This window comes from Pantoea sp. S62, assembly GCF_016658625.1.
Taxonomy (GTDB): domain Bacteria; phylum Pseudomonadota; class Gammaproteobacteria; order Enterobacterales; family Enterobacteriaceae; genus Pantoea; species Pantoea vagans.
Window position 1 is genome coordinate 172,554 of record NZ_JACVVI010000008.1, and the last position, 57,671, is coordinate 230,224.

General features: G+C 57.2%; 52 protein-coding genes and 1 other annotated feature (2 of these 53 cut by a window edge). Of the genes, 19 read left to right on the forward strand and 33 right to left on the reverse strand.

Annotated features, from left to right (window positions below):
• Nucleotides 1-552 carry the beginning of a glutamine-hydrolyzing carbamoyl-phosphate synthase small subunit gene (gene carA / locus IBT54_RS13730; protein WP_013356732.1) on the reverse strand. The gene continues 597 nt to the left of window position 1, outside the view, so only the first 552 of its 1,149 coding nucleotides appear in the window; its start codon is at nt 550-552; its stop codon lies off the left edge, out of view.
• Nucleotides 553-667: 115 nt separating this feature from the next.
• Here carA and IBT54_RS13735 point away from each other — a divergent pair, with 115 nt between their 5' ends.
• Entirely contained in the window at nt 668-835 is a 168-nt protein-coding gene (locus IBT54_RS13735; RefSeq protein WP_201252309.1) for a hypothetical protein, read from the forward strand.
• 186 nt (nt 836-1,021) lie between these two features.
• On the opposite strand, the gene dapB is transcribed toward IBT54_RS13735, so the two are convergent.
• The 6 genes from dapB to ribF form a co-directional block, all read right to left on the reverse strand.
• A complete protein-coding gene (dapB, locus tag IBT54_RS13740; RefSeq protein WP_201252310.1) occupies nt 1,022-1,837 on the reverse strand; it encodes a 4-hydroxy-tetrahydrodipicolinate reductase in 816 nt (271 codons plus the stop codon).
• 224 nt (nt 1,838-2,061) lie between these two features.
• Complete coding sequence (gene ispH, locus IBT54_RS13745) at nt 2,062-3,015, reverse strand: 4-hydroxy-3-methylbut-2-enyl diphosphate reductase (protein ID WP_013356728.1); 954 nt, start codon at nt 3,013-3,015, stop codon at nt 2,062-2,064.
• Nucleotides 2,996-3,466, reverse strand: coding sequence for an FKBP-type peptidyl-prolyl cis-trans isomerase (fkpB, locus tag IBT54_RS13750; protein WP_033784493.1), 471 nt, complete (start codon nt 3,464-3,466; stop codon nt 2,996-2,998). Before fkpB ends, ispH begins: the two co-directional genes overlap by 20 nt.
• Nucleotides 3,467-3,469: 3 nt before the next feature.
• Nucleotides 3,470-3,976 (reverse strand): signal peptidase II, encoded by a 507-nt coding sequence (lspA, locus tag IBT54_RS13755; protein ID WP_013356726.1) that lies wholly within the window; start codon nt 3,974-3,976, stop codon nt 3,470-3,472.
• Nucleotides 3,976-6,792 (reverse strand): isoleucine--tRNA ligase, encoded by a 2,817-nt coding sequence (ileS, locus tag IBT54_RS13760; RefSeq protein ID WP_201252311.1) that lies wholly within the window; start codon nt 6,790-6,792, stop codon nt 3,976-3,978. The genes lspA and ileS overlap by 1 nt, the downstream gene beginning before the upstream one ends.
• Before the next feature lie 29 nt (nt 6,793-6,821).
• Nucleotides 6,822-7,751, reverse strand: coding sequence for a bifunctional riboflavin kinase/FAD synthetase (ribF, locus tag IBT54_RS13765; protein WP_013356724.1), 930 nt, complete (start codon nt 7,749-7,751; stop codon nt 6,822-6,824).
• 306 nt (nt 7,752-8,057) lie between these two features.
• Between ribF and rpsT the strand changes: the two genes are divergently transcribed.
• Nucleotides 8,058-8,321 carry a 30S ribosomal protein S20 gene (rpsT, locus tag IBT54_RS13770; protein WP_008925553.1) on the forward strand — a complete coding sequence of 88 codons (264 nt, stop codon included), beginning with the start codon at nt 8,058-8,060 and terminating at the stop codon, nt 8,319-8,321.
• Nucleotides 8,322-8,357: 36 nt separating this feature from the next.
• Here the strand turns inward: rpsT and nhaR are convergent, their stop codons facing one another.
• The 4 genes from nhaR to dnaK all read right to left on the reverse strand — a co-directional run bounded on the left by nhaR (nt 8,358) and on the right by dnaK (nt 13,772).
• Complete coding sequence (gene nhaR, locus IBT54_RS13775; protein ID WP_201252312.1) at nt 8,358-9,266, reverse strand: transcriptional activator NhaR; 909 nt, start codon at nt 9,264-9,266, stop codon at nt 8,358-8,360.
• A gap of 8 nt (nt 9,267-9,274) precedes the next feature.
• Nucleotides 9,275-10,447 (reverse strand): Na+/H+ antiporter NhaA, encoded by a 1,173-nt coding sequence (gene nhaA, locus IBT54_RS13780; RefSeq protein WP_095706219.1) that lies wholly within the window; start codon nt 10,445-10,447, stop codon nt 9,275-9,277.
• A gap of 164 nt (nt 10,448-10,611) precedes the next feature.
• A complete protein-coding gene (gene dnaJ / locus IBT54_RS13785; protein WP_003854835.1) occupies nt 10,612-11,757 on the reverse strand; it encodes a molecular chaperone DnaJ in 1,146 nt (381 codons plus the stop codon).
• Between the two features lie 104 nt (nt 11,758-11,861).
• Nucleotides 11,862-13,772 (reverse strand): molecular chaperone DnaK, encoded by a 1,911-nt coding sequence (gene dnaK / locus IBT54_RS13790; protein ID WP_013356720.1) that lies wholly within the window; start codon nt 13,770-13,772, stop codon nt 11,862-11,864.
• A gap of 304 nt (nt 13,773-14,076) precedes the next feature.
• Between dnaK and satP the strand changes: the two genes are divergently transcribed.
• Nucleotides 14,077-14,646: an acetate uptake transporter gene (gene satP / locus IBT54_RS13795; RefSeq protein ID WP_013356719.1), complete on the forward strand. Its 570-nt coding sequence runs from the start codon at nt 14,077-14,079 to the stop codon at nt 14,644-14,646.
• A 50-nt stretch (nt 14,647-14,696) separates the two neighbouring features.
• Here the strand turns inward: satP and IBT54_RS13800 are convergent, their stop codons facing one another.
• The 3 genes from IBT54_RS13800 to tal form a co-directional block, all read right to left on the reverse strand.
• On the reverse strand, nt 14,697-16,004 hold the full coding sequence (locus IBT54_RS13800; RefSeq protein ID WP_013356718.1) for an MFS transporter: 1,308 nt from the start codon (nt 16,002-16,004) through the stop codon (nt 14,697-14,699).
• 106 nt (nt 16,005-16,110) lie between these two features.
• Complete coding sequence (gene mog, locus IBT54_RS13805) at nt 16,111-16,698, reverse strand: molybdopterin adenylyltransferase (RefSeq protein ID WP_033731492.1); 588 nt, start codon at nt 16,696-16,698, stop codon at nt 16,111-16,113.
• Nucleotides 16,699-16,823: 125 nt separating this feature from the next.
• The gene (gene tal, locus IBT54_RS13810; protein ID WP_013356716.1) at nt 16,824-17,777 is read right to left on the reverse strand and encodes a transaldolase; all 954 of its coding nucleotides are present in this window, start codon (nt 17,775-17,777) and stop codon (nt 16,824-16,826) included.
• Nucleotides 17,778-17,986: 209 nt separating this feature from the next.
• On the opposite strand from tal, the gene yaaA reads away from it, so the two are divergent.
• Entirely contained in the window at nt 17,987-18,760 is a 774-nt protein-coding gene (gene yaaA / locus IBT54_RS13815; protein WP_201252313.1) for a peroxide stress protein YaaA, read from the forward strand.
• Nucleotides 18,761-18,825: 65 nt separating this feature from the next.
• Here the strand turns inward: yaaA and thrC are convergent, their stop codons facing one another.
• From thrC to IBT54_RS13840, 5 genes are all read right to left on the reverse strand, one after another.
• The gene (gene thrC / locus IBT54_RS13820; protein WP_033731486.1) at nt 18,826-20,109 is read right to left on the reverse strand and encodes a threonine synthase; all 1,284 of its coding nucleotides are present in this window, start codon (nt 20,107-20,109) and stop codon (nt 18,826-18,828) included.
• Nucleotides 20,110-20,112: 3 nt separating this feature from the next.
• A complete protein-coding gene (gene thrB / locus IBT54_RS13825; RefSeq protein ID WP_013356712.1) occupies nt 20,113-21,042 on the reverse strand; it encodes a homoserine kinase in 930 nt (309 codons plus the stop codon).
• Nucleotides 21,043-21,044: 2 nt separating this feature from the next.
• A complete protein-coding gene (gene thrA, locus IBT54_RS13830) occupies nt 21,045-23,507 on the reverse strand; it encodes a bifunctional aspartate kinase/homoserine dehydrogenase I (RefSeq protein ID WP_013356711.1) in 2,463 nt (820 codons plus the stop codon).
• Between the two features lie 26 nt (nt 23,508-23,533).
• Nucleotides 23,534-23,652: a sequence feature (Thr leader region), on the reverse strand.
• Nucleotides 23,591-23,659: a thr operon leader peptide gene (gene thrL / locus IBT54_RS13835; protein WP_071822204.1), complete on the reverse strand. Its 69-nt coding sequence runs from the start codon at nt 23,657-23,659 to the stop codon at nt 23,591-23,593. (Overlaps the previous feature by 62 nt.)
• 188 nt (nt 23,660-23,847) lie before the next feature.
• On the reverse strand, nt 23,848-24,552 hold the full coding sequence (locus IBT54_RS13840; RefSeq protein ID WP_033781810.1) for a tRNA/rRNA methyltransferase: 705 nt from the start codon (nt 24,550-24,552) through the stop codon (nt 23,848-23,850).
• Nucleotides 24,553-25,161: 609 nt separating this feature from the next.
• On the opposite strand from IBT54_RS13840, the gene arcA reads away from it, so the two are divergent.
• Entirely contained in the window at nt 25,162-25,878 is a 717-nt protein-coding gene (gene arcA / locus IBT54_RS13845) for a two-component system response regulator ArcA (protein ID WP_010253677.1), read from the forward strand.
• Between the two features lie 71 nt (nt 25,879-25,949).
• Here the strand turns inward: arcA and creA are convergent, their stop codons facing one another.
• Nucleotides 25,950-26,423: a protein CreA gene (gene creA / locus IBT54_RS13850; RefSeq protein WP_033731476.1), complete on the reverse strand. Its 474-nt coding sequence runs from the start codon at nt 26,421-26,423 to the stop codon at nt 25,950-25,952.
• Nucleotides 26,424-26,617: 194 nt separating this feature from the next.
• On the opposite strand from creA, the gene robA reads away from it, so the two are divergent.
• The gene (gene robA, locus IBT54_RS13855; protein ID WP_013356708.1) at nt 26,618-27,499 is read left to right on the forward strand and encodes an MDR efflux pump AcrAB transcriptional activator RobA; all 882 of its coding nucleotides are present in this window, start codon (nt 26,618-26,620) and stop codon (nt 27,497-27,499) included.
• A gap of 39 nt (nt 27,500-27,538) precedes the next feature.
• Here robA and gpmB read toward each other — a convergent pair whose 3' ends face one another.
• The gene (gene gpmB, locus IBT54_RS13860) at nt 27,539-28,186 is read right to left on the reverse strand and encodes a 2,3-diphosphoglycerate-dependent phosphoglycerate mutase GpmB (protein WP_013356707.1); all 648 of its coding nucleotides are present in this window, start codon (nt 28,184-28,186) and stop codon (nt 27,539-27,541) included.
• 204 nt (nt 28,187-28,390) lie between these two features.
• On the opposite strand from gpmB, the gene yjjX reads away from it, so the two are divergent.
• Nucleotides 28,391-28,909, forward strand: a complete 519-nt coding sequence (gene yjjX / locus IBT54_RS13865) for an inosine/xanthosine triphosphatase (protein WP_013356706.1) — start codon at nt 28,391-28,393, stop codon at nt 28,907-28,909.
• Here yjjX and trpR read toward each other — a convergent pair whose 3' ends face one another.
• Nucleotides 28,910-29,230, reverse strand: a complete 321-nt coding sequence (trpR, locus tag IBT54_RS13870; protein WP_013356705.1) for a trp operon repressor — start codon at nt 29,228-29,230, stop codon at nt 28,910-28,912.
• 45 nt (nt 29,231-29,275) lie between these two features.
• Nucleotides 29,276-31,195 (reverse strand): murein transglycosylase, encoded by a 1,920-nt coding sequence (gene sltY, locus IBT54_RS13875; RefSeq protein ID WP_041456621.1) that lies wholly within the window; start codon nt 31,193-31,195, stop codon nt 29,276-29,278.
• Between the two features lie 271 nt (nt 31,196-31,466).
• Between sltY and atzF the strand changes: the two genes are divergently transcribed.
• From atzF to urtE, 8 genes are all read left to right on the forward strand, one after another.
• Nucleotides 31,467-33,263: an allophanate hydrolase gene (atzF, locus tag IBT54_RS13880; RefSeq protein WP_201252314.1), complete on the forward strand. Its 1,797-nt coding sequence runs from the start codon at nt 31,467-31,469 to the stop codon at nt 33,261-33,263.
• 2 nt (nt 33,264-33,265) lie between these two features.
• On the forward strand, nt 33,266-36,883 hold the full coding sequence (uca, locus tag IBT54_RS13885; RefSeq protein ID WP_201252315.1) for an urea carboxylase: 3,618 nt from the start codon (nt 33,266-33,268) through the stop codon (nt 36,881-36,883).
• A gap of 9 nt (nt 36,884-36,892) precedes the next feature.
• Nucleotides 36,893-37,594, forward strand: coding sequence for a GntR family transcriptional regulator (locus IBT54_RS13890; RefSeq protein ID WP_013356701.1), 702 nt, complete (start codon nt 36,893-36,895; stop codon nt 37,592-37,594).
• A 27-nt stretch (nt 37,595-37,621) separates the two neighbouring features.
• A complete protein-coding gene (gene urtA, locus IBT54_RS13895) occupies nt 37,622-38,890 on the forward strand; it encodes an urea ABC transporter substrate-binding protein (RefSeq protein WP_033784492.1) in 1,269 nt (422 codons plus the stop codon).
• Between the two features lie 100 nt (nt 38,891-38,990).
• A complete protein-coding gene (gene urtB / locus IBT54_RS13900; protein ID WP_095706228.1) occupies nt 38,991-40,556 on the forward strand; it encodes an urea ABC transporter permease subunit UrtB in 1,566 nt (521 codons plus the stop codon).
• A complete protein-coding gene (gene urtC, locus IBT54_RS13905; protein ID WP_095706229.1) occupies nt 40,556-41,629 on the forward strand; it encodes an urea ABC transporter permease subunit UrtC in 1,074 nt (357 codons plus the stop codon). The genes urtB and urtC overlap by 1 nt, the downstream gene beginning before the upstream one ends.
• Complete coding sequence (gene urtD / locus IBT54_RS13910; protein ID WP_095706230.1) at nt 41,626-42,417, forward strand: urea ABC transporter ATP-binding protein UrtD; 792 nt, start codon at nt 41,626-41,628, stop codon at nt 42,415-42,417. Before urtC ends, urtD begins: the two co-directional genes overlap by 4 nt.
• A 1-nt stretch (nt 42,418) precedes the next feature.
• Entirely contained in the window at nt 42,419-43,117 is a 699-nt protein-coding gene (urtE, locus tag IBT54_RS13915; protein WP_033731451.1) for an urea ABC transporter ATP-binding subunit UrtE, read from the forward strand.
• Between the two features lie 7 nt (nt 43,118-43,124).
• Here urtE and IBT54_RS13920 read toward each other — a convergent pair whose 3' ends face one another.
• The 3 genes from IBT54_RS13920 to rbsK are packed head-to-tail and all read right to left on the reverse strand — an operon-like array spanning nt 43,125 to nt 46,387.
• Entirely contained in the window at nt 43,125-44,138 is a 1,014-nt protein-coding gene (locus IBT54_RS13920) for an aldose 1-epimerase family protein (protein WP_195857376.1), read from the reverse strand.
• On the reverse strand, nt 44,135-45,460 hold the full coding sequence (gene fucP, locus IBT54_RS13925) for an L-fucose:H+ symporter permease (RefSeq protein WP_095706233.1): 1,326 nt from the start codon (nt 45,458-45,460) through the stop codon (nt 44,135-44,137). Before fucP ends, IBT54_RS13920 begins: the two co-directional genes overlap by 4 nt.
• A gap of 9 nt (nt 45,461-45,469) precedes the next feature.
• Nucleotides 45,470-46,387 carry a ribokinase gene (gene rbsK / locus IBT54_RS13930; RefSeq protein WP_095706234.1) on the reverse strand — a complete coding sequence of 306 codons (918 nt, stop codon included), beginning with the start codon at nt 46,385-46,387 and terminating at the stop codon, nt 45,470-45,472.
• Between the two features lie 380 nt (nt 46,388-46,767).
• Here rbsK and deoR point away from each other — a divergent pair, with 380 nt between their 5' ends.
• Nucleotides 46,768-47,532: a DNA-binding transcriptional repressor DeoR gene (gene deoR / locus IBT54_RS13935; RefSeq protein WP_095707666.1), complete on the forward strand. Its 765-nt coding sequence runs from the start codon at nt 46,768-46,770 to the stop codon at nt 47,530-47,532.
• A 180-nt stretch (nt 47,533-47,712) separates the two neighbouring features.
• The gene (gene ettA, locus IBT54_RS13940) at nt 47,713-49,380 is read left to right on the forward strand and encodes an energy-dependent translational throttle protein EttA (RefSeq protein WP_013356691.1); all 1,668 of its coding nucleotides are present in this window, start codon (nt 47,713-47,715) and stop codon (nt 49,378-49,380) included.
• A 45-nt stretch (nt 49,381-49,425) separates the two neighbouring features.
• Here ettA and IBT54_RS13945 read toward each other — a convergent pair whose 3' ends face one another.
• Complete coding sequence (locus IBT54_RS13945; protein WP_013356690.1) at nt 49,426-50,322, reverse strand: LysR family transcriptional regulator; 897 nt, start codon at nt 50,320-50,322, stop codon at nt 49,426-49,428.
• A gap of 186 nt (nt 50,323-50,508) precedes the next feature.
• Between IBT54_RS13945 and IBT54_RS13950 the strand changes: the two genes are divergently transcribed.
• Nucleotides 50,509-51,510, forward strand: a complete 1,002-nt coding sequence (locus IBT54_RS13950) for a zinc-binding alcohol dehydrogenase family protein (protein ID WP_095706235.1) — start codon at nt 50,509-50,511, stop codon at nt 51,508-51,510.
• 45 nt (nt 51,511-51,555) lie between these two features.
• Here IBT54_RS13950 and nadR read toward each other — a convergent pair whose 3' ends face one another.
• The 3 genes from nadR to serB all read right to left on the reverse strand — a co-directional run bounded on the left by nadR (nt 51,556) and on the right by serB (nt 55,242).
• On the reverse strand, nt 51,556-52,797 hold the full coding sequence (nadR, locus tag IBT54_RS13955; protein WP_095706236.1) for a multifunctional transcriptional regulator/nicotinamide-nucleotide adenylyltransferase/ribosylnicotinamide kinase NadR: 1,242 nt from the start codon (nt 52,795-52,797) through the stop codon (nt 51,556-51,558).
• A 71-nt stretch (nt 52,798-52,868) separates the two neighbouring features.
• Nucleotides 52,869-54,251, reverse strand: coding sequence for a DNA repair protein RadA (gene radA, locus IBT54_RS13960; RefSeq protein ID WP_003854897.1), 1,383 nt, complete (start codon nt 54,249-54,251; stop codon nt 52,869-52,871).
• 13 nt (nt 54,252-54,264) lie between these two features.
• Nucleotides 54,265-55,242 (reverse strand): phosphoserine phosphatase, encoded by a 978-nt coding sequence (gene serB / locus IBT54_RS13965; RefSeq protein WP_147789371.1) that lies wholly within the window; start codon nt 55,240-55,242, stop codon nt 54,265-54,267.
• Nucleotides 55,243-55,349: 107 nt separating this feature from the next.
• Here serB and IBT54_RS13970 point away from each other — a divergent pair, with 107 nt between their 5' ends.
• A complete protein-coding gene (locus IBT54_RS13970) occupies nt 55,350-56,000 on the forward strand; it encodes a YtjB family periplasmic protein (RefSeq protein WP_061061544.1) in 651 nt (216 codons plus the stop codon).
• 327 nt (nt 56,001-56,327) lie between these two features.
• On the opposite strand, the gene yjjG is transcribed toward IBT54_RS13970, so the two are convergent.
• The 3 genes in view from yjjG to IBT54_RS13985 are tightly spaced (at most 18 nt apart) and all read right to left on the reverse strand, a layout consistent with a single transcriptional unit that may run on beyond the window.
• The gene (yjjG, locus tag IBT54_RS13975) at nt 56,328-57,008 is read right to left on the reverse strand and encodes a pyrimidine 5'-nucleotidase (RefSeq protein ID WP_107319319.1); all 681 of its coding nucleotides are present in this window, start codon (nt 57,006-57,008) and stop codon (nt 56,328-56,330) included.
• 18 nt (nt 57,009-57,026) lie between these two features.
• Nucleotides 57,027-57,467 carry a ribosomal protein S18-alanine N-acetyltransferase gene (gene rimI / locus IBT54_RS13980; protein WP_147789370.1) on the reverse strand — a complete coding sequence of 147 codons (441 nt, stop codon included), beginning with the start codon at nt 57,465-57,467 and terminating at the stop codon, nt 57,027-57,029.
• Nucleotides 57,439-57,671 carry the 3' portion of a DNA polymerase III subunit psi gene (locus tag IBT54_RS13985; protein ID WP_022625367.1) on the reverse strand. The gene runs 178 nt beyond the window's last position, so the window shows 233 of its 411 coding nt (coding positions 179-411); its start codon lies off the right edge, out of view — the gene reads right to left on this strand; its stop codon occupies nt 57,439-57,441. The genes rimI and IBT54_RS13985 overlap by 29 nt, the downstream gene beginning before the upstream one ends.

The following is a 57,671-nucleotide window of genomic DNA, read 5'->3' on the forward strand; positions in this document are numbered from 1 at the left end:
CTGCTCTGGCAGACCCGCGTCCAGCGTCCAGCTGCCCTGCTGCCAGCTGTAAGTCTCCGTGGTGCAGACCTCTTTCGCCAGATCCATTCCTTTCAGTCCCGGGAACGCCTGGGCTTTTTGCAGCGCCAGCGCAGCATCCGGATTGTCGCCAGCAATAATGCAGCCGTTCTGCGCCCCTTTCTCACGCAGCAAGCGCGTCAGCTTGCGGGTATCGATATCGGCAATCGCCACGATGTTGTTGCGCTGCAGGTAAGCCGATAAGCCCTCTTCGCTACGGAAGTTGCTGGCAATCAGCGGCAGGTCACGAATAACCAGGCCTTGCGCGTGAATCTGGCTGGATTCTTCATCGGCGGCATTGGCACCGACATTACCGATATGGGGATAAGTGAGAGTAACGATTTGGCGGGAATAGGAAGGATCAGTGAGGATTTCTTGATAACCGGTCATTGAAGTGTTGAAAACGACTTCTCCCACTGCCGATCCTGTTGCCCCGATGGCCCGACCGTGGAATTGGGTTCCGTCTTCCAGAACCAGGATTGCTGACTTGATCAAAACATCCTCCAGGGAATAAACAGTCAATATATCTGCATATTAATTCAAAATAGCCGCCTGAATCAATGCAAAAACCGCCTGAATTGTCGATTTTTGGCAAATTGCGCGCATTCTAATGATCGCCCTGGTCATTGTCTACCCTGAAGCGGTATTTTTTAATGATTATCTGCCTTATGAGGAAAAAACCGAGTATAAGCGGCAAAAAGAGGGGAAAACCCGGCGGAATAATCGTTTGCCACGCAGCATAAAAACGAAACCGGCGCAGCAGGGCCTTTATTTTTGACCAAATGGTCAAAAATGGTGTTTCACCGGGCTGCTAAACCTGGAAAACAGATACAAATGAGCATCAGATGAATATTTTAAATCGGAATGGTATTTTTCAGATAAAATTAAGGGCAATGAAAACATTGCCCCTTTTCAATCAATCAATTACCGATTGAAATAACCACATCACGATGGCTCACAACACTTACAACATCGACAAATCCAGCACATCCCGCATATCAAACAGGCCAGATTTTTTATCATTCAGCCATAAAGCTGACTTAACTGCACCATTTGCAAAGGTCATACGGCTCGAAGCCTTGTGGGTTATCTCTACCCGCTCACCGATATCTGCAAACATCGCTGTATGCTCACCGACGATGTCGCCTGCGCGCACCGTCGCAAAACCGATGGTCTGCGGCTGGCGTTCACCCGTGTGGCCTTCACGCGTATAGACTGCATGCTCATCCAGTTTCCACTGCATCGCATCGGCTATCGCCTCACCCATTGCCAGCGCAGTGCCAGACGGCGCATCCACTTTATGACGGTGGTGTGCTTCAACGATCTCAATGTCGGCGTACTCACCCATCACTTTAGCGGCCTTCTCCAGCAGCTTCAGCACCAGGTTAACCCCCACACTGAAGTTCGCAGCGAACACGATGGCGATATCTTCTGCCGCCGCGCGAATGGCCGCTTTGCCTGCCTCATCAAAACCGGTGGTGCCAATGACCATCGCTTTACCCTGCTCACGGCAGATCGCCATATACTCCAGCGTGCCCTCCGGGCGGGTGAAGTCGATTAGCACATCAAAGTCGTTTATCACCGCGCGTAAATCGTCTGCGATGAGGATGCCATTCTTGCCGATGCCCGCTAATTCACCAGCGTCGCTGCCGGTCAGCGATGAGCCTGGACGGGCCAGTGCCGCACCCAGTTCAACGCCTTCTGCCTGCTGCGTCGCCTGAATCAGATTACGGCCCATTCGGCCCGGCGCGCCCACAATAGCAATGCGGATAGTGTTCATATTTATTCATTCCTAAAACAAAACTATGCATCCAAAGCGTCATCAGGTTAACGATGAGTTAACAGTCACGCCACTATTAATCCGTGATAATAAGAATTTTATGCCAGCCGCCTGTGATTATCAGTAAAAGCAATCACCGCAGCAAACCACGGCGTTTTTAGTCAGACCAGAAAAACAAAAAAAGGCCGAACAGAGTCGGCCTTTTTATCAGTTATATCGAAGAGTTACTGCACGTTGCGTACTTCGACGCGCAGCTCTTTAGGCACTTCGAAAACAATATTCTCTTCACGGCCAATCAGCTCAATCGCCGCTTCACCGCCCAGCTCACGCAGTCGCTGGATCACCTGCTGCACCAGAATATCGGGGGCTGAGGCACCTGCGGTCACACCAATACAGGCCACGCCTTTTACCCACTCTTCCTGAATATCATCCGCAGAGTCGATCAGCTTCGCCAGCTTACCGGCACGCTGTGCCAGCTCAGCCAGTCGGTTAGAGTTCGAGGAGTTTTTCGAACCGACCACCAGCACCACTTCCGCATCTTTCGCCAGGGTACGAACGGCTTCCTGACGGTTGGTGGTGGCGTAGCAGATATCATCTTTACGCGGCCCGATGATCGCCGGGAAACGCTGACGCAGAGCATCAATGATGTCAGAGGTGTCATCCACCGACAGCGTAGTCTGCGTCATGAAGCTCAGATTGTTTTCGTCTTTAACGGTCAGCCTGAAGACATCTTCCGGTGACTCCACCAGATACATGCCACCATTAGGGTTGTTGTACTGCCCCATAGTGCCTTCAACTTCCGGATGACCCGCATGACCAATCAGTATCGCTTCCACGCCTTTACGGCTGGCGCGCGCCACTTCCATATGCACTTTGGTCACCAGCGGACAGGTGGCGTCGAACAGCATGGTCAGATTGCGCGCTTTGGCTTCGGCACGCACGGCTTGTGAAACACCGTGTGCCGAGAAGATCAGAATCGCGTCATCCGGCACTTCGCTGATCTCTTCAATGAAGATAGCACCGCGCTCACGGAGGCTGTTCACCACGTAACGGTTATGCACCACTTCGTGACGGACATAGATGGGCGCGCCATACATCTCCAGCGCGCGCTCAACAATACTGATGGCGCGATCAACGCCAGCGCAGAAACCGCGCGGATTAGCTAACAGGATTTGCATCGTTCGCCTCCAGTGCCGGATCGATTTCCAGCACCTCTACATCAAACTGAATACGACGACCTGCCAGCGGATGGTTGAAATCCACGGTGATCGAATCACCGGAGACTTCACGGATCACGCCTGGCATTTCACTGCCGCCCATGCCGCTGAACAGCATGATGGCACCCACTTCAGGTTCGCCTGCATCGATAAAATCCCGACGCGAGAAATACTGAATAAGGTCAGGGCTGACGCCGCCAAAGGCGTCTTCCGGTTCAAGGTTGAACTGCTTAGTTTCACCCGCTTTCAGCCCCAGCAGTGCCTGCTCAAGTGCCGCAGAGAGGCTGCCATCACCAAGACGGAACAGCGCGGGCTTGCCGTTTGCACGGGTCGATTCCGCCGTCGAGCCATCTTCCAGCTTCAGCGTAAAATGCACCAACACCGCGCTTTCGCGCTGTACGGACTCAGTCATCACTTACCCTTTCTGTTTAGCCTGTTTGCCGTTGGGGCTGAAAAAGCCCTCCAGCACCACCAGTGCGGCACCAATACAGATGCCGCAGTCAGCGATATTAAATGTAGCGAAGTGCCAGTTACCGACATAGAAATCGATAAAATCGACCACAAAGCCATGATATGAGCGATCGAACAGATTGCCGATCGCGCCGCCGATAATCAGGGCATACGCGATGTTAGCGATCTTCTGGCTGGCCTGATTGCGGTACATCATCACCATCAGTGAGATCACAATAGCCAGCGCGATACCCGCGAAGAACCAGCGCTGCCAGCCACCTTTGTCCGCCAGGAAACTGAACGCCGCGCCATAGTTGTGCGCGTAGAACAGATTCAGATAAGGCATCAGCGGCTGTGTTTCATGCAGCATCATGTTGTTCATCACCCACTGCTTACTGGCGAAGTCCACAACAATCACCACCAGTACCAGCCAGAGCCAGCGCAATCCGGTTGATAAAATAGGTTTACGCATCAGGCAAATTCACGCTGTTCGCCGTCACCGGCTACGTTAGTGTAACAACGACCACAGACCTCAGCATGCTCAGGATTCTGTCCGACATCGGTAGTGTAATGCCAGCAGCGCTGACATTTCTCGCCTTGCGCCTTGTGCAGCGCGATTTTCAGACCTTTCAGCCCTTCACTCTGCTGCGCTTCGTCGTTCGCCAGGGCGTAATCCGCCACCTGTGCGCCAGAGGTCAGCAGCACAAAGCGCAGTTCATTGCCCAGCGCCTGCAGCTTAGCCGCCAGTTCCGGATCGGCATACAGCGTCACCGTCGCTTCCAGTGCGCCACCGATACGTTTATCCGCACGTGCCTGCTCGATTACCTTGTTCACTTCGCCACGCACTTTCAGCAGCTCAGCCCAGTAGGCGTCATTCAGCGCTTCATCTTCCGCCAGGCCAAACAGACCCTGATACCACTCTTCGGTGAAGACATACTGCGCGCGTTCACCTGGCAGGTAGCCCCAGATTTCATCCGCCGTAAAGGACATGATCGGTGCCATCCAGCGCACCAGCGCTTCGACGATATGCCACAGCGCGGTCTGGCAACTGCGACGTGCCAGGCCATCGCCTTTCGCGGTGTACTGACGATCTTTGATGATGTCGAGATAGAAGCTGCCCATCTCAATTGAGCAGAACTGCATCAGACGCTGGATCACTTCGTGGAAATCGTAGTTCTCATAAGAGGCAACGATATCGGCCTGTGCTGCCTGTGCGCGACCCACTGCCCAGCGATCCACGACGACCATCTCTTCCGGTTTCACCAGATCGGTGGCCGGGTTGAAGCCGCTGAGGTTAGCCAGCAGGAAGCGTGCGGTGTTACGGATACGACGATAGGCATCGGCAGAACGCTTGAGGATCTCATCGGAAACCGCCATTTCGCCTGAGTAGTCGGTTGAGGCCACCCACAGACGCAGAATATCAGCGCCCAGCTTGTTCATCACATCCTGCGGCGCAACGGTGTTGCCGATCGACTTCGACATCTTACGGCCCTGACCATCCACGGTGAAACCGTGTGTCAGTACCTGACGATAAGGCGCTTTGCCCTTCATCGCTGTGGAGATCATCAGCGAGGACATAAACCAGCCGCGATGCTGATCGGAACCTTCCAGATAGAGGTCAGGTGCATGTCCGCCAAATTCCGGACGCGCATCCACCACGGAGAAGCTGGTAGAACCGGAGTCGAACCAGACATCCAGCGTATCGGGCACTTTAACGTAATGATCGGCGTCGTCGCCCATCAGTTCGCGCGGGTCGAGATCCCACCAGGCCTGAATGCCTTCCTGCTCAACGCGCTGCGCCACTTTTTCCATCAGCGCCAGCGTGTCCGGGTGCAGCTCTTCACTCTCTTTATGAACGAACAGCGCCATTGGCACGCCCCACGTACGCTGACGGGAGATACACCAGTCAGGACGGTTCGCCACCATCGATTCGATACGCGCCTGGCCCCAGTCAGGGATCCACTGCACGCCTTTGATCTCTTTCAGCGACTGCGCACGCAGTCCTTTCTGATCCATGCTGATGAACCACTGCGGCGTGGCGCGGAAGATGATCGGCGTTTTGTGGCGCCAGCAGTGCGGGTAGCTGTGCAGCAGTTTCTCAACGTGCAGCAGCGCGCCTTTCTCTTTCAGCAGCTCAACGATCATGTCGTTAGCTTTGAAGACGTTAATCCCATCCAGCGTCGGATAGGTGCCTGGCAGGTAGCTGCCATCCGGCCCGACCGGATTCGCCGTTTCGATGCCATATTTCTGACCGATGACGTAGTCATCCGGACCGTGGCCGGGTGCGGTGTGAACTGCACCCGTACCCGCGTCCAGCGTCACGTGATCGCCCAGCACCACCAGCGACTCAATCGCCAGGAACGGGTGCTGGAATTTCTGCAGTTCCAGCGCAGCGCCTTTGCATTCGCCCAGTACCTGCCATTCACTGACACCGGCGCGTTTCATGACGCTCTCAACCAGCTCTTTCGCCAGGATCAGGGCGCGTCCCTCCATCTGGATCAGCTGGTATTCAAATTCAGGATGCAGAGAGATGGCGCGGTTAGCCGGTAATGTCCACGGCGTCGTTGTCCAGATCACCAGTGAGATTGGGCCATTGACCTGTGCTACGCCAAATGCCTGACGCACCGTGTCGGCATCGATAGCGTTGAACATCACATCAATTGACGGTGACGTTTTGTCGTAATACTCGACTTCCGCTTCTGCCAGAGCAGAACGGCAGTCCAGGCACCAGTGCACCGGCTTCGCGCCTTTATGCAGGTGGCCGTTGCCGATGATTTTACCCAGCGCACGGATGATGTTGGCTTCGGTGCCGAAGTCCATAGTCAGGTAAGGACGATCCCAGTCGCCCAGCACGCCCAGACGGATAAAGTCTGCCTTCTGGCCTTCAACCTGTTCAGCGGCATATTTGCGGCACGCGGCACGGAATTCAGCGGCGCTGACTTTCTCGCCTGGCTTGCCGATCATCTGCTCAACTTTGTGTTCGATTGGCAGACCGTGACAGTCCCAGCCCGGCACATACGGCGAGTCATAACCCGCCATGCCTTTCGACTTGACGATAATGTCTTTCAGAATCTTGTTAACAGAGTGACCAATATGAATGCTGCCGTTCGCATACGGAGGGCCATCATGCAGGATAAAGGTTTTTTTCCCTTTTTTGGCTTCGCGGATAATGCCGTACAGGTTGTCGGCATACCAGCGTTGCAACATTCCCGGTTCGCGTTTGGCCAGATCGCCACGCATCGGGAATCCCGTTTCCGGCAAATTCAGGGTAGATTTATAGTCACTCATCAGATTCTCGATTCCGTTTTTCGCTCAGGTTAAAGCAGCCCAAAGAACTGCCGGGCCGTTACCACATCGTTCGCAATTTGTTCTTTCAACGCCTCCAGTGAGGCAAAGCGCTGCTCGTTTCGTATTTTCTGTTTCAGCACCACATCAATGTGACGACCATAGAGATCCATATTGATGTCGAGCAGGTGAACTTCAAGCTGCTGGCGTAAACCTTTTACGGTCGGACGGGTGCCGATATTGGCAACACCCGGCAGTGGCTCAGGCGTCAGACCCTGGACCTCCACCGCATAAACCCCTTTCACCGGCGAGACGCTGCGGCGTAAAGGAAGGTTCGCAGTGGGGAAACCCAGCGTGCGTCCCAGTGCATCACCGTGCACGACGCGGCCGGAAATAGTGAAAGGATGCCCTAACAGCGACTGCGCCAGCGCTAAATCATCTGCGGCCAGTGCCTGACGCACGGCGGTGCTGCTGATTCGCTTCCCGCCGTCACAGAAGGTTTCGGTGCTCACGACCTCAAAACCATACTCCGCACCGGCTTTCTGTAATAACAGGAAATCCCCCTGGCGACCAGCGCCGAAGCGGAAATCATCGCCTACTGCGAGGTACTTTACGTCCAGCTTGTCGACCAGCAGGTCACTGATAAAACGCTGGGCGGACAGGGCTGCGAAGCGACGGTCAAACCGCACACACAGCACTTTATCGACGCCGGCTTCCGCCATATAGCGCAGTTTTTCACGCAGGCGCGTCAGGCGTGCCGGGGCTTTATCACCGGCAAACAGCTCCAGCGGCTGTGGCTCAAACACCATGACCACGACCGGCAGATTACGCTTACGTCCCTCTTCACACAGACGGGACATCAGCGCCTGATGCCCGCGGTGTACGCCATCGAAATTACCAATGGTCAGAACGCAGCCGCGATGCTGCTCGTTAAGATTATGAATACCGCGGATAAACTTCATGGCTGGCCCAAACCGGTGGAAATCGGCGGATTATACCCTTGAAAGCGACTCAGGTTAACCCGTCAGCACGCCTTTCATGCTTTAGGTGCTGCATTTCCTGTTGCAGATGCGCATGTTAAGAATTTTGTCGCGAAATACTGTATTCAGCGAGGGGAAGCTGGTAGAATCTTGCGCCATCAAATACGTAACCGAGTGCTGCTCATAGAGCGACGCTTATTTGCACAAATCCATTGACAAAATCAGGTTAGAAGGGCATAGTCCTCGGCCTTTGATTTGTCTCTATAGAACACATTTGGGAGTTGGACCTTGGCTAATATCAAATCAGCTAAGAAACGCGCCGTAACATCTGAGAAACGCCGCAAGCATAACGCTAGCCGCCGCTCAATGATGCGTACCTTCGTTAAGAAAGTATACGCGGCGATCGCTTCAGGCGACAAAGCTGCTGCGCAGAACGCATTCAATGAAATGCAACCACTCGTGGATCGTCAGGCCGCTAAAGGTCTGATCCACAAAAACAAAGCTGCACGTTATAAATCAAACCTGACTGCACAGATCAACAAACTGGCTTAATCGCCCGTTGTTAATCGCTTTGTTGAAAAAGCCGGCTTACGCCGGTTTTTTTTCGTCTGTACTCTGGCGGGGAAAGAGTCCGCTGAAGTCAGCGTGACAGAGACGCTGCACGGCCGGATGCTGAATCATTCGCTCCGCGAAGAGGATGTGATACTCCTCTGACACCGCATCAAGCCGGCCAACTTCATAACTCCCCTCCTGCTGATCCCTGTCCAGCGCTGCTGCTACAAAAAATGCATTCTGCCGCGCACCAAACGCCTTCATCAGGGCCGCATCATCAAACTCACCGAGAATCTCCACCTGCAGCCCCTGGGTCGTAATCCAGTTGAGGATTTTGCGCCCCAGCATCGAGCGGCGACCCGGAATCAGCAGGGGATACGTCTCAAGGCAGGCCGGAAAAGAGAGATCGGTGATCGGCTGCGCGGACCAGAAGCTGATCGGGCACTCCCCCAGCTTCACCGAAAACAGCCCTTCCTGCTGGGTCGGATCGATGGAGCAGTCAGAGATAATCATATCCAGCTTATGCTGACTGAGCTGCTCCAGCAGCATCTCGTGGGTCGACTCGAAACAGCGCAGGTGAATCTTCTCCCCGGCAGCCACTGCGGTCTCCAGCACCTTACTGACCAGTTGCTTAGAGAGCGCATCTGCCACGCCAACATCCAGCAGCAGATGGGACTCTTTGCGGTAGTTAACGATATCCAGCATCTCCTGACCCAGCATAAACATGCGGTCAGCGTAGCGGAACACCAGTTGCCCCAGTTCTGTCGGCACCAGCCCCCTCCCCTGACGCCGGAACAGCTTGCCCTGCAGGCGCTCTTCAAGCGCCTTAATCTGCCCGGTAATGGTCTGTGGCGTCAGCGAGAGGGCCTCTGCAGCACCCGCAATCGACCCCGCGCGGCAGGCGTGCCAGAAGTAATAGAGGTGATTGTAATTAATGTGCGCCATAGGCTGCCCTACGCCGCACGCTGCTTCAGACGCCAGCCAAGGATCACATAGCCCAGCACCGCCGACAGAATCGAGCCTGACAGAATCCCCAGCTTCGCCAGCGTCATCAGTTCAGCACTGATGTCGCCATAGGCCAGCGAGGCGATAAATATCGACATGGTAAAGCCAATACCGCACAGCACCCCTACCGCCGCAATATCTTTAATGTGCGTATTTTCCGGCAGCCTGGCTATGCGGGTTTTGTCTGCCAGCCAGCAGAACAGCGTGATGCCCAGAGGCTTACCAATCAGCAGCCCGGCGATGATGCCCAGCGGCAGCAGCGAGAAGAGGCTGCCGAACGAAACGCCCGTCAGTGACACACCCGCATTGGCAAAGGCAAACAGTGGCAGGATCACCCAGCGCACCCAGGGATGCAGCGCATGCTCAAGATGAATCGCCGGAGAGTGGCCCTCTTTCTTCGCCAGCGGAATCAGGAAGCCGACCACGACACCCGCCAGCGTCGCATGAACACCCGACTTCAGTACCGCCACCCACAGCACCAGCCCCACCAGCAGATAGAGACCGGTGTTGCGAACGTTAAGCAGGTTCATCAGCGCCAGCACGGCAATGGCAGCGGCGGCAACGCCCAGCGAGGCCATCGAAAGGTGATGCGTGTAGAACAGCGCGATAATTACGATAGCCCCGAGATCGTCGATAATCGCCAGCGCCATCAGGAAGATTTTCAGAGCAGGCGGCACGCGGCTTCCCAGCAGTGCCAGGATGCCCAGCGCAAAGGCAATATCGGTGGCGGTCGGGATCGCCCAGCCGCTACGGGTGGTGGCATCGGCACCGTTAAACAGCAGAAAAATGATCGCCGGGGCGATCATGCCACCCAGCGCCGCAATCAGTGGGAACAGCGCCTGTTCACGTTTAGCCAGCGCACCCATCACCAGTTCGCGTTTGACCTCCAGTCCCACCATCAGGAAAAATAGCGCCATCAGCGCATCGTTAATCCACAGTAGCAGGTCTTTGCTGATATCGAGCGCACCAAAGCGAAACTCCACCGGAATCGCCAGCAGATCGCGATAGCCCTGCTGCGTCGCTCCGCTATTGGCCAGCATCATCGCCAGCGCAGCCGCAATAATCAGCACCACACCGCCGGTAGCGTCGCTTTCCAGTATTTTTTTTAGTCTGATATTCACACGCGTTGTCCTTAATCCAGAGGTCAATCAAAGGCCCTAAGAATAGCGGTAACAACAGCTCGAAAAAAACAGTTTATTTGGCGGTAATCATTCGGAAATAGCGAATTGAGAAGTGCACGCAAAAAAAAGCCAGCTGCAGGCGCTGGCTTTCAGAGTGGATGAACTTAACGGGTTAAGTCATCGAAGAACTTTTTCACGCCGTCGAAGAAGCTCTTGGAGCGCGGGCTGTTATGCTCGCCGCTTGGGCCGCCAAAACTCTCTTCCAGTTCACGCAACAGCGTTTTCTGTTTCTCATTCAGGCTGACCGGTGTTTCCACCACGACACGGCATAACAAGTCGCCGACTGCGCCGCCACGTACCGATTTGACGCCACGTCCACGCATGCGGAACAGCTTGCCGGTCTGGGTTTCTGACGGCACTTTCAGCTTCACGCGACCATCCAGTGTCGGCACTTCAATCTCGCCGCCCAGCGCCGCCATCGCAAAGTTGATCGGCACTTCGCAGTAGAGATTGTTCTCTTCACGCTCGAAGATCGGGTGTTTCTTCACCGATACCTGAACGTAAAGATCGCCGGCTGGTGCGCCCTGCTCGCCCGCTTCGCCTTCGCCACTCAGACGAATGCGATCGCCGGTGTCGACCCCTGCCGGGATTTTCACTGACAGCGTTTTCGATTTCTCGACGCGGCCGTGACCATGACAGGCGTTGCACGGGTCTTTAATCACCGAGCCGCGACCATGACAGGTCGGACAGGCCTGCTGGACAGTGAAGAAGCCCTGGCGCATCTGCACCTGGCCTGCACCGTGACAGGTTGAACAGGTTTGTGGCTGCGTTCCCGCTTTCGCACCGCTGCCGTGGCAGACATCACACTCTTCCAGGGTTGGAATGCGGATCTCTTTGGTCACGCCGCGTACCGCTTCTTCCAGCGACAGCTCCATGTTGTAGCGTAAATCGGCGCCACGGGAGGCGCGCTGACGGCGTCCACCACCAAAGATGTCACCGAATACGTCGCCAAAGATATCGCTGAAGTCTGCACCGCCGCCACCAAAGCCGCCGCCGCCGAATCCACCGCCACCCATGCCGCCCTGTTCAAAGGCTGCATGACCATACTGATCGTAGGCCGCACGCTTCTGCGCATCGGTCAGGATTTCGTAGGCTTCCTTGACCTCTTTGAATTTAGCTTCGGCTTCTTTGTCACCGGGATTGCGGTCCGGGTGGAATTTCATTGCCAGGCGTTTGTAAGCCTTTTTGATTTCACGCTCGTCCGCGGATTTGGCGACGCCTAAAATCTCGTAGTAATCACTCTTCGCCATGTTTTTTTAGCCCTTAACATGATCGCACGGGCGTGGAGAGATCTCCTACGCCCGTGCTGGTTTCAACGGCTGTCAGGCCAACCGTCGCGCCCGGTCAGGGGCAATTATTTCTTGTTGTCTTTCACTTCTTCGAATTCAGCATCGACAACGTCGTCATCTTTCTTCGCTGACGCGTCACCGGCATCTGCTGCACCCGCCTGAGACTGCTGTGCTGCTTCCATCAGTTTGCCGGACACTTCCATCAGCGCCTGCATTTTGGCGTCGATTTCCGCTTTGTCTTCGCCTTTCAGCGCAGTTTCCAGCGCGGCCAGAGCGGCTTCGATTGGCGCTTTGTCATCAGCTGACAGTTTGTCGCCTGCTTCGTCCAGCTGCTTACGCGTGCTGTGGGCAATCTGGTCACCCTGGTTACGCGTCTGTACCAGCTCTTCGAACTTACGGTCAGATTCAGCATTCGCTTCTGCATCACGCACCATTTTCTGGATCTCTTCATCGCTCAGACCTGAAGAGGCTTTGATGGTGATCTTCTGCTCTTTACCGCTGTTCTTGTCTTTCGCCGATACATGCAGGATACCATCCGCATCGATGTCGAAGGTGACTTCGATCTGTGGCATACCGCGTGGCGCATTCTGGATACCGTCGAGGTTGAACTGGCCCAGTGACTTGTTGTCATTGGCGCGCTTACGCTCACCCTGCAGCACATGAATGGTCACGGCTGACTGGTTATCTTCAGCCGTCGAGAAGACCTGGCTGTGCTTGGTTGGGATAGTGGTGTTCTTGCTGATCAGCGAAGTCATCACGCCACCCATGGTTTCGATACCCAGTGACAGCGGGGTAACGTCCAGCAGCAGCACGTCTTTCACGTCGCCACCCAGTACACCACCCTGAACCGCAGCACCAACGGCAACGGCTTCGTCCGGGTTCACGTCTTTACGCGGCTCTTTACCGAAGAATTCGGTCACTTTCGCCTGAACCAGTGGCATACGGGTCTGACCACCCACCAGAATAACGTCGTTGATGTCTGATACAGACAAGCCTGCATCCTGCAGCGCAACTTTCAGTGGCGCGATTGAGCGTGCAACCAGATCTTCAACCAGTGACTCCAGTTTAGAGCGGGTCACTTTGATGTTCAGGTGCTTAGGACCAGTCGCATCTGCCGTGATGTATGGCAGGTTAACGTCGGTCTGCTGTGCAGAAGAAAGTTCGATTTTCGCTTTCTCTGCCGCTTCTTTCAGACGCTGCATCGCCAGTGGATCGTTGTGCAGATCAATGCCCTGGTCTTTCTTGAACTCAGCAACCAGATAGTTAATCAGGCGGCTGTCAAAGTCTTCACCACCCAGGTGGGTATCACCGTTGGTTGCCAGAACTTCAAAGGTTTTTTCGCCGTCAACTTCGTCGATCTCGATGATTGAGATATCGAAGGTACCGCCACCCAGGTCATAAACCGCGATGGTGCGGTTGCCCTGACCTTTGTCCAGACCGTATGCCAGTGCAGCAGCAGTCGGTTCGTTAATGATACGTTTGACTTCCAGACCCGCGATACGGCCGGCATCTTTGGTCGCCTGACGCTGCGCATCGTTGAAGTAGGCCGGTACGGTAATAACCGCTTCGGTCACAGGCTCACCGAGGTAATCTTCGGCGGTCTTTTTCATTTTCTTCAGCACTTCAGCAGAGATCTGCGGTGGTGCCATTCTCTGACCTTTCACTTCCAGCCAGGCGTCGCCGTTGTCAGCACCGGTGATTTTGTATGGCATGATTTTAATATCACGCTGCACTTCTTCGTCCTGGAAACGACGACCGATCAGACGCTTGATTGCGAACAGGGTATTCTGCGGGTTGGTCACTGCCTGACGTTTAGCCGGTTGACCGACCAGAATTTCGCCATCCTGTGTATACGCAATAATTGAAGGCGTGGTGCGATCGCCCTCGGCATTTTCCAGCACGCGTGCTTTAGTGCCATCCATGATCGCAACACAAGAGTTGGTTGTACCCAGGTCAATACCAATAATCTTACCCATCTAAACATCTCCCACTTAAATTCGTTGCCAATTTGGGTTGTGAACCTTTTATGTGGGCAGGTTGTTTGCATTCAACCTGCCAGCACATGCTTTTTTTCCAACGTTCACAACGCTCGATGACAAGTAAATGGGGCCGCTTCGATGCGCATCAAGGGCTAAACCAAAAAAAATTTTTCTACCTCTGGCCCTGCCGGGATCAAAGAACAGGGTTAACCCACTGAATATGATGCGTCGCCTTGCTCCTTTCTGTGAGCAGGCTGAAGTCCTTTTATTTCATTAACGATCATCTTACTGCCGAGGAACTATGGCAAATTCAACGCTGGCTAATCCTGCCCCGCTGGGCTTAATGGGATTTGGCATGACAACCATTTTGCTGAACCTGCACAACGCGGGTCTGTTTGACATGGACGTGGCAATTTTAGCGATGGGAATTTTTTATGGCGGGATCGCGCAGGTGCTGGCCGGTCTGCTGGAATTTAAAAAGAACAACACCTTTGGGCTGACCGCCTTTACCTCTTACGGCATGTTCTGGTTAAGCTTTGTGGCGATCCTGCTGTTACCGCAGATGGGTCTGGCGAAAGCGCCTGACGAACGCTTCCTGGGTGCATGGCTGGCACTGTGGGGCATCTTCACGCTGTTTATGTTTATCGGCACGCTGAAAGGTACGCGGATGCTGCAGTTTGTCTTCGGCTCCCTCACCCTGCTGTTTCTGCTGCTGGCCGTGGCTCACCTTATGCACCAGCCTTCGCTGGTCGTGTCTGCGGGTTGGGTCGGAATCATCTGTGGTGCCAGCGCCTGCTATCTGGCAATGGGTGAAGTGCTGAACGAAACCTTTGGCCGCACTCTTCTGCCGATTGGCGCAAAGGCACTTTAAGCCTGCTTCACGCCTGAAAAAAACGCGGAGCCTGGCTCCGCGTTTCCCTGTTACAACGTCTTAACGCCCTGCTGCAAATCCGGCTCATGGCTGACATCACGCCGCAACCAGATACCGGTCAGCAATCCCACCAGCGCCAGTGCCATCACATACCAGCACGGCCCCATCACGGAGACATTCATCAGCAGCGACACAAAGATCGGGGTCAGCCCGCCAAAGATGGCATAGGAAAGGTTGTAGGAAAACGAGAGGCCGGTAAAACGCACCTCTGCCGGGAAGGCGCGCACCATCACAAAGGGCACGACGCCGACAATACCGACGCTCAGGCCCGCCACGCCATAGAGCAGAAAGAGTTGCTGCGGATAGAGGGCAGTCAGGTGATAGAACTGCCAGCTACAGAGTGCCAGCAGCAGGCTGCCGATACATAACGTACGACTGGCACCAAAACGATCGACAGCGAGTCCGGCAACAATGCAGCCGATGCAGAGCATCACGGTAGCGATACTGTTGGCCTGCAGGGTCAGCGCGGGCGCGATACCCAGCTGCTTCTGCAGCCAGACCGGCGACATCAGGATCACGACCACAATGCAGGCGGAGAGCAGCCAGGTCAGCAGCATGGAGATGACAATCGACTTTTTATGCTCCGCCAGCACGGTCTTCAGCGGCAGCGTTTCAGCCAGCGCTTTACGCTGCTGCATCTCAACAAAGACCGGCGTCTCATGCAGCCAGCGCCGCAGGTACATGGCGATCAGACCAAACACGCCACCGAGGAAGAATGGAATACGCCAGCCGCCGTCATGAATCGCCTGCTGCGACATCGAGGTATTAATCAGCGTCGCTACCAAAGAGCCCAGTAAAATGCCGATGGTCAGCCCGGCCGTCAGCGTGCCACAGGCGATGCCGATACGTTTGTATGGCACGTGCTCAGCGACAAACACCCATGCACCTGGCACTTCTCCGCCAATCGCCGCGCCCTGCAGCATCCGCATCAGCAGCATCAGCAGTGGCGCAGCAATGCCAATCGTCTGCCAGGTGGGTAAAGCGCCCATCATCAGGGTTGGCAGCGCCATCAGCAGAATACTCAGGCTGAACATCTTTTTGCGCCCGAGCTTGTCGCCAAAATGCGCCATCACGATGCCACCCAGCGGGCGTGCCAGATAGCCTGCGGCAAAAATGGCAAACGTCTGCAGCTGACGCAGCCATTCCGGAATATCGGAGGGGAAGAAGAGCTCGCCAATCACGGTGGCGAAGAAGACAAAGATGATGAAGTCGTAAAATTCCAGCGCGCCGCCCAGCGCGGCCAGCGCCAGGGTTTTGTAATCCTTACCGGTCAGACGCTGCGTGTGAATCGGATTCATAATAGTCCAGAGGCAAAAGAGACAAGGTTGTAAAGATACCCTTACTATATCGTCAATCTTTTGCCACACCAGCCGAACTGTAGCTTATGCCTGAAATGCGGAATATTTAGTTATTTATCTCACGGATGGCGCTTTTAGGCCGAAATGCTGCTACCACGTCAGGATGCGTTTCAACGTAAGGTCCTTCCAGTAACTGTAAACAATAAGGTACAGAAGCAAAGATACCGTGAACTTTTACCTTACCCTGCTCATCTTTCAGCCCTTCCAGCGTCTCTTTGATCGACTTCGGCTGACCGGGCAGATTGAGGATAAGCGACTGTTTGCGGATTACCCCAACCTGACGCGACAGAATCGCGGTCGGCACGAACTGCAGGCTGATCTGACGCATCTGCTCACCAAAGCCAGGCATTTCCCGATCGGCCACGGCTAAGGTGGCATCGGGCGTGACATCGCGTCGGGCCGGACCGGTGCCGCCGGTGGTTAACACCAGATGGCAAAACCGTTCATCGACCAGCTCACAAATGGCGTGCTCAATCATCGGCTGCTCGTCGGGCACCAGCCGGGACTCAATCTCAAACGGGCTGCTGATTGCGCTGCCAAGCCAGCTCTCCAGCGCGGGGATCCCCTGATCCTGATAGATGCCGTTCGCGGCGCGATCGGAGACCGAGATCAGGCCAATGCGTAATGTATTCATGATGAGCTTCGCTGTGATTTACCGCGGTGCGGTGGAGTAAAAGGGGAATAGCAGAGAGGATAATATAAAGTGAAAGGGTCGGAAAAGAGAAAACCGTGGCAGCCTGCGCCGCCACGGTCAGCAGATTACAGCAGTTCTGCCAGCATCTTCTCAAGTTTGCCCTGATCAACGGCAAAGTTGCGGATACCTTCTGCCAGCTTAGCCACCGCCATTGGATCCTGGTTGTGCTGCCACAGGAACTCAGACTCGGTCATGCGGGCCGGACGCGCTTTCACTTCACCGCTGTAGCTCAGTTTACGCTCCAGGGTGCCTTCGCTCTCTGCCAGCTCTTTCAGCAGCGCAGGCGAAATGGTCAGACGGTCACAGCCAGCCAGCTCGATGATTTCGCCGACGTTACGGAAGCTGGCGCCCATCACCACGGTTTCATAGCCGTGCTGCTTGTAGTAGTTGTAGATTTCAGAAACAGAAACCACGCCTGGATCTTCGTGCGCGGCATACTCTTTCTTGTCGGTGTTGGCTTTGTACCAGTCGAGGATACGGCCAACGAATGGAGAGATCAGGAACACGCCCGCTTCGGCACAGGCACGCGCCTGAGCAAACGAGAACAGCAGGGTCAGGTTACAGTTGATACCCTCTTTTTCCAGCTGCTCTGCAGCACGGATGCCCTGCCAAGTAGAGGCCAGTTTGATCAGGATGCGGTCATTGCTGATACCGGCATCATTGTAGAGTTTGATCAGGCTGCGGGCTTTCGCGATGCTGCCTTCAGTGTCGTAAGAGAGACGCGCATCGACTTCTGTCGAGATACGGCCTGGGATCAGTTTCAGAATTTCCAGACCAATGTTCACGGCCAGCTTGTCAGAAACCAGCTGCAGCTGCTCTTCTTTATTGCTGCTCTGCTCACGCGCCCAGCCGATCGCTTCATCGATCAGTTTACGGTATTCAGGGATTTGTGCGGCGTTAAGAATCAGAGAAGGGTTGGTGGTAGCGTCCTGCGGCTGATACAGCTTCATAGCTGCGATATCACCGGTGTCGGCGACGACGGTGGTGAGCTGGCGCAGGGAGGTAAGTTTGTCCGTCATGTTCTTTTCTCTTAGTTAACTGTCAGTGTGAAAAAAGGCTGTTGGGATAATATCACGCGCCAACGGTGGCGCAAGGTCAGGGAATGCCGTTTACGATAGCGCGAACAAATAGGTGTGATTCGTCATTCTTTGCGGCTTTTTTGGTACACTGCAGAGCCTGATAAGCAGCCAATGCCCTGTTAAACCAGGCATTAACCGAGGAAGCAACAATGTTGATGGTGATCTCTCCTGCCAAGACGCTCGATTATGAAAGCCCGCTGGCGACCACGCGTTTCACCCAGCCTGCGCTGTTAGAAAAATCACAACAGCTGATTGAGATTGCGCGCGAGCTGTCACCCGCCAGCATCGCCTCGTTAATGGGTATCAGCGACAAACTGGCACACCTCAATGCCGAACGGTTTAACAGCTGGCAACCCGATTTTTCCCCACAGAATGCCCGTCAGGCCATCCTGGCGTTCAAAGGTGATGTCTACACGGGTCTGCAGGCCGAAACCTTCAGCGATGAGGATTTCAGCTTTGCTCAGCAGCACCTGCGCATGCTTTCAGGCCTGTATGGCGTGCTGCGTCCGCTCGATCTCATGCAGCCTTACCGGCTGGAGATGGGGATTCGCCTGGCCAATCCGGCGGGCAAAGATCTCTACACCTTCTGGGGCGATCTCATCACTGAAACGCTGAATGCCGCGCTGACGGAACAGGGTGATGAGGTACTGATCAACCTCGCCTCAGACGAATATTTCAGAGCAGTTAAGCCGAAGACGCTGAAGGCACAAATGATTAAGCCGGTATTCCTCGACGAGAAGAATGGCAGCTACAAAGTGATTAGCTTCTATGCCAAAAAGGCGCGTGGATTGATGAGTCGCTATGTGATTCAGCAGCGCCTGACAAAGCCGGAGCAGCTTAAGGCGTTTGATCTGGATGGCTATCGTTTTGATGCGGCCAGCAGCAGCGAGAGCGAGCTGGTCTTTAAGCGCGCGGAGCAGTAATACCCCGCGCGCGTAGTGTACTCTCTGCAAATGGGCTTCCCGCCACCGGGAAGCCATTCACTGCACTACTTCAGCAGGAACGCACGCAGTGAGGCGAAGTCCGCCTTCATCTCGTGCGACAGCAGCGGCAGATCGGCACGCTCCGCTAACTCTGGCGGTAGCGTCAGTGTCTGTTCAAGGATCGCTTCCACGCTTTCGCGGAATTTCGCAGGGTGCGCGGTACCCAGGAACACACCATATTCCCCTTCCTGCAGCTGATCGCGCAGCAGACGCCAGGCGATGGCAGCATGTGGTTCGGAAACATAGCCAATCTCAGCCAGTTCACGCATTGCGGCGCGCGTGGTCTCATCAGAGACCGCACCACAGGCGAGATCGGTTAAGCGCCAGGTTTTACGGCGGAACAGCTCTTCCACACGCGGCCAGTTGTTTGGCTGGCTGACGTCCATCGCATTCGACAGCGTAGAGACCGTCAGATTAGGCTGCCATTCGCCGTTGCCAAGGAAGCGCGGCACCGTGTCATTGGCGTTGGTGGCGGCAATAAAGCGCTTGATCGGCAGGCCCAGCGATTTCGCCAGCAGACCGGCGGTCAAATCACCAAAGTTGCCGCTCGGCACGGAGACCACCAGCTGATTACGTTTTTCCTGCGGCAGCTGCGCGACCGCTTCAAAGTAGTAGCAGATCTGCGCCAGCAGGCGGCTGATGTTGATAGAGTTCGCCGAGTTCAGACCAATCGTCTTTTTCAGCTCTTCATCATCAAACGCCTGTTTCACCAGCGACTGACAGGCATCAAAATCGCCGTCGATAGCGATGGTTTCGATGTTGCCGCCCAGGGTACAGAAGAGTTTCTCCTGCAGCGGACTGATTTTGCCCTGCGGATAGAGGATCACCACGCGCACGTTCTTCATGCCGTAGAACGCGTGCGCCACAGCCGCGCCGGTATCACCGGAGGTGGCGGTCAGAATGGTGATCTGCTCATCTGAGCCTGAAACATACGACAGCATCTGCGCCATAAAACGGCCGCCGAAGTCTTTAAACGCCAGCGTCGGACCGTGGAACAGCTCCAGACAGGCAATATCTTCGCTGACGGCTTTCACCGGGGCCGGAAAAGCAAAAGCGGCTTTAACACGCTCATGCAGCTGATGGGCCGGAATCTCATCGCCAATGAAAGCCGAGAGAATTTTGCTGCTGCGGCTGACAAAATCCATCTCCAGCATCGCGTCGATGTCAGTCAGTTCAAACTCTGGCAGTTCCAGCGGAAAGAACAGGCCCTGCTGCGATCCCAGACCCTGTTTCACCGCCTGGGCGAAGCTGACCTGCTCGTTGTGATCCTTAAGATTGTAGAGTTTCATGCGTTATCCCAATTGTCGTGCGCCAGCCGTGTCGAGACGGCAGATATGGACGAAGCCTTCATCATTCTGCAGATAGTGCTGGCTCAGCCAGTCAGCCATCCGCTGTGCCGTTTCCATCTGATTGCAAACGGCGAAAAGTGTCGGACCAGAGCCGGAGATACCGCACGCCAGTGCGCCAATCTCTTTCGCGGCCTGCCGCGCCTCGGCGAAGCCTGGCAACAGCCGGGTCCGGTAGGGTTCGGCAATCACATCCTGCATAAGTTTAGCTGCCAGCTGCGGCTGACGCGTATGGCAGGCGTGAATGAAGCCGGCCAGCAGGCGGCCATGCTTAATACAGTCCTCTTTGCGGTACTGCGCCGGTAAAATGGCGCGCGCTTCGGCAGTCGACACTTTAATGCCCGGATAGGCCATCACCCACAGCCAGTCGTCAAAGCCCGGCACCGCCTGGCTGATGATGTCATTTTCCTGCAGCATCAGCTGAATGCCGCCGAGGAAGCAGGGAGCGACATTATCATAATGTACGCTGCCGGAGATCCGCCCTTCCAGCTCACCCATCAGCGTCAGTAGCGTGCTGTCGCTGAGTGGCTTGCCGCAGAACTCATTCATTGCCATCAGACCGGCCACTACCGAGCAGGCGCTGGATCCCAGACCGGAGCCGATGGGCATATTCTTCTCCAGGGTCATCGCCACCGGGATCTCTTTGCCAATCGCCTCGCAGAAACGCTGCCAGCACTGATAAACGATATTCTCTTTAGGATCGGCGGGCAGTTTACTGACAAAACGTCCGGCGTTGGTCAGTGAAAACTGCTCTGCCGCTTCAACGGAGACGCAGTCACCCAGCAGGGAGCCATCTACCGGCGAAACCGCCGCGCCCAGCACATCGAACCCGACGCTGACGTTACCAATCGAGGCCGGTGCGTAAATTTTTACCATGATTAAACTCCCAACTTCCATGACAGCGTGCGCAGCAGATCGGCAAAGACACCGGCCGCTGTGACATCATTTCCTGCACCGTATCCGCGCAGCACCAGCGGAATCGGCTGATAGTAGCGGCTGTAAAACGCCAGCGCGTTCTCGCCATTTTTCACTTTATAGAGCGGATCGTTGCCGTCAACGGCGTCGACCTTCACTTTGCAGACACCGCCCTCTTCAATCACGCCCACGTAGCGCAGGACTTTGCCCTCATTCTGCGCCTGTGCAACGCGGTCGGCAAAGGCGTTATCCAGCTCAGGCAGACGCTGCATAAACTGCTCCACATCCTGAATGTCGACCAGGCTGGCGGGCAGCAGCGGCTCAATCTCAATATCACTCAGCTCCAGCTGATGGCCTGCTTCGCGTGCCAGAATCAGCAGCTTACGCGCCACATCAGTGCCAGCGAGATCGTCACGTGGATCGGGCTCGGTAAAGCCCATCTCACGCGCCATGTTCGTTGCCTGCGACAGCGAAACCCCTTCATCCAGCTTGCCGAAGATGAACGACAGCGATCCCGAAAGGATACCGGAGAAGCGCAGCAGTTCATCACCCGCGTTCATCAGGTTCTGCAGGTTTTCGATCACCGGCAGCCCGGCCCCGACGTTGGTATCATAAAGGAATTTACGACGCGATTTGGCGGCGGCGGCGCGCATCTGCTGATAGTAATTCCAGGAGGAGGTGTTGGCCTTTTTGTTCGGCGTCACCACGTGGAAGCCCTCGCTGAGGAAATCCGCGTACTGATCGGCAACGGCCTGGCTGGAAGTACAATCCACAATGACCGGATTAAGCAGGTGATACTCTTTCACCAGACGGGTCAGGCGTCCGAGATTGAACGGCTCTTTCGCTTCGGCGAGTGCCGCCTGCCAGTTGCTTAAATCGATGCCGTGGACGTTTGTTAACAGCGCATGCGAGTTCGCAATGCCGCAGACCCGCAGGTCAATATGCTTCTGCTTCAGCCACGCCTGCTGGCGATGTAACTGATCCAGCAGCGCACCGCCGACACCGCCGACACCGACCACAAACACTTCGATCACCTGATCGGTGGCGAACAGCATCTGATGCACCACGCGCACGCCGGTGATCACTTCGTCATTATTTACCACCACCGAGATGGAGCGCTCAGAGGAGCCCTGTGCAATCGCCACGATATTGATATTGGCGCGTGCCAGCGCCGAGAAGAATTTCGCTGAGATGCCACGCAGGGTACGCATGCCATCGCCCACCACTGAAATCACCGCCAGGTTTTCGATGATATCCAGCGGATCCAGCAGGCCATCTTTCAGCTCAAGATAGAACTCTTCTTCCAGCACGTGACGCGCCCGCGCCAGCTCGCTCTGCGGCACGCAGAAACTGATGCTGTATTCGGAAGAGGATTGAGTGATCAGCACCACCGAGATGCCGGTACGCGACATCGCCGCAAAGACTCTGGCCGCCATTCCAACCATCCCTTTCATGCCGGGACCGGAGACGTTGACCATCGCCATGTTATTCAGGTTGGTGATGCCTTTAACCGGGCTCTCATCCTGTTCGCCTTCGGCACCAATCAGCGTGCCGGGCGCCTGCGGATTGGCGGTGTTTTTGATCAGGCACGGGATCTGGAACTGGGCGATAGGCGCGATGGTGCGGGGATGCAGCACTTTGGCACCGAAATAGGAGAGCTCCATCGCCTCCTGATAGGACATTGACTTCAGCAGGCGTGCATCCGGCACCTGACGCGGATCGCAGGTATAGACGCCATCCACATCGGTCCAGATTTCACAGCAGTCGGCGCGCAGACAAGCGGCCAGTACAGCCGCTGAATAATCTGAGCCATTGCGGCCCAGCACTACCAGCTCGCCGCGCTCGTTACCGGCGGTAAAGCCAGCCATCAGGATCATGTTCTGCGGCGGGATTTGGCTCGCTTCAATACGGCGGGTTGACTCAGGGATATCGACCGTGGATTCGAGGTAGTGGCCGACCGCCAGCAATTTCTCGACCGGATCAATCACGCTCACCTCATGACCGCGCGCCTGCAGCAGCGCTTCCATGATTGCAATCGAGAGTTTTTCACCACGACAGATAATCGCTGCGTTGACGCTGTCCGGGCACTGGCCCAGCAGGCTGATGCCGTGCAGTACCTGCTTCAGCTGCGCAAACTCCAGGTCAACGCGGGTTTTCAGTCGATCGAACTCAAAGCCCGGCTGCGCGGCTGCGAGCCCCTGCAGCAGCTCGCTGAAGATGCGTTCGGCGTCGCTGATATTCGGCAAAGCGTCCTGACCACTGATGGTTTTTTCAATCATCGCCACCAGATGGTTGGTGATCTTCGCAGGTGCAGAGAGCACGGTTGCAACCTGTCCTTGTTGCGCATTGCTTTCCAGAATGTCAGCGACGCGAAGGAAACGCTCCGCATTCGCTACCGAGGTCCCGCCGAATTTCAGCACTCGCATAATATTAACTCTCCTGAATTTAAGCCGAAAAAAAAGCCCGCACTGTTTAGGTGCGGGCTTGTTTTCTGTTTTTCCTGTATGCGTCAGCCCGCACCGTTACCTGAGGTAATGGTGGTGGTAATAATTGTGGTGTTCAGGCTGATTTTACGCATTTAGATTTATTTTCTGTCTGTTTTTGTCTGTCCGTCTTGCTTCCAGAAGTAAAGCAAAGCGCACATTAAGTCAACCCGATTTGTCCGGCGGACAGTTTTCCACCACTGCGCACAGCCTCCGGTCAAACCGTAAAACGCTGCTCGATCGTTTGTAATGCAGACATTCCCTGCGATCTGTTGCTGTAAAATCAGCTTTTTGCCGAGGATTTATCTGTGAGTTTTTTTTCAATATCGTGCAGCAGACGATGCAGCATCGCGCTGTCACGCTGTTCCAGCAGACCCACCCGCTGATCGATCCAGTCTGAGAGTTTCTCATCATCACTGACGTCGAGTTGCGCCAGCAGCTGATGGAAACGCTGACGCAATGCCTGCAGCTGCTGCCCGTCGGCGGCGGACGCGACCGGCGCTTCGACCTGATTCAGTTTCGACAGCTGATAGCAGTAAACCATCACTGCCTGACCGAGATTCAGTGAGGGATAGTCATTTGCCATCGGGATGCCGGTGAGCAGATCGACCTGCTCCAGCTCCTCGTTGGTCAGCCCGCTATCTTCGCGGCCAAACACCAGCGCCATGCTGTTGACCCACTGACGCTTTTCCAGCAGTTGCGTTTCAACCTGTTCGGGTGTGGCGTAGTAACGGAACTTTGCCCGGCTGCGCGCCGTCGTCGCGACCGAAAAATCGATATCCGCTAATGCCTCGGCAAGAGTAGCAAAGGTCTGAACATTATCGAGGATCTCACCCGCGCCATGGGCTACCCGGCGCGCTGCCGGATCCTGCCAGGCGTCGCTGGCAACGATGCGCAGCTGGCTGAATCCCATGGTTTTCATGGCACGCGCCGCAGCGCCGATATTTTCTGGCCGCGCGGGCGAGACGAGAATCAGGGGAAAAAGCATATTTATTCCATTGGTCCATTTACATAACGCCATATTAACATGGCTATTAATGATTCAGTTGTCAGAAGGTAATAAGAAAATCGGATGTTAACAATGTTAAAACCAGTGAAAAGTGATGTCCTGAATATTTTTATCGCCGAAAGCAGCATTATTAAAGAAAGCATTATTAATCTATTTAAATTCAAATAGATAGAATGTGATTACTCACTGGTTTCATTTTGTGTCACAAGCGTAATAAATGTAACGAAAATGATGCTTTTTGTGAGCTAAACAGGCAATCTGCGAGAAGTTTTTCACAAAAGTGTTAACGTGCTACAATTGCATTTGATATAAGTCAACGAAGCGTTGTTTTTATGCTTATCGGTTGTAGTTGGTGCTGTTAGGTTGCTGTTAATACAGTTAGGATATGCGCCATTATCATTAACGCCCGGGGCATGCAATTTTCATCCTGACTGGCTGAGCTAAACCTGTTGTTGACGTTGATAGATGGCTTATCAAAATATGATTTCGTACAACGGTTCAGCGCGGCCCGCCGCTCTCGATGATGGAGAACGCCATACCGCTGTACGCCCTGTTTTCAATTTGTTGGCAAATTTTAGGTAGCTAAACATGCAGACCCCGCACATTCTTATCGTTGAAGACGAACTGGTCACGCGTAATACCCTCAAAAGCATTTTTGAGGCGGAAGGTTATGTGGTGTACGAGGCGACTGATGGTGCTGAAATGCATCAGGTACTGACCGACAATGACGTTAACCTGGTTATTATGGACATCAACCTGCCCGGTAAAAACGGCCTGCTGCTGGCCCGTGAACTGCGTGAGCAGGCCAATGTCGCCCTGATGTTCCTGACCGGCCGTGACAACGAAGTCGATAAAATTCTTGGTCTGGAAATTGGCGCTGATGACTACATCACCAAACCGTTTAATCCGCGTGAGCTGACCATTCGTGCCCGCAACCTGCTGTCGCGCACCATGAACCTGGCGATGCCAGGCGAAGAGCGCCGTCAGGTAGAGAGTTATAAATTTAACGGTTGGGAGCTGGATATCAACAGCCGCTCACTGATCAACCCGAACGGCGAGCACTACAAATTGCCACGCAGTGAGTTCCGCGCCATGCTGCACTTCTGTGAAAACCCAGGCAAAATTCAGACCCGTGCCGATCTGCTGAAAAAAATGACCGGCCGCGACCTTAAGCCGCACGATCGCACCGTTGATGTCACCATCCGTCGTATCCGCAAGCATTTCGAATCCACGCCGGACACGCCTGAGATCATCGCCACCATCCATGGTGAAGGTTATCGCTTCTGTGGCGATCTGCAGGATTAATCCGCTGTCAGATGCGATAAATAAAAAACGCCCCTGCGGGCGTTTTTTTTATGCTCAATACCGCAGTTTAATCAGTGCCACGGCATAATCGGCACGGCGCTGAGCGCATTTTTCGGTGAACCATCGACCACTTTATCGGAATAGGTCAGATAGACCAGAGCGTTGCGCTTTTTGTCGAAGAAGCGTACAACCTGCAGCTTCTTGAAGATTAAAGAGGTGCGCTGGCGGAAGACCACTTCGCCCTCCGCTTTGCCCTGCGCAATTTTATCACTCAGTTCGACCGGCCCCACCTGCTGACAGGAAATCGCGGCATCAGAGGTATCTTCTGCCAGCCCCAGTCCGCCTTTGATACCGCCGGTCTTCGCCCGGCTGATATAACAGGTTACATTTTTAACATCCGGGTCATCGAATGCTTCAACAATGATCTTGTGGTCAGGCCCGAATATCTTGAATACCGTATCAACAGAGCCAATCTGTTCGGCAAGCAGCGGGCTGGAAAAGGTGAGCGTGGTCAGCGCAGCGATCATAAGACGCGTTATTGTCATGGAGTTACCATTGCAAATGGAATAGATGAGAATGTAATGTACTGTTAATCGAACTAATGACCAAACCAAAACGGGTTTAAGCCCGTACTGATTTAGCACAACCTTCCCCGGAAAACGGCCCACGTCTTTTGAGCAATGAGTGCTAATATTCTTCGAATGCGTTTAGCTGCACCACCAGAGTATGAGGATGTTTTATGGACCAAGCCGGTATCATTCGCGATTTGCTTGTCTGGCTGGAGAGCCATCTGGATCAACCCCTTTCACTGGACAATGTTGCCCAGAAAGCCGGTTACTCTAAATGGCATTTACAAAGGATGTTCAAGGACGTAACCGGTCACGCAATAGGTGCCTATATCCGTGCGCGTCGTCTGTCGAAAGCTGCTGTCGCGCTGCGCCTGACCAGTCGCCCGATTCTGGACATCGCCCTGCAGTATCGTTTTGATTCACAGCAAACTTTTACTCGCGCATTCAAAAAGCAGTTTGCTCAGACACCGGCCTGGTATCGTCGCTCTTCCGACTGGAACTCATTCGGTATTCGTCCCCCGATTCGCCTGGACGATGAGACGCAGCCGGAACCGGCTTTCGTTACCCTGCCGGAAACGGTACTGGTGGGACAAACCCAGAACTACACCTGTATTCTGGAGCAGATCTCCAGCTATCGCGATGAGATGCGGATTCACTTCTGGAAGCAGTTCCTGCTGGAAACGGACACGGTGCCGCCGGTGCTGTATGGCCTGCATCAGGTGCGTGCCAGCCAGGACAAAGATGATGAGCAGGAGATTCTCTACACCACGGCGGTGCCTGCTGACAGCGCAGTCAACCTGCACTCCGGACAAAGTGTTATTCTGGAAGCGGGCGATTACGTGCAGTTCACCTACAATGGCCCGCGCGTCAATCTGCAGGAATTTATCCTGCTGCTTTACGGCACCTGCATGCCAACGCTGGGACTGACCCGTCGTCAGGGACAGGATATCGAACGCTTTTATACTCATGGCGGTAAAAAGCGTAGCGAGCCACCGACTGAGATCCGGTGCGAATACCTGATTCCGATTCGCCGCCAGACCGTCGCCAGCTAAGGTCAGGGCTGCCGTCTCAGGACGGCAGCTTTCACGACATCAGCGTTGCAGCTCGTCGAGCGCAGGCGCGTCAAGATGGGAAATATCTCCCGCCGTCTCCACAATCCACCCTTCTGCCAGCCAGGCACTCTGCTGATAATCGACACGTGAGATTGAGCAGTTACGCAGTCGCAGGCGACGTTCTGCATACGCGGGCAGACCGAGAATCGTGCTGACCAGCGATCCCAGCGCCATACCGTGACTGACCAGCAGCGGACGGCTTCCGGCAGGCAGTTCAAGGCAGGCATTCAGCGCGGCGTGCATGCGGGTCGCCATCTCCGTCATCGACTCGCCTTCTGGAATGCGGCCGCCTTCGGTGCCGTTGACCAGCGTGGCGCGCCACTGCTCTTCCTCCGCCGTTAAGCCATCCAGCGGACGCTTCTCCAGCACGCCCATATTCAGCTCACGCAGCCGCGGATCCAGCGTCACTGTGCATCCGCAGGCATCCGCAATAATCTCCGCGGTGCGGCGCGTACGCCCCAGATCGCTGGCAATCACGTGCGTGATGCCCAGATGTTTGACGCGCTCACCGACCTGGTAAGCCTGCTGCTCACCTTTTTCCGTCAGCGGACTGTCGGATTGCCCCTGAATGCGGCGTTCCGCATTCCATACCGTTTCACCGTGACGAACAAGATAGACCTGTAGCATGTTAGTTTCCGTTATACTGCGACAAAAATCGTCTCAGAGCCTGCCCCATCAGGCGTCATTGTTGCAGGCAGTCTGGACACGGAGCGTGCGGAATAACCCGGCGTACACGGAGTACGCGAGGATCGTGGCACTGCTCAGGTTCAGACCAGCCCGTAAAATTGCCTGATGGGCCAGGCTCTTAATCACCTGAGGGTTCAACCAATTATGTACCATGTTGTCGCAGCCACAACCAACCCAGCGAAGATTCACGCGATTGCTCAGGCTTTCAGCGACGTTTTCGGCGAGGGATCCTGCCATATTGAAGGGGTCGAGGTCGATAGCGGCGTAGCAGCACAACCGTTAACCCATCTGGAAACGCGAACAGGCGCACGTCAGCGCGTCATGAATGCCCGCCAGGTCCGGCCTGAAGCGGCGTTCTGGGTGGCGATTGAGGCAGGCATCGAAGATGACACCGCATTTGCCTGGATGGTCGTGGAAAACCAGAAGCAGCGCGGCGAATCGCGCTCAGCCAGTTTTACCCTGCCGCCAGTCGTGCTGGCAGGCCTGCGCGAAGGCCGGGAGCTGGGCGAAGAGATGGCGCGGTTAACCGGCATCGACAATATCAAACACCAGGGTGGTGCTATCGGGGCGTTCACGAACGGCCTGCTCAGTCGCTCCAGTGTCTATCATCAGGCGCTGATTCTGGCACTCTGCCCGTTCGTCCATCCGCTCTATCAGCAGTAATCAGACGCGTCCCAGATGCGCTTCCAGCCAGCGTTTCAGCTCTGGCGGCGCCTCTTTCAGGCTGTTGGAGCCGCGGGTAATGGTCGCGATGCCGACGCCGAGCTCATTTTTCAGCTCACGCTGGCTCATTTGGCCGTTCATCAACTCTTCGATAATCCGCAGTCGGGTGCCGAATGCTTCCCGCTCATCAGGCGTCATCATCAGTTGCATCAGTGGCAATGCATGACCATCGGCAAAGGCCTGCTGCATCAGCACGACAAAGCGTTGCCAGCTATCTTCTGGCGGATGCGCATCGGTAGAGGGGGAATCAGAATGGGTCATGAAGAGGCTTCCGTACTCGCTAAAGAGTACGGAAGCTTAGCACAGCTAGTAACGGCGATTCCACTCAGCATCTGACAGGATCCTGTCAGGCTTGCCCATGAAGTAACGATAATAGGCGTCATACGCCAGCACATTCTTCACGTAGCCGCGCGTTTCAGAGAACGGAATGGTCTCAATAAACGCGACGGCGTCGAGATTGCCTGCACTGGTTTTCTGCCAGCTTCGCACCCGGCCCGGACCGGCATTATAGGCCGCAGAGGCGAAGATCCGGTTCTGGTTAAACTGCTGATAGACATATTCCAGATACTGCGTGCCGATCTGGATATTGGTTTCCGGATCCAGCAGCTGGCTGGTATTGCTGTAGCCAGGAATGTTGTACATCTTCACGGTATGCGCCGCGGTGGCAGGCATAATCTGCATCAGACCGCTGGCCCCGACCGGCGAACGCGCTTTCGGGTTCCAGGCGCTCTCCTGGCGCGAAATCGCCATCGCATAGCTTGGCGGGATCTGTTTGACCTCAGTGTTACGCTCATAGACGCTCTGCCATGCCAGCGGGAAGCGCTCTTTCAGACTGTCCCACATTTTGGCGGTGATGGTCGCCTGCACGCTGAGATCCCACCAGTCCTGCTCATTGGCGTAACGCGCCAGCATCTGCTGCTGCGAGTGGGTGCGGCTGGCAATCAGATTGCTCCACTCGCTGCGTGCCAGATTATCCAGCCCCCAGTACATCAGTTCGCGTACGCGGGCCAGCTCCGGTCCCTGCACCGTGGCACTGTCAGGCTTCGGCGCTTCATCGACCTGCAACGGGTAGTCAACACCGAGCCGCTGGGCGGCCACCATCGGATAGAAGCCACGTGCCTGCATCAGCTTGCGCAGGATCTCTTCTGCTTCCTCTTTGCGATCTTTTTCAAACAGCAGGTCAGCCTGCCAGTATTGCCACTCATCTTTCTCTTTGGCTTCCAGCGGCAGACGGGCGATCCAGGTATTCAGGCCGCGTCTGTCATGCTGAGAAAGCGCCAGGCGCACCCGGCGTTCCACCAGCGCGGTCGACTCACTGTTCATCACCACCGCATCGCGCCAGCGCGCCTGCTCAGAGGTGAGATCGCTGCCCATCATGCGCCAGACCACAATCTCCTTCAGCGCCTGCTCATCTTCCGGCCCCATCTTCTGTGCCCGGACCAGAATCGGAATCAGGCTACGGGCATTTTCCATGTCCTGCCGCGCGACGCGCGTAAAGGCGTAAATCGTGGCCTGACGGGTGAAGTCGGTTGGCCCGACGGCGCTGGCAAAGGTGCTGACCGTTAACGGATCCTGCTGCAGGGACTGTATCGCGTCAGACATGGTCTGATAGTCGGCAGGTAACGTTTTCGCCAGATAACTCACCAGGCTGTCGTTGCCCGCTTTCATCGCCAGCCGGATACGTTCCAGGATGGTAATAGGCGAAACCTGACCGGACGCCTGCCATACCGAGAAGAGCTTATCGCAGTCCGCGGGCAGCGCCGTGCCGCGCAGCCAGATCTGCTTCGCGCCATCAAACGCGGCCTGCTGCTGACCGGTGGCCCATTTGGCGTAATACCAGTTACAGCGTGCCTGCACTGGCTTCGGTTCGGTCGGACTGAAGTTCAGCACGCCCTGCCAGTCCTGACGGTAAGCCAGCACATTAATAAAGCGGGTACTGAGCGAGCGCGCGGGTGGCAGCGTCGGATACTGGCGAATAAAATTCTGCACGGCCAGGGCGGTTTCCTGATCGAGATCCTGTGCCAGCAGGCGATATTGCAGATAAGGGTAGAGCGGATAATCCTGGAGCGTCGGCAACAGCTGATCCACGGTCGCCATCTGGTTGCTGTCCCAGGCCTGTTTAATTTGTTGATAACGTTGCCGTTGTTGATCCAGCGAATCGGCCCATGCGCTGCTGGCCGAACCGACCAGGCAGATCCCTATCATCCAGTTACGCCACTTCACCACGTAAATCTCCTCTGTTGCTGGGCGCCGGCGAGTTGCCAGACAGTCTTTCATGCTAACCGGGCCACCGGACTCTTGCCATGTTCTTCACAAAATTTACGCACACGGACACTAAACGCACCGTCATCGATCAGCGTGCGCGCCGCCATTGTGCAAATTATCATCAGAAAATCTTATCACTGCACGCATTAAACTGTTGAATCATTGCGTTAAAAAAGTGGCACACCCTTTGCTCTGTTGAATCCCATCTTGTATACCAGCTGGAATTCTTCATATGACTTCAACCATCGGCCTGACACTTCCTGCCTGGCAGCAGCGCTATCAGCAGGCTCCGCAACAGATAACCTCACTGCTGACTGAACACCTGGCAGCACTCGACACCCGTGATAATGCCTGGATCTACCTCGCGACACCGGATCAGTTAGCGGCACAGATTGCGCCACTGCTGGCCGATTATCAGCGCGATCCCGGCTCACTGCCGCTGTTTGGTGTGCCCTTTGCGGTCAAAGACAATATCGATGTGGCGGGCTGGCCGACCAGCGCCGCCTGCCCTGCCTTTACCTATACCGCCAGCGAAGACGCGGTCGCCGTCGCCCGGCTGAAAGCCGCTGGTGCCGTCGTCATCGGCAAAACCAACCTCGATCAGTTCGCGACCGGTCTGGTGGGCACCCGTTCGCCTTATGGCGCGGTCAGCAACACCTTTGATGCTGATTATGTCAGTGGCGGCTCCAGCTCCGGTTCGGCATCCGTGCTGGCGCGCGGGCTGGTTGCCTTTTCGCTGGGCACCGATACCGCCGGTTCGGGTCGCGTGCCGGCAGGCTTTAACAATATAGTCGGACTCAAGCCAACCAAGGGCTGGTTCTCTGCGCGTGGCGTGGTGCCCGCCTGTCGCCTCAACGACACTATTTCGGTGTTTGCGCTGACGGCAGAAGATGCGTTTAGCGTCGCCAGTATCATGGGAGGCTATGATGCCGGTGACGCCTATTCGCGCGTGAATCCGCGCACCGCCCCGGCCAGCCTGCCCGTTCATCCCCATTTTGCTATACCTTTGAACCCGGAATTTTTTGATGATGCGGCGGCCGAAGCAGCCTGGGATCAGGCGCTGGAGGCATTACAGACGGGCGGCGCAACGCTGCACCCCATCGACTTCACCCCATTCAGCAAGCTGGCTGAACAGCTTTATTACGGTGCCTGGGTCGCCGAACGCACGGCGGCGGTGGGCGGGATGCTTGATCGTCCGGCGGAGATGGACCCGGTGGTGCATGAGATCGTCGCCAGCGGCCTGAAATACAGTGCGGTCGATGCTTATAAGGCGGAATATCTGCGGGCGGAGCTGACGCGCCAGATCCAGCAGACGCTGGCACAGTTCGACGCGCTGGTGGTGCCCACCTCGCCCACCATCCACACCCTGGAGGAGATGAAGCAGGAGCCGATTCTCTACAACTCGCATTTCGGCACCTATACCAACTTCACCAATCTTGCCGACCTCTCTGCACTGGCGCTGCCCGGCCCGTTCCGCAACGACGATCTCCCGGCGGGTATCACGCTGATTGCGCCTGCCTGGCACGATCGGGCGCTGGCGGAGTTTGGTCTTCGCTGGCAGCAGCAGCTCGCTCTGCCGCTGGGCGCCACCGGCCAGCCCTTCCCGGCCCGGCGCACTTCACTGCCCGCCTCGCCCGACCACGTCAGGCTGGCGGTCGTGGGCGCACATCTGACCGGCATGCCGCTTAATTTCCAGCTCACTGAACGCAAGGCCGTCTGGGTCGAAGAGACGCAGACCGCGCCACACTATCGCCTGTTCGCCCTGCTGGAGGGCGCGATCAAAAAGCCCGGCCTGATGCGTGACGAACAGGGCGCTGCGATCACCGTTGAACTGTGGGATATCCCGGTCGCGCGTTTTGGCGAGTTTGTGGCGGAGATCCCCGCACCGCTGGGTATCGGCAGCCTGACGCTGGCTGATGGCCGGGTGGTGAAAGGCTTTATCTGCGAAGGCTCGGCGCTGAAGAGCGCGCTGGAAATTACTGAGACGGGCGGCTGGCGCAACTGGCTGGCCTCACAGGGGAGTCACTGATCATGTTCACCACCGTACTGATTGCCAACCGCGGCGAGATTGCCTGCCGCGCCATTCGCACCCTGAAGCGCCTGGGCGTGAAAAGCGTCGCAGTTTACTCTGACGCCGATCGCAATACGCAGCACGTTAAGCAGGCGGATATCGCTATCGCGCTGGGCGGCGACAAAGCCAGCGACAGCTATCTGCGCATCGACAAAATTCTGGCGGCGGCGCAGCAGAGCGGCGCGCAGGCGATCTGGCCGGGCTACGGTTTTCTTTCTGAAAGCCAGCCGTTTGCTGACGCCTGCGACGCGGCGGGCATCGCCTTTGTCGGCCCCACCGCGCAGCAGATTGGTGAGTTCGGTCTGAAACACCGCGCCCGTGAGCTGGCTGCCAGCGCGGGTGTCCCGATGACGCCAGGCACACCGCTGCTTGCTTCGCTGGAGGAGGCGTTACAAGCTGCCGATGACATTGGCTATCCGGTGATGCTGAAAAGCACGGCGGGCGGCGGCGGCATTGGCCTGACGCGCTGCGCCGATGCCGATGCGCTCGCCAGCGCCTGGGAGAGCGTACGCCGTCTGGGCGAACAGTTCTTCAGTGATGCCGGCGTGTTTCTGGAGCGCTGTATCGATCGCGCCCGCCACGTTGAAGTGCAGATTTTTGGTGACGGCAAGGGCAACGTGGTGGCACTGGGGGAACGCGACTGCTCCCTGCAGCGCCGCAATCAGAAGGTGGTGGAAGAGACGCCTGCACCCGGGCTGTCGCAGGCGACGCGTGACGCCCTGCTCGCCTCAGCGGTACGGCTGGGTGAGCTGGTCAACTACCGCAGCGCAGGCACCGTGGAGTATATCTACGACGTCAGCCAGCAGGCCTTTTACTTTCTGGAAGTGAACACCCGTCTGCAGGTGGAGCATCCGGTCACCGAATGCGTCACCGGACTCGATTTGGTGGAGTGCATGTTGCAGGTAGCGGCAGGCGATGCGGTGGACTGGTCACGTCTGCAGCAGCCACCCAAGGGCGCGGCCATTGAGGTGCGGCTTTACGCGGAAGATCCGCTGAAGAACTTTCAGCCCAGCCCTGGCCTGCTTACCGGCGTCACCTTCCCTGACGGCGTGCGGGTCGACAGCGGCATCGAAACCGGCAGTGAAGTCTCCAGCTTCTACGATCCGATGATCGCCAAGCTGATTGTCCATGCCGACACCCGCGATGCGGCGCTGGAAAAACTGCATCAGGCGCTGGATGCCACGCAGTTGCATGGCATCGCCACTAACCTCGACTATCTGCGCCAGATTACCACCAGCGACGCCTTTCGCACTGGCAACGTCTGGACGCGCTATCTCGACAGCGTCGTCCCTGCCGCCTCCGTGGTGGAGGTACTGCAGCCCGGCACCTTCAGTTCGGTTCAGGACTACCCTGGCCGCCTCGGCTACTGGGATATCGGTGTGCCGCCATCCGGCCCGATGGATGACTTCGCGTTCCGGCTGGCTAACCGCATCGTCGGTAACCATGACACGGCTGCAGGCCTGGAGTTTACTTTGCAGGGGCCGACGCTGCGTTTCCACTGTGATGCCATTCTGGCGCTGACCGGCGCGGACTGCGACGCCCGGCTCGATGGTGAACCGGTCAGCTACTGGCAGCCGCTGACGGTGAAAGCCGGACAGACTTTGGCACTGGGACGCGCCCGGCAGGGCTGCCGCAGCTATCTGGCGGTGCGCAACGGCTTCGACGTGCCGGAGTATCTGGGCAGTCGCAGCACCTTCTCACTGGGCCAGTTTGGCGGTCATGCCGGACGCACCCTGCGGGTGGCCGATATGCTGGCGATCTCACAGCCTGAACGGGCAGCCTGCACCACGCCTGCCCCCGTCAGCGACCCGCAGCCGCTCGATGCCGCGCTGATTCCGCACTACGGCACCGAATGGCGCATCGGCGTGCTCTACGGCCCGCACGGCGCACCGGACTTCTTCACCCAGGCCGCCATCGACGAGTTCTTTGCCAGCGACTGGCAGGTACACTACAACTCCAATCGCCTCGGCGTGCGGCTGGTTGGCCCGAAACCGACCTGGACCCGCGCCAACGGCGGCGAAGCGGGCCTGCACCCCTCCAACGTTCACGACTGTGAATATGCCATTGGCGCGGTCAATTTCACCGGCGACTTCCCGGTGATCCTGACACATGACGGCCCGAGCCTGGGCGGTTTTGTCTGTCCGGTGACCATCGCCAAAGCCGAACTGTGGAAAGTGGGCCAGGTCAAACCTGGCGACACCATCCGCTTCCACCCGATTACGGCCGACGATGCGCTGGCGCGGGAAAAAGCGCAGATGCACCTGATTGAAACCCTGCGGCCGGAACATCCGCCGACCTTTGCCGTGCCGTCACTGGCCGAAACCGCCCACGGCTCCGCCACCATTCTGGCCGCCATTGAGGCTACCGGTAGCACGCCGAAAGTGGTCTATCGCCAGGCGGGCGACAAATATGTGCTGATTGAGTATGGCGACAACGTGCTGGATCTGGCACTGCGCCTGCGCGTCCACCTGCTGATGAATGCCCTGACGGCGCAGGCGGAGCCAGGCGTCGAGGAGCTGTCGCCAGGCGTGCGATCGCTGCAGGTGCGCTACGACAGCCGTATCATTCACCAGTCCGCCCTGATGTCGCTGCTGCTGGCGCTGGAAGCGACGCTGGGCGATGTCAGCACGCTGAAAGTCCCGTCGCGCGTGGTGTGGATGCCGATGGCATTTGAAGACAGCGCCACGCTGGGTGCGGTCAGCCGCTATCAGGAGACGGTGCGTGCCAGCGCGCCATGGCTGCCGAACAATGTGGACTTCATCCAGCGTATTAACGGCTTAAGCAGCCGCGAGCAGGTGCGCGACACCCTGTTCGACGCCAGCTATCTGGTGCTGGGCCTGGGCGATGTCTACCTCGGCGCGCCCTGTGCCGTGCCGATCGATCCACGCCATCGCCTGCTGAGTTCTAAATACAGTCCGGCACGCACCTTTACCGCCGAAGGCACCGTCGGGATTGGCGGCATGTACATGTGCATCTACGGCATGGATTCACCCGGCGGCTATCAGCTGGTGGGCCGCACGCTGCCTATCTGGAACACCTTCCTGAAAAACGCACAGTTCGCGCCCGATGCGCCGTGGCTGCTGCGCTTCTTCGATCAGGTGCGCTTCTATCCGGTGAGTGAAACCGAGCTGAACCAGCTGCGCGAAGATTTCCGGGAAGGTCGTGCCAGCCTGCGGATTGAAGAGACGCAGTTTGATTTTGCTGCCCACCAGCAGTTCCTCGCCGATCACGCCACTGAGATTGCCGCGTTCCGCCAGCGCCAGGCCACTGCCTTTGAACAGGAAGTGCAGCTCTGGGCGCAGGAAGAACAGAACGCGCCAGCGGCGGATGAGGCGCAGGCCAGCGCTAGCGCGGAGGAGGAAGCCGGGCTGGCGGTGCAGGCGGATCTCAATAGCAACATCTGGAAAGTGCTGGTACAGCCGGGCGACGCGGTCAGCGCCGGACAGACGCTGATTATTGTTGAGGCGATGAAGATGGAGCTGGCGATTGTCGCGCCGCAGGCCGGTCGGGTCACGCGGATTGCCTGCCAGGCGGGCCGTCCGGTGAGTCCAGGCGACAACCTGCTGTGGCTGGAATAAGGAGCGGCAATGACAACCCAACCTCAATCCCCTAAAGCGCGTCCGGAAGCGCTGGCCGAACGGGTCTATCAGGCGCTGAAGGCCGATATTTTCGCCTTTCGCCTGATGCCGGGCGATCGTTTCAGCGAAAGCGAAATCGCCGGACGGATGGCGGTCAGCCGCACGCCAGTGCGCCAGGCGTTGTTCCGGCTGGAGCGCGAAGGCTTTGTCGAAGTCTGGTTCCGCAGCGGCTGGCAGATCAAAAACTTCGATTTTGCCTGGTTCGAATCGCTGTATGACCTGCGCACCGTGCTGGAGTGCGAGGCGGTAAAACGCCTATGCGCCCTGCCCGCGCCGCAGTGTGCCGCGCTGTTAAGCGAACTGAACCAGTTCTGGTGTGAGGCAGAGGCGCTCACCGAGGGCCTGGTAGTGTCGCAGCATGACGAGGCGTTTCACATGACGCTGGTCGCGGCAGCGGGCAATCCGGAGATGGCGCGCATTCACGCCGAACTCACGGAGAAGATCCGCATTATTCGCCGGCTCGACTTTACCCGCGATGACCGCGTCTGGGCCACCTATCAGGAACATGCACAGATTTTACAGGCCATTTTTCAGCAGCAGACAGGCGAGGCGCAACGCATCCTGACCGATCATATCGCCGTCAGTAAGGCGGAGGTCAGGAAGATCACCCTGCACCGCCTGCAGCAGGCCCGGCTCCAGCTCACCGAATAACATAACAACCACTCAGGGGTTTAAATGATGAAAAGACGTTCGTTGATCAAGGCTTTCGCCCTCTCCGCCACCGTTGTCAGTCTGGGTTTCGCCTGGAGTGCGCAGGCGGCTGACACCATCAAAGTGGGGATCATGCATTCACTCTCCGGCACCATGGCGATTTCAGAAACGCCGCTGAAAGATGTGGCGTTGATGACTATTGATGAGATCAACGCCAGAGGCGGCGTGCTGGGGAAAAAGCTGGAGCCGGTGGTGGTCGATCCCGCCTCTAACTGGCCGCTGTTTGCCGAGAAAGCGCGTCAGCTGCTGACGCAGGATAAAGCGGCGGTGGTATTTGGCTGCTGGACCTCGGTATCACGCAAATCGGTGCTGCCGGTCTTTGAAGAACTGAACGGCCTGCTGTTCTATCCGGTGCAGTATGAAGGGGAAGAGATGTCACCCAACGTCTTCTACACCGGCGCGGCACCTAACCAGCAGGCGATTCCGGCGGTAGAGTACCTGATGAGCGAAGATGGCGGCAGCGCCAAACGCTTCTTCCTGCTGGGCACCGACTACGTCTATCCGCGCACCACCAACAAAATCCTGCGCGCCTTCCTGCACAGCAAAGGCGTGGCGGATAAAGATATCGAAGAGGTTTATACGCCGTTTGGTTACAGCGACTATCAGACCATTGTCTCCAACATCAAAAAATTCGCGGCAGGCGGTAAAACGGCGGTAGTTTCGACCATCAACGGCGACTCCAACGTGCCGTTCTACAAAGAGCTGGCTAACCAGGGCATCAAAGCCACTGACATTCCGGTGGTCGCCTTCTCCGTGGGCGAAGAGGAGCTGCGCGGCATCGACACCAAACCGCTGGTGGGTCAGTTAGCGGCCTGGAACTATTTCGAGTCGATCGATAATCCGACCAACGCGAAATTCGTCGCCGATTACCGCGCTTACGCCAAAGCACACAACCTGCCGAACGCGGCTACCGTCGTCACCAACGACCCGATGGAAGCGACCTATGTTGGCATTCATATGTGGGCGCAGGCGGTGGAAAAAGCGGGCACGACGGACGTGGATAAAGTGCGGGCGGCAATGGCCGGTCAGACCTTCAAAGCGCCGGATGGCTTTACTCTGACTATGGATCAGACCAACCATCATCTGCATAAGCCGGTCATGATTGGCGAAGTGGAAGAGAACGGCCAGTTCAGCGTGGTGTGGCAGACCGATAAGCCGGTGCGCGCGCAGCCGTGGAGCCCGTACATTGCCGGTAACGACAAGAAGCCCGATCACCCGGTGAAGACCGCGCAGTAAGCGCGCGTTGCTGATGAGAAAGCGTCACCCGCAGTGACGCGGCAGCACGGCAGCCACTTTTCAGGCTGCCGTACTGACCTTGCCAAACGAGGCTCCTTTTATGAATTTATGTCGCTGCTTTTTCAGCCTGCTGCTGCTGGTCCCGCTGTTTGCCAGTGCCGGACCGGCGGCTGACTTTGCCGCCGCCAGCCGCAGCCAGCAGGCCACGCTGCTGCAACAGTGGGCCGCTACGCCGGACAGCCATCGTCTGCCGCTGCTGGAAGCGCTGAAAGCCGAAACCGTGGTCATCGACCAGAACAAACAGCCATTCAGCCAGCAGGGTTCGACGCTGCAGCCGCTGGACGCTGTATCGCAGCCCACCGGCAACCTTAAAAAGCTGTTTATGAACAATCGCCTGCGCGTGCTGGTGAACAACGCGCTGGCTGCCCATCAGCTGGTGAGCAGCGATGCCACACTGCGTTTGCGCGCAGCGCAGCAGCTGCAGAATGACGGTTCTGCAGACCAGCTGCCGCTGCTGGAACAGCGTCTGGCCGCCGAAAAAGATAGCCGCGTTCACGCCGCATTAGCGCTGGCACTGGCGAACCTGCAACTGGCGGATGGGGAACCGATGGTGCGCCTGCGGGCGGTGAAACTGCTGGGTGAGTCCAGCGATCCCAATACCCAGGCCAGCCTGCAACACCTGACCCAGCCCGCGAATGAGCCGGACGCCACCGTGCGGGCAGCCGCAGCGGAGAGCCTGCAACAGATTCAGAAGCGGCTGATGTGGGGCGATCTGCTGGGCCAGGCCTTCAGCGGCCTGTCGCTGGGTTCTATCCTGCTGCTGGCCGCGCTGGGCCTGGCGATTACCTATGGCCTGCTCGGCGTGATCAACATGGCGCACGGTGAAATGCTGATGCTTGGTGCGTACGCCACCTGGTGGGTTCAGAGCCTGTTCCAGCAGTTTGCCCCGCACTACTTAGCCTGGTATCCGCTGCTGGCCCTGCCGGTCGCCTTTATGGTCACTGCCGCTATTGGCATGGTGCTGGAGCGCACCATCATCCGTCATCTCTATGGCCGTCCGCTGGAAACGCTGCTCGCGACCTGGGGCATCAGCCTGATGCTGATCCAGCTGGTGCGGGTGCTGTTCGGGGCGCAGAACCTGGAGGTGGCGAACCCATCGTGGCTCTCCGGAGGCTTACAGCTGCTGCCTAATCTGGTGCTGCCGTGGAACCGCATCGCGGTAATCCTGTTTGTGGTGTTTGTGCTGGCGCTCACCTGGCTGCTGCTGAACCGGACCCGCCTTGGCATGAACGTGCGCGCCGTGACCCAGAACCGCGCCATGGCGGAGTGCTGCGGCGTGCCGACCGGTCGAGTCGATATGCTGGCGTTTGGCCTCGGCTCCGGCATTGCCGGGCTGGGCGGCGTCGCTCTGTCGCAGCTCGGTAACGTCGGACCGGAGCTGGGTCAGGGCTACATCATCGACTCGTTCCTGGTGGTGGTGCTGGGTGGCGTCGGCCAGCTGGCGGGCACCGTGGTTGCCGCGTTCAGCCTGGGGATTCTGAACAAAGTGCTGGAGCCGCAGATTGGCGCGGTGCTGGGTAAGATCCTGATTCTGGTGATTATCGTGCTGTTTATTCAGAAACGTCCGCAGGGACTGTTTGCGGTTAAAGGAAGGGTGACTGACTGATGACGCAACCCATCACGCTCCGCGCGGTGCGCACGGCGCCGCGCCTGACGATCAGCATCGGTCTGGCGATCACCCTGGCGTTGCTGGTGATGCCGTTTCTGGCGCTGCTGCCCGCCACGCATCCGCTGGCGATCTCTACCTATACCCTGACGCTGGTCGGCAAAATCCTCTGCTATGCGGTGGTCGCGGTGGCGCTCGATCTGGTGTGGGGCTACGCCGGACTGCTGTCGCTGGGTCACGGCCTGTTCTTTGCTCTGGGCGGATATGCCATGGGCATGTACCTGATGCGCCAGGCCGCCGGTGAAGGCTTGCCCGCCTTTATGTCCTTTCTCTCCTGGCGTGAGCTGCCCTGGTTCTGGACCGGCACCGAATACTTTGCCTGGGCGCTCTGTCTGAGCATGCTGGTGCCGGGCCTGCTGGCGCTGGTGTTTGGTTTCTTCGCTTTTCGCTCGAAGATCAAAGGCGTCTACTTCTCCATCATGACCCAGGCGCTGACCTATGCCGGAATGCTGCTGTTCTTCCGCAACGAAACCGGTTTTGGCGGCAACAACGGCTTTACCGGCTTTACCACCCTGCTCGGCTTTTCGGTAACGGCGACCGGCACCCGTATCGGACTGTTTATCGCCACCGTGCTGCTGCTGCTGCTGAGTCTGGTGATCGGCTTCGCCCTGGCGCGCAGCAAGTTTGGCCGGGTGCTGACGGCAGTGCGGGACGCCGAAAACCGCCTGATGTTCTGTGGTTACGATCCACGCGGCTTCAAGCTGTTTGTCTGGACGCTCTCTGCCGTACTGTGCGGCCTGGCCGGGGCGCTCTATGTGCCGCAGGTCGGCATTATCAATCCGGGGGAGATGTCACCGGCTAACTCGATAGAAGCGGCGATCTGGGTGGCGCTGGGCGGACGCGGCACGCTGATTGGCCCGCTGCTGGGCGCGGCGATTGTAAACGGCGCGCGCAGCTTCTTCACCGTCGCCTTCCCCGAATACTGGCTCTTCTTCCTGGGACTGATGTTTATCCTGGTGACACTGTTTCTGCCGCACGGCGTGATTGGCCTGCTGCGCCGGAGGAAAAAATGAGTGATGCCCTGTTTACCCAACCCCAGCTGGCGGATCGCCACCGGGCGCAGCGCGATCCGGTGCTGCAACTGGAGAAGATCAGCGTGTCGTTTGACGGCTTCCGGGCGCTGAACGATCTTTCGCTGCAGATTGGCATCGGTGAGCTGCGCTGCGTGATCGGCCCCAACGGCGCGGGGAAAACCACGCTGATGGATGTGATCACCGGCAAAACCCGGCCAGACGCGGGTCGGGTGATCTACGACCAGGACAGCGATCTGACCCGTCTTTCACCGGTAGAGATCGCCCGTGCCGGCATTGGCCGTAAGTTCCAGAAGCCCACGGTGTTTGAGGCGTTAACCGTGTTCGAGAATCTGGAGATCGCGCTCAAAGCCGATAAATCGGTCTGGGCCAGCCTGCGCGCTCGCCTCAGCAGCGAACAGCGCGATCGCATTGATGAGGTACTGAAACTGCTGCGGCTGGGCGGCGAACGCCAGCATCGCGCGGGTCTGCTGTCACACGGCCAGAAGCAGTTTCTGGAGATCGGCATGCTGCTGGTGCAGGAGCCGCATCTGCTGCTGCTGGATGAACCGGCGGCGGGCATGACCGACGCGGAGACGGACTACACCGCCGAGCTGTTTCGCAGCCTGGCGGGCAAACATTCCCTGATGGTGGTGGAGCATGACATGGGCTTTGTCGAGACCATTGCTGACCATGTCACCGTGCTGCATCAGGGACAGGTGCTGGCCGAGGGTTCGCTGCGCGAGGTTCAGGCTAATGAGCAGGTTATCGACGTTTATCTGGGGCGCTGAGATGTTACAGGTTACTGAACTGAATCAATATTATGGCGGCAGTCACATTCTGCGCGGCCTGTCGTTTGAGGTAAAGATTGGCGAAATTACCTGCCTGCTGGGGCGCAATGGCGTGGGGAAAACCACGCTGCTGAAATGCCTGATGGGGCTGATCCCGGCGAAGTCGGGCGAGATCCAGTGGCAGCAGCAGCGAATGAATGGTCGCAAGCCGCACCAGCGGGTGCAGGCGGGCATCGCCTATGTGCCGCAGGGGCGGGAAATCTTTCCGCGTCTGACGGTGGAAGAGAACCTGCTGATGGGGCTGTCGCGTTTTCCGGCAGCAGCGGCGCGTGAAGTGCCGGAGGAGATCTACCAGCTTTTTCCGGTGCTGCTGGCGATGAAGTCACGACGGGGCGGCGATCTCTCTGGCGGTCAGCAGCAGCAGCTGGCGATCGGCCGGGCGCTGGCCTGTCGGCCACAACTGCTGATCCTCGACGAGCCGACCGAAGGGATCCAGCCTTCGGTGATCAAAGAGATCGGCGCGGTGATCCGCCAGCTGGCGCAGCGGGGCGATATGGCGATCCTGCTGGTAGAACAGTTCTATGACTTCGCGGCGGAGCTGGCGGACAGCTATCTGGTGATGTCGCGCGGGGAGATCGTACAGCGGGGCCGCGGTGACACCATGGAAGCTGAGGGTGTGCGCGGCCTGGTAGCGATTTAAATCCGGCTCACAGTAAACCGGTCTCAACGGAGAAGTGCCGCTGTTCACCGCTGGCCAGAGTGATCAGCGTGCCAGCCTGCTGCGCGGCAAGAAAGCCCTCTGGCCGACAGGTGGCAGGCAGAATGTAGGCCGCCACCTGCTGATCGTGGTTATGCAGCAGCCAGCGGGTCGCATGCGGGAACTGCGCGGTAGAGAAGCGCGTCATCAGCGCATAACCCTGCGGCGAATGCAGCTCAAACTGCACGTCATCACCATACTGCGGCAGATCGTCCGCGAAAAAGACGATCTCCGGATCGCAGAGCTGCGGCTGATCGAGCTGCTGTAACGCTTGTGGATCGCGCGATAAGCGATCCGTGTATTCGCGCCAGGCCGGTGTCGGTCGCAGGTGCGCGGGGATCGAGCGACGCAGCTGGAATGCCTCTTCGGGGATCGACTGCCGGAAGCGTCCCTGATCGACCCACGCACTATTGAGGTGACACATATACTGCAACGGCATCGGTGCACCGGCGAGATTGGTCACCGTCATCTCTATCGTCAGACGCGGCCGATCGGCCTGAATGCGGACGGCAGGGGCCGCAAGGTAGTGATGGCCGAAACCTTTAACATATTCACACTCCCCTTCCAGCGACAGCGTCTGATCGTCCAGCACCAGCCAGGCGCTATCCATGCGGGCGCAGGCCATTTCACCGTGCAGCGGATGATCGTCCTCTGGCGCCGGGCAGCCGTTAGCCAGCAGCCCCGAATGAAAGGCAAAACAGCCATAGGTGTCGATGATCGAACTGGCGGGCAGCGGCTGTTTAAAACTGTGGCCCATGGTCAGGTTATGATCGTCGAACTGCACGTCCCAGATCATCTGACCGAGAAACGGCAGCACGGTCACGCTGCCGCGCCGGTTATGAATGCGCACCGCCTCAATGCCCGCCGGATAGCGAAACAGCTCAACCCGGAAGTCATCGCTCTCTAATAGCACCCAGGGCGTGGCGTGAAACTGCTCACGCGCTAAGGGTAAACGGGTTTTCATGATAACTCCTCCACCAGACGACCAGCGGCAACCGGCTGTTTTTTATGGCGCAGTTCGCCATAGAAGTAGAATCCGACCCAGGCAAAACAGAGCAGCGAGACGCCAAACGCCAGCTGCATTGACCCCAGCGTGTCAGACACCAGGCCCTGCAGCGCCGGAACAAAAGCCGCGCCGACAATCGCCATCACGATAAACGCGCCTGCCACTTCGGTATATTTATTATCGACCGTCGCCAGCGTACCGGCATAGATCGTTGCCCAGCAGGGGCCAAACAGCACGCTGACAAACACGGCGGCGTAGACGGCGGTAAAGTTCGGCACCAGCATCACCCAGGCCAGCGTCAGCACGCCCAGCACCGAATAGGCGATCAGCACTTTCTCGGCACGGAAGCGGGTCATCAGGAAGTTCGCCACGAACTTGCCGATAAAGAAGCAGACGAAGCTGTAGATCATAAAGTTCGAGGCGTGACGTTCATTGGCCGCCCCCAGCGTCAGCGCCAGACGAATGGTAAATGACCAGACCGCCACCTGCATGCCGACATAGAGGAACTGGGTCACAATGCCCCGTTTGAAGTGACGATTAGCCGCCAGATAGCGGAAGGTTTCGCCCAGCGACGGCCGGGATTTCTCATTACTCTCTGGTTTACAGCGCGGATAGCCGGTGAACATAAACAGCAGCATCACGACCACCAGCACCATGACCAGATATTTGTAGGGCTCCAGCGTATGTTCCAGCATCGTCAGGCGGAAGGCATGCGCCTGCTCTGCCGTCATCGTCGCCATCTGACTTTCCAGGCTGTCGCCATCCTGGAACACCAGATATTTACCCAGCACGATCCCCATCAGCGCACCAATCGGGTAGAAGGTCTGGCTGACATTAAGGCGCAGCGTGGCGTGGTCCCGATGACCAATCATCGAGCTGTAGGTGTTAGCCGCAGTTTCCAGAAAACTCAGGCCAATGGCGATGGCAAAGATCGCTGCCAAGAACATGGTGTAGGTCGCCATGTGCGAAGCGGGATAGAAGGCGATACAGCCAGCAATGTAGAGCGCCAGGCCAATCATGATCGCCATCTTGTAACTGGTTTTGCGGATCACCAGCGAGGCGGGGATCGCAATCAGAAAATAGCCGCCATAAAAGGCGCTCTGCACCAGCGCACTGGCAAAGTCGCTCAGGGCAAAGACGCTTTTAAACTGGGTGATCAGGATATCGTTGAGACTCGCCGCACAACCCCAGAGCGGAAAGAGGCATGACAGCAGAATGAACTGGAACAGCGGCGTTTTATTCAGATAGCCATCAGATTGCTGAACAATTTTCTGTTGCATAGCAGCACCTCAGTTACGGTTGAGAAAACGCTGGAAAGCCTCGGCGTCGGGATAAGCACACTGCGTGCCGCGCCCGGTGACGCTGCAGGCGGCATAAGCCGAGGCCTGAGTCATGGCGGTGACCACATCGCCGGTTTCCACCAGCAGATACGCAAAGCAGCCGATAAAGGCATCGCCCGCGCCGCTGGTATCGACCGCCTGAACCGGCGTTGCGGCCACACGATGCACCTCGTCGCCGCTCATCCAGACCGAACCGCGACTCCCCAGCGTGATGATCAGATTTTTAAGGCCGCGCTTCAGCAGCGACTGACCGGCGAGGATCACCTCTTCATCAGTGCTGACCGGCAGGCCGGTGAGGATCTCCAGCTCGGTTTCGTTCGGCATGAAGAAGTCGCATTTGCAGGCGTAGTGGATATCCAGCGTGGCGACGGCTGGCGCCGGATTGAGGATCACCCGGATCTGATGCTGGCGGGCAAAATCGATGGCGTAATAGACCGTTTCCAGCGGGATCTCCAGCTGCAGGATGATCAGCTCACAGGCTTTCAGTGTCTCAGCCGCGTCGTCGATATCGGCTGGTTTAAGCTGCTGGTTGGCACCTTTGATAATCAGAATGCGGTTCTGCGACTTATCATCGACAAAAATCGGTGCCACGCCGCTGGAGGTGCCCGGTGCGGTGGTGACAAAACGCGTGTCCACGCCCTGCTGCTGTAAATTGGCTACGGTGTTGGGAGCAAAGAGGTCGTCGCCGACCTTGCTGACCATCATCACGTTGCCGCCCATTTTCGCGGCCGCGACCGCCTGGTTAGCGCCTTTACCGCCGCAGCCAATGGCAAAGTCGGGCGCTTCAAGGGTTTCGCCCGCTTTCGGCAGGCTGTTGGTGTAGGTAATCAGATCGACCATGTTTGAGCCGATGACCGCAATTGTCATGACGAACCTCCCCGATGTTTTTCACATTTAAAATGTTATTAAAGTAACAATAACCTTTCTAAAAGGTTAAATATGTGACAAAAACCACATCCTGAAGCGGCGGAAATTGCCGGGAGACGGCATAAGAAGGGATTCAGGGTGTTACTATTATAACAAGATCACATCATGGAGCGTGGCGACTGAGAGGCGTGATCGCCTGCATGGAGGGTCCGTTATCACCGTACGGCGGAGGTTTGCGGCCCTTACAGATTGCGGGTAAGATTGACTGCCAGCCTGGCGGATGAGACGCAACTCATTCAAATCTGTGAGGTTTGTAGCGTATCGACGTCGATTATGACGTCCCTTCTCCGCACTGCAGGATAGGTAACAGAGAGATGACCATGGAAACCCGGCGCGATGAACGCATTCACAAGCTGACGCAGGCGCTGAAACGCACCGACAAACTGCACCTGAAAGATGCGGCCCAGTTGCTGGGTGTCTCAGAGATGACGGTTCGCCGCGATTTAACCGAGCCGGGTTCCAGTGTAGTCCTGCTGGGTGGCTACATCGTCAGCGACCCGAAAAGTCATGCCGGCCACTATTTTGTCAGCGATCAGCATGGGCAGAATGCCGCCAGAAAGCAGCGGCTGGCGCAGGCGGCGGCCAGCCTGATCGGTGAGAACGATACGGTCTTCTTTGACTGCGGCACCACCCTGCCCTATATCGTCGATGCCATTCCCGACACCCTGTCATTTACCGCCATCTGCTGCGCCATGAACACCTTTCTGACCCTGAAAGAGAAACCGGCCTGCAATGTGATTCTCAGCGGCGGTGAATTTCATGCCGACAATGCGCTGTTTACGCCGATTGGCGTGCATACCATCCTGGACGATCTCTGTCCGACGCTGGCCTTTATCTCTGCCGCGGGCATCGACAAAGATCAGGGTGCGACCTGCTACAACACCAATGAGCTGATGATGAAACATCACGCCATGCTGCGCGCCCGAAAGTCGGTGCTGGTGGCGGACAGCAGTAAATATGGCAAAGTGCTGCCTGCACGCATCGCCGAGCTGCAGCGCTTTGATCTGCTGGTGAGTGATAGCGCGCCCGATCAGGCATTACAAAACTGGCTGGCACAGCAGGCGATACCCCTTCGTCTGCCCTGAGGCCTGCCCCGGCACTATCGTCAGCGATTGAGCGCGGAAATCAGTCAGTTATCCCGAATGCTGCCCGGCATCATGTCCTTCAGGGCATTATTCGCCGCCCCCCGGCTGGGATTAGACGGTGAAAAAGGCTAAACTTCGACATCATTCCAACGACCAACAGACCCAGAGGCTCAAACCAACGTGGCTCAATTCGTCTATAGCATGCATCGCGTCGGCAAAGTGGTTCCGCCGAAGCGTCATATTCTGAAAAACATCTCCCTCAGCTTCTTCCCTGGCGCAAAAATCGGCGTACTCGGTCTGAACGGTGCGGGTAAATCTACCCTGCTGCGCATCATGGCCGGCATCGATAAAGATATCGAAGGGGAAGCGCGTCCGCAGCCAGGCATCAAGATTGGCTACCTGCCGCAGGAGCCGCAGCTTAACCTTGAACACACCGTGCGCGAGTCGGTTGAAGAAGCGCTGTCAGAAGTGGTTGGCGCACTGAAGCGTCTCGACGAAGTCTATGCGCTCTATGCCGAAGAGGGTGCAGATTTCGACAAGCTGGCCGCTGAACAGGGCCGTCTGGAAGAGATCATCCAGGCACACGATGGTCACAACCTGAATACCCAGCTGGAACGTGCTGCCGATGCGCTGCGCCTGCCGGACTGGGACGCGAAAATCGCCACCCTTTCCGGTGGTGAACGTCGCCGCGTCGCCCTGTGCCGCCTGCTGCTGGAAAAACCAGACATGCTGCTGCTGGACGAACCAACGAACCACCTGGACGCCGAATCTGTCGCCTGGCTGGAGCGCTTCCTGCATGACTTCGAAGGCACCGTCGTCGCGATTACGCACGACCGTTACTTCCTGGATAATGTGGCAGGCTGGATTCTGGAACTTGACCGCGGTGAAGGTATTCCGTGGGAAGGCAACTACTCCTCCTGGCTGGAGCAGAAAGATGCGCGTCTGGCGCAGGAAGCCTCTTCTGAAGCCGCTCGTCGTAAGTCGATTGAGAAAGAGCTGGAGTGGGTTCGCAAAGGACCAAAAGGCCAGCAGTCGAAAGGCAAAGCCCGTCTGGCACGCTTTGAAGAGCTGAACAACACCGACTACCAGAAGCGTAACGAAACCAACGAACTGTTCATTCCGCCAGGTGCCCGTCTGGGTGACAAAGTGCTGGAAGTCAGCAATCTGCGTAAGTCCTATGGCGACCGTGTGCTGATTGACGATCTCTCGTTCTCCGTGCCAAAAGGCGCGATTGTCGGGATTATCGGTCCGAACGGCGCGGGTAAATCAACGCTGTTCCGCATGATGTCCGGTCAGGAACAGCCTGATTCCGGCAGCATCGTACTGGGTGAGACCGTTAAGCTGGCCTCCGTCGATCAGTTCCGCGACAGCATGGACAATTCCAAAACCGTGTGGGAAGAAGTCTCCGGCGGTCAGGACATCATGCGTATCGGTAACACCGAGATGCCAAGCCGCGCCTATGTCGGACGCTTTAACTTTAAAGGCGTCGATCAGGGCAAACGCGTGGGCGAACTCTCCGGTGGTGAGCGTGGTCGTCTGCACCTCGCGAAACTGCTGCAGGTTGGCGGCAACATGCTGCTGCTCGATGAACCAACAAACGACCTGGACATCGAAACCCTGCGCGCGCTGGAAAACGCCCTGCTGGAGTTCCCGGGCTGTGCGATGGTGATCTCGCATGACCGCTGGTTCCTGGACCGTATCGCGACGCACATTCTGGATTACCAGGATGAAGGCAACATCGAATTCTTCGAAGGTAACTTTACCGAATATGAAGAGTACAAGAAGCGTACCCTCGGCGCCGACGCGCTGGAGCCGAAGCGCATCAAGTACAAACGTATGACGAAGTAATTGACTAAACGGGCGGCAGCGATGCCGCCCTTTTTTATCGCTGTATCAGCGATAAAACTCCCTGAACACCGGTGACTGCAGCGCAAACTCAATAAAGCGCGCCAGCGCGGGTGAGTTCAGCTTCCGACCCGGATAGACCAGCCACAGCTCATTCCCCTCCACTTCCCAGTCCGGCAGCACCGGCACCAGCCGGGGATCCGCCATCGCGCCATCAGTCAGAAAGTGCGGCAGCAGCGTAATGCCCGCATCGCCCAGCGCCGATTCACGCGCATAGAGTAAATTGTCGGTGAGATGACCCGGCGGCAGCAGCCAGCGGTAGAACTCATCGTCACGCTGCAAAACCCATTCATTCCAGGCGCGATGCGCAATACAGCGGTGAGCCGACAGCTGCTGTGGATGCAGCAGCGGCGGGTGCTGGTTAAGATAGTGCTGAGAAGCCACCAGCAGCCGTGGGCAGTTGCCTATCCGGCGGCCAATCAGTGAAGATTCCTGCGGCTGACCGGTGCGCAGCGCCACATCAAAGCCCTCCTGCACCAGATCGCGCATCTCATCGGAGATCGAGACATCCAGCGTCACATCCGGATAGAGACGTAAAAACTCTGCATTACAGCGCGCCAGCAGCGTAGCGCCAATCCCTGCCGGGCTGGTGATGCGCAGGCGCCCGCTGGGGTTTTCCCGCAGGCTGGCAATCGCCTGATCGGCGCGTTCACTGGCCTGCATCATTTCCTGACAGTGCAGCAGATAACGCTCACCGGCAAAGGTCAGATTGAGCTGGCGGGTGGTGCGGTTCAGTAACCGGATCCCCAGCCGCTGCTCCAGTTGGCTGATGCGCTGACTGACGCTCGATTTGGGCAGACCCGCGCGTTCCGCCGCGCCGGTAAAGCTGCCGCACTCCGCCACCAGCGCAAACAGCGCCATATCCTGCCACTGACGAAACGCCATTGTTCACCTCAGACGAACACTCTATGAAAGATTGTCCATCTTATCACCGCTAAAATCAGGTTCTACACTTAAAGCCTGTCTTCATCATTACAGCCCGTCTGTCCATGGAGAGTATGTACACCGACTCCCGGCCAGGCTGTCAGAGAAAAGAGCCAGACTCTTTGCTTAACTACACAGGAAAACGTTATGTCTATTCGCGCTATCGCAATTAATCCGGAAAATCCTGAACACTTCACTGAAATTTTCCCTGAAACCCCAGCGCCAGGTGAGTATGACCTGCGCGTTGAAGTCAAAGCTGCGTCCGTCAATCCGGTCGATACCAAGGTGCACAAAGGGGCGAAGAAGAATGGCTTACAGCAGCCACGCATCCTCGGCTGGGATGCCAGCGGCGTCGTGCTGGAAGTGGGCAGCTCAGTCAGCAACTTTAAGCCTGGCGATGAAGTCTTCTATGCGGGCGACCTGACCCGTCCTGGCAGTAACAGCACCGAGCAGCTGGTTGACTCACGCATCACCGGTCACAAGCCAGAGAGCCTGGACTGGGCGCAGTCGGCGGCGATCCCGCTGACAGCCCTGACCGCCTGGGAAGGCCTGTTTGAACGACTGAATCTTGAGACAGCATCAGAAGATCAGACGCTGCTGATCGTCGGCGGCGCAGGCGGTGTCGGATCACTGGCGATCCCACTGGCGAAGCTGCGCAGCAAGGTGAAGATCATTGCGACCGCCTCGCGTGAAGATTCAGCCCAGTGGTGCCGCGATCGCGGTGCCGATCTGGTGATCAACTACAAAGATATGATCGGTGAGCTGGAGAAACAGGGCATTAAGCAGGTCGATTATATCTTCTGCCTGAATGACACCGACGGTCACTGGGAAACCATGGCGAAGCTGATCGCTCCACAGGGTCACATCTGCACCATCGTGGAAAACGAACATCCGCTGTCGATGGACCAGCTGAAGCTGAAGAGTGCGGCGCTGCACTTCGAGCTGATGTATACCCGCAGCATGTTCAACACGCCGGATATGGCGCGTCAGGGCGAGATTCTGGATGCGGTATCGGCATTGCTGGACGAAGGGAAGCTGCAAACCACGCTGAGCGAGACGCTGCACGGCCTGAGCGTTGAAACCTTAACTGCCGCCCACCAGCGCGTGCTGGAAGGCCATATGCGCGGCAAAGTGGTGATGGTTTATTAATGCGCTGACCCGGCTGCCTTTCGGCAGACCGGGCCAATGCATGCGTTACGACTGGGCGTTTTTCTCGCCCAGCATCGCTTTCACCAGTTCAATGCAGCGCAGGAAGCGAGTGTCATAATCATCTTCCTTCACGTGCAGGAATTCGATGTTGTTTTCCCGCAGCATCGTGACCAGCATCGACTGAAACTCCCGTCGATCCACTGAACTGCCCAAGCTTCGCAAGCCATCCGCGACCCAGGGCACATTGTTCTCCAGCAGGATCACCAGATCAAAACGATATTCATCGATCAGGGCCTGCACAAACGGATGTTCACGCCCTTCATACTTGAGACAAAACGCCTGCGTCGTGACGAAATCGGTGTCGATAAACGCCACTTTGTTGGCATATTTGACGGCGAAATCGATGTACTGCGCCTGGCCCAGCGCGATCTTGTCGTAATCGGAATATTGCAGCGCCATTTCATCACCGCCCAGATGGGAAAAGACATAATCGCGGCCATATTCCCAGGCACTGGTGGTATTGAAGATGTTGGCGAGTTTATTCACCAGCGTCGATTTACCGCTCGACTCTCCGCCAAGGATCGCCACGGTGCGCACAAAGAACGGTTTCACTTCCGTGGGAATGTAATCCCAGAAGCGGAACGGATCCTGACGAATCTGCGCGCCGCTGATGCTCATAAAGGATCGGCTGGGATCGACCAGCACGGTCTGAATGCCCAGGTGCTGCTGGTACATCTCCGCATCGGGCGCTTCGCTGGTGTAGATGCAGTCCGGCGCAATGCCGTGCTCACTGAGAAACGCGCTGACGCCTTGACTCCAGACATCCCAGCCGTGCGGATAGGGTTCGATCCCCTCTTCATCAAAGGCGTGAATGCGGATATTTTTCTGATACTTAAAGGTCTGCAGCAGCCAGCGCAGGCGATCGCTGACCGTCGGCTGCTGTGACATCGCGCTGTTCTCAAACAGCTCGCGGTCGCGCGGCTCGTCATAACCCATGATGATGTGCAGTTCATCCACCTGGCTACAGGCGCGCTGAATCAGATAGATATGGCCGGTATGCAGCGGATAAAACTTACCAAATACCACGCCCACCGTTTTATCGCGGCGCGGAAACTCCAGGCCCAGAAAGCGGTGCAGCGCCTCCAGCTTTTGCGCGCTGGGACTTTTGATTTTGGCATTGAGCAACTGGCTCAGATAGCCTTTGGTCATGCCGCTGGCATCAGCGACCTGTTGCAGCGTATGGCCCTGCTGGCGAATGGCCGTTTTCAGATAATCAAACGACGACATGTCGTGCCTCCTGCATCAATGCGGTTAAGGTGGGAGCGGCCAGCCCGCGACGCAGGCTGGCCGCAGGCGCGTTACAGATCGTCCAGAATCGCCAGCGCATCGGCCAGCTTCTTCGCGCTGAAAACCTGCATCCCGGCAATCGGTTTTTTCGGTGCATTCCCCGCCGGTACAATGGCGCGTTTGAAGCCATGCTTCGCTGCTTCAGAGATGCGCTCCTGACCGCTGGGCACCGGACGGATCTCACCGGCCAGTCCCACTTCGCCGAAGATCACCAGATCCTGCGGCAATGGGCGATCGCGCAGGCTCGACACCATCGACAGCATCAGCGCCAGATCCGCACTGGTTTCGGTGACTTTAACGCCGCCGACCACATTGACGAACACATCCTGATCCGCCATCTGTAATCCGCCGTGGCGGTGTAAAACGGCCAGCAGAATCGCCAGACGGTTCTGCTCCAGACCCACCGCCACGCGACGCGGATTGCCCATCATTGAGTGATCGACCAGCGCCTGAATCTCCACCAGCAGCGGACGCGTTCCCTCCCACAGCACCATGACCGAACTGCCCGAGGTGACCTCTTCGCCACGCGACAGGAAGATAGCGGATGGATTGCTGACTTCACGCATGCCCTGCTCGGTCATGGCAAATACACCCAGCTCATTCACCGCGCCAAAGCGATTCTTATGGCTACGCAGGGTGCGGAAGCGGGAGTCGGCATCGCCATCCAGCAGCACCGAACAGTCGATGCAGTGCTCCAGCACCTTCGGCCCGGCCAGCGAGCCATCTTTGGTGACGTGGCCGACCATGATGATCGCCACGCCGCGCGTTTTGGCGAAGCGCGTCAGGTAAGCAGCGGTTTCCCGCACCTGAGCCACGCTGCCCGGCGATGACTGGATCTCCGCCATGTGCATCACCTGGATCGAGTCGATCACCATCAGTTGCGGTTGCTCCTGCTCGGCGATCAGGCAGATCTGCTCAATGCTGGTTTCCGACAGCATATTCACATTTTCGGTGGGTAATCCCAGACGATGGGCGCGCATCGCCACCTGTTGCAGTGACTCTTCACCGGTGACGTACAGGGTTTTCATCCCTTCTGACAACCGGCACATCACCTGCAGCAGCAGCGTGGATTTGCCCGCGCCCGGACTGCCGCCAATCAGAATAGCGCTGCCCGGTACGACGCCGCCGCCCAGCACCCGGTCAAACTCTTTGAAGCTGGTCGAGAAGCGCGGTAACGCCTCCAGGCTGATTTCAGAGAGCTTCTGCACCCGGCTGGTGCCCGCGCTGCCGGCATAGCCACTCAGGCGCTCGTTACGCGCAGCGGCGGGCGAGGCGGCGATGCGCACCTCGGTGATGGTGTTCCAGGCGTGGCAGGCGCTGCATTGCCCCTGCCAGCGTGGGTAATCTGCGCCGCATTCATTACAGACAAATGCGCGTTTTGCCGCTTTGGCCAAATCAATACCTCTGTTAACGCTCTTCGTGGATCAGGCTGCCGGTGAGGATGCAGAACACACCCATTAAATCGGCATGGCGAATGGTGACCGCAGTCTGCGCATTCACCTTAGGTTTAGCATGGAACGCAATGCCCAGCGCTGAGGCTTTGATCATCAGCAGGTCATTGGCTCCATCGCCGATCGCCACCGTCTGTTCTGGCGCAATGTCAAAACGCTGCGCCAGCTTCTTCAGGGTATCGGCTTTGTATTGTGCGTCGACAATCGGACCCAGCACGTTGCCGGTCAGTTTGCCGTCGCGAATTTCGAGTTCATTGGCCACCACCGCGGACAGATGCAGTTTGTCGCGCAGGTAGTCGGCGTAGTAGGTAAAGCCGCCGGACGCGATGGCAACCTGCCAGCCCAGCGCCTGCAGTTTCTGCGTCAGCGTCGTTAAGCCTGGCATCAGCGGCAGCGCATCACGCACCTGTTTGAGAATATTAGCGTCCGCGTCCTGCAGCGTAGCGACGCGCTGACGCAGGCTGGCGGTGAAGTCGAGTTCGCCGCGCATTGCGCGCTCCGTCACTTCCGCCACCTGCTCGCCGCAGCCCGCCAGTTTAGCGATCTCGTCGATGCATTCGATCTGAATCGCGGTGGAGTCCATATCCATGACCAGCAAGCCCGGCGTTTTGAGATGCGGGATTTTGCCCAGCGGCGCTACGTCCAGCCCGGCGTCGTGCGCCAGCTTGCTGGCAAACGGCGTCAGCGATCCCGCCAGGCGAATCACCTGATACTCATCGACGTTCCAGGCGCTGACGATCACCATCGCCGCACCCAGTTGGTGCTGGTAATCGGTCAGCCGTTGCTTATCCAGCCCGCGGCCATACAGCAGCCAGCCGGTGCGGCCAGCGCGATAATCCAGCGGCATCACTTCATCACCGCTAAGAGAAAGGGGCAAACCCGGCCAGAGGGAGACATCGGCGGGAAGATCGCACCAGGTTAAACGATTTGGCATCAGAGCTCCTGTAGGGACAACAAAACCACGCAAGAGGCTACCTTGTCTGCGCCGCTTCTGGCAACATAATCTCCAGGCTTTCTGTTGTGATATGACCCGGATGATTAATGGCTAAAACCGCACTGAAATTTCGCTTACATCGTACCGTGATCGTGCTTATCTCGATGGCGCTGCTGGTCGTGCTGATGCAGGGCGCCTCCTGGTTCAGTCTCGGCCATCAGACGGCGCGTTCTGAGCAGGTCGAGGAGCTGGCGCATACGCTGACCAGCCAGGTGGCATTCAGCCTTAAACCGTTGATGGACAACAGTGAAAATAACCGGAATCAGATCGAAGCCATTCTTAATCAGATGACGGCGAACAGCCGTATTCTGGATGCGTCCGTGTATGACGGCGACGGCAGCCTGGTGGCGCACAGCGGTGAAAACATCAATGTCCGTGACCGGCTGGCGCTCGACGGCAAGCGCGCGGGCAGCTATTTCAACCACCAGATTGTGCAGCCGCTGGCCGGAAACGATGGCCCGCTGGGCTTTCTGCGCGTAACGCTGGATACTCACGTGCTGGTCACCGACTCACATCAGGTCGACAACACCACCAATATTCTGCGTCTGATGATGCTGCTGGCGCTGGCGATCGGCATTATTCTCTCCCGCACTCTGCTGCGTCATCGCCGCACCCGCTGGCAGCAGTCGCCGTTTCTGCTTACCGCCAGCACCCCGGTGAAAGAGGACCGGGATGAGGACGACGAGAAGAAAGCGTAGCGCGCCTGCGCTGCGGTAAAGATAAAACGAGAAAGGCCCGCACAGCGGGCCTTTTTTATACTGCTCAAAAAACAAAATCCGGGTTTGTATGACCGCAATGAATAAGCTGAATGCGCAGGGAACACGGGCAGAGGAGGAAAGCGTCCCGCGCCAGGGACGGCGCGGGACGAGCGGCCAGGGATGGTTTAAGCGACTTTCCGATCTGACCGTGTTTCCTTCGCAGACTCGATCTTACCGCTGGCCCGGACTGAGTTTGTCAAAAATGGAAAAGGCCCGCTGTGCGGGCCTTTTTTATGAGAAAGTTGCGGATTTGCGAGGCAGCTTCAATCAGCCGATCAACAACGTTTCCAGCTCACCCAGCGATTTGACCTGCCAGGTTGGTCTGATGTGTTCCGGCAACGGCCGGGTGCCATGATCGAGCCAGCAGGTTTTCACACCAGCATTCATGCCGCCCAGAATGTCTGATTCTGGCGTATCACCCACCATCAGCACCCGCTGACGATCCGGATTGCCCATCAGATCCAGCGCGTAATCAAAGATCTCTGCCGCCGGTTTTGGCACGCCGACCTGCTCAGAAATCACCAGCGCCGAGAAGTAATCACGAAAACCGGTGCGCTCCAGACGCGTCTGCTGCAGCGCGGTAAAGCCGTTGGTGATAATGCCCATCTTTACCCGGCCATGCAGTTGATTCATCAGACTGACCGCACCCGGCAGCGGCGTGCAGATCTCCCCCATTGCGGTGAGAAAGCCGCTGTTAAGGATCTCTGGCGCAACGCTGAGCTTTTCGCTCCAGTGGTTAAAACGCTGAGTCTGCAGCTGTAATGCTGAAATGGTGCCGTTCTGATAATCGACCCACAGCGGTTTGTTGATCGCCTGATAATCGCTGTAATCCTGGTCAGTGAACTGCACGTCATAACCCGCGAACAGGCGCTGTAAACCGGCATAGGCATCGAAATGAAAAAGGGTATCGTCCGCATCAAACAGGATGCAATCCCAGTTATCTGACATTAAAGCTCCTTAACACCACTACGGCGTCAGGGCCATGAGAATGGCATCTTCACGGCCGCTGGCGGTGGGATAATAATTGGGGCGAAGACTGACCTGATTGAATCCAAGCTGCTCATAGAGCGCAATGGCGGGCAGGTTCGAGGCCCGCACTTCCAGCCACAGCGTCAGCACGTCGCGTTTGATCAGTTCATCGATCAGATGCTGCAGCAGCTGGCGGCCCAGTCCCCGGCGCTGAAAGGCGGGATCGACCGCGATGTTAAACAGCGAGGCTTCGTCCAGCACCACCTGGGTAATGGCAAAAGCGGCCATTTTACCGCCGACATCGAGACGTAAATTGATAAAGCGCTCGCCCTGATTGCTGGCAAACGTCTTTTCACTCCAGGGAAACGCGTGACTACGACACTCAATGGCGTAGGCCTGCGCCAGATCGTCAGGGGTGAGTAAAGAGATGGCTGTCATGGTTACACATCTGTTGCCAGAGCGCGCGTTTGGCGACGCCGCTACTGATCAGTTCATTGAAAGAGGCGCTGGTTAAAGCCACGCCATTAAAAGTCTGTTCGCTCTCTACGCCGAGCAGCCAGCCCGCGCAGTTCAGCGTTTCCGGCAACATTTGCAGCTGATCCGGCGTCACCGTCATCACCTGAGCGGGTTGCAGATTAAGAG

What these genes read in the sequence shown, in the direction of transcription:
- uca (WP_201252315.1), top strand. Translation starts at nt 33,266, where the DNA reads ATGTTCACCACCGTACTGATTGCCAACCGCGGCGAGATTGCCTGCCGC.
- IBT54_RS13840 (WP_033781810.1), bottom strand. Translation starts at nt 24,552, where the DNA reads ATGCTTTTTCCCCTGATTCTCGTCTCGCCCGCGCGGCCAGAAAATATC.
- rimI (WP_147789370.1), bottom strand. Translation starts at nt 57,467, where the DNA reads ATGACAGCCATCTCTTTACTCACCCCTGACGATCTGGCGCAGGCCTAC.
- atzF (WP_201252314.1), top strand. Translation starts at nt 31,467, where the DNA reads ATGACTTCAACCATCGGCCTGACACTTCCTGCCTGGCAGCAGCGCTAT.
- serB (WP_147789371.1), bottom strand. Translation starts at nt 55,242, where the DNA reads ATGCCAAATCGTTTAACCTGGTGCGATCTTCCCGCCGATGTCTCCCTC.
- IBT54_RS13800 (WP_013356718.1), bottom strand. Translation starts at nt 16,004, where the DNA reads ATGAATCCGATTCACACGCAGCGTCTGACCGGTAAGGATTACAAAACC.
- mog (WP_033731492.1), bottom strand. Translation starts at nt 16,698, where the DNA reads ATGAATACATTACGCATTGGCCTGATCTCGGTCTCCGATCGCGCCGCG.
- deoR (WP_095707666.1), top strand. Translation starts at nt 46,768, where the DNA reads ATGGAAACCCGGCGCGATGAACGCATTCACAAGCTGACGCAGGCGCTG.
- IBT54_RS13890 (WP_013356701.1), top strand. Translation starts at nt 36,893, where the DNA reads ATGACAACCCAACCTCAATCCCCTAAAGCGCGTCCGGAAGCGCTGGCC.
- IBT54_RS13970 (WP_061061544.1), top strand. Translation starts at nt 55,350, where the DNA reads ATGGCTAAAACCGCACTGAAATTTCGCTTACATCGTACCGTGATCGTG.
- creA (WP_033731476.1), bottom strand. Translation starts at nt 26,423, where the DNA reads ATGACAATAACGCGTCTTATGATCGCTGCGCTGACCACGCTCACCTTT.
- IBT54_RS13735 (WP_201252309.1), top strand. Translation starts at nt 668, where the DNA reads ATGATCGCCCTGGTCATTGTCTACCCTGAAGCGGTATTTTTTAATGAT.
- gpmB (WP_013356707.1), bottom strand. Translation starts at nt 28,186, where the DNA reads ATGCTACAGGTCTATCTTGTTCGTCACGGTGAAACGGTATGGAATGCG.
- dnaJ (WP_003854835.1), bottom strand. Translation starts at nt 11,757, where the DNA reads ATGGCGAAGAGTGATTACTACGAGATTTTAGGCGTCGCCAAATCCGCG.
- urtE (WP_033731451.1), top strand. Translation starts at nt 42,419, where the DNA reads ATGTTACAGGTTACTGAACTGAATCAATATTATGGCGGCAGTCACATT.
- robA (WP_013356708.1), top strand. Translation starts at nt 26,618, where the DNA reads ATGGACCAAGCCGGTATCATTCGCGATTTGCTTGTCTGGCTGGAGAGC.
- urtC (WP_095706229.1), top strand. Translation starts at nt 40,556, where the DNA reads ATGACGCAACCCATCACGCTCCGCGCGGTGCGCACGGCGCCGCGCCTG.
- yjjX (WP_013356706.1), top strand. Translation starts at nt 28,391, where the DNA reads ATGTACCATGTTGTCGCAGCCACAACCAACCCAGCGAAGATTCACGCG.
- nadR (WP_095706236.1), bottom strand. Translation starts at nt 52,797, where the DNA reads ATGTCGTCGTTTGATTATCTGAAAACGGCCATTCGCCAGCAGGGCCAT.
- IBT54_RS13945 (WP_013356690.1), bottom strand. Translation starts at nt 50,322, where the DNA reads ATGGCGTTTCGTCAGTGGCAGGATATGGCGCTGTTTGCGCTGGTGGCG.
- arcA (WP_010253677.1), top strand. Translation starts at nt 25,162, where the DNA reads ATGCAGACCCCGCACATTCTTATCGTTGAAGACGAACTGGTCACGCGT.
- yaaA (WP_201252313.1), top strand. Translation starts at nt 17,987, where the DNA reads ATGTTGATGGTGATCTCTCCTGCCAAGACGCTCGATTATGAAAGCCCG.
- ileS (WP_201252311.1), bottom strand. Translation starts at nt 6,792, where the DNA reads ATGAGTGACTATAAATCTACCCTGAATTTGCCGGAAACGGGATTCCCG.
- satP (WP_013356719.1), top strand. Translation starts at nt 14,077, where the DNA reads ATGGCAAATTCAACGCTGGCTAATCCTGCCCCGCTGGGCTTAATGGGA.
- fucP (WP_095706233.1), bottom strand. Translation starts at nt 45,460, where the DNA reads ATGCAACAGAAAATTGTTCAGCAATCTGATGGCTATCTGAATAAAACG.
- IBT54_RS13950 (WP_095706235.1), top strand. Translation starts at nt 50,509, where the DNA reads ATGTCTATTCGCGCTATCGCAATTAATCCGGAAAATCCTGAACACTTC.
- nhaR (WP_201252312.1), bottom strand. Translation starts at nt 9,266, where the DNA reads ATGGCGCACATTAATTACAATCACCTCTATTACTTCTGGCACGCCTGC.
- ispH (WP_013356728.1), bottom strand. Translation starts at nt 3,015, where the DNA reads ATGCAAATCCTGTTAGCTAATCCGCGCGGTTTCTGCGCTGGCGTTGAT.
- thrA (WP_013356711.1), bottom strand. Translation starts at nt 23,507, where the DNA reads ATGCGAGTGCTGAAATTCGGCGGGACCTCGGTAGCGAATGCGGAGCGT.
- dapB (WP_201252310.1), bottom strand. Translation starts at nt 1,837, where the DNA reads ATGAACACTATCCGCATTGCTATTGTGGGCGCGCCGGGCCGAATGGGC.
- urtB (WP_095706228.1), top strand. Translation starts at nt 38,991, where the DNA reads ATGAATTTATGTCGCTGCTTTTTCAGCCTGCTGCTGCTGGTCCCGCTG.
- urtA (WP_033784492.1), top strand. Translation starts at nt 37,622, where the DNA reads ATGAAAAGACGTTCGTTGATCAAGGCTTTCGCCCTCTCCGCCACCGTT.
- trpR (WP_013356705.1), bottom strand. Translation starts at nt 29,230, where the DNA reads ATGACCCATTCTGATTCCCCCTCTACCGATGCGCATCCGCCAGAAGAT.
- thrB (WP_013356712.1), bottom strand. Translation starts at nt 21,042, where the DNA reads ATGGTAAAAATTTACGCACCGGCCTCGATTGGTAACGTCAGCGTCGGG.
- dnaK (WP_013356720.1), bottom strand. Translation starts at nt 13,772, where the DNA reads ATGGGTAAGATTATTGGTATTGACCTGGGTACAACCAACTCTTGTGTT.
- IBT54_RS13920 (WP_195857376.1), bottom strand. Translation starts at nt 44,138, where the DNA reads ATGAAAACCCGTTTACCCTTAGCGCGTGAGCAGTTTCACGCCACGCCC.
- fkpB (WP_033784493.1), bottom strand. Translation starts at nt 3,466, where the DNA reads ATGACTGAGTCCGTACAGCGCGAAAGCGCGGTGTTGGTGCATTTTACG.
- rbsK (WP_095706234.1), bottom strand. Translation starts at nt 46,387, where the DNA reads ATGACAATTGCGGTCATCGGCTCAAACATGGTCGATCTGATTACCTAC.
- yjjG (WP_107319319.1), bottom strand. Translation starts at nt 57,008, where the DNA reads ATGTCAGATAACTGGGATTGCATCCTGTTTGATGCGGACGATACCCTT.
- tal (WP_013356716.1), bottom strand. Translation starts at nt 17,777, where the DNA reads ATGACGGACAAACTTACCTCCCTGCGCCAGCTCACCACCGTCGTCGCC.
- lspA (WP_013356726.1), bottom strand. Translation starts at nt 3,976, where the DNA reads ATGCGTAAACCTATTTTATCAACCGGATTGCGCTGGCTCTGGCTGGTA.
- thrC (WP_033731486.1), bottom strand. Translation starts at nt 20,109, where the DNA reads ATGAAACTCTACAATCTTAAGGATCACAACGAGCAGGTCAGCTTCGCC.
- urtD (WP_095706230.1), top strand. Translation starts at nt 41,626, where the DNA reads ATGAGTGATGCCCTGTTTACCCAACCCCAGCTGGCGGATCGCCACCGG.
- ribF (WP_013356724.1), bottom strand. Translation starts at nt 7,751, where the DNA reads ATGAAGTTTATCCGCGGTATTCATAATCTTAACGAGCAGCATCGCGGC.